At 61.1% G+C, this 41149-nt stretch carries 50 protein-coding genes and 3 pseudogenes; 40 read left to right on the top strand and 13 right to left on the bottom strand.

The window, feature by feature from the left end; translation table 11 throughout:
• Positions 1-173 precede the first annotated feature (173 nt).
• A pseudogene (locus ABWI03_RS32135) lies at positions 174-527 on the bottom strand (cation:dicarboxylate symporter family transporter); the annotation flags it as partial.
• Between the two features lie 517 nt (positions 528-1044).
• On the opposite strand from ABWI03_RS32135, the gene ABWI03_RS32130 reads away from it, so the two are divergent.
• The 3 genes from ABWI03_RS32130 to ABWI03_RS32120 all read left to right on the top strand — a co-directional run bounded on the left by ABWI03_RS32130 (position 1045) and on the right by ABWI03_RS32120 (position 3127).
• Positions 1045-1680, top strand: a complete 636-nt coding sequence (locus ABWI03_RS32130) for a hypothetical protein (RefSeq protein ID WP_003944227.1) — start codon at positions 1045-1047, stop codon at positions 1678-1680.
• Positions 1681-1799: 119 nt separating this feature from the next.
• Positions 1800-2261 (top strand): helix-turn-helix domain-containing protein, encoded by a 462-nt coding sequence (locus ABWI03_RS32125; RefSeq protein WP_003944279.1) that lies wholly within the window; start codon positions 1800-1802, stop codon positions 2259-2261.
• A gap of 239 nt (positions 2262-2500) precedes the next feature.
• Complete coding sequence (locus ABWI03_RS32120) at positions 2501-3127, top strand: zeta toxin family protein (RefSeq protein ID WP_157770424.1); 627 nt, start codon at positions 2501-2503, stop codon at positions 3125-3127.
• 163 nt (positions 3128-3290) lie between these two features.
• On the opposite strand, the gene ABWI03_RS32115 is transcribed toward ABWI03_RS32120, so the two are convergent.
• Both ABWI03_RS32115 and ABWI03_RS32110 read right to left on the bottom strand, forming a co-directional pair.
• Entirely contained in the window at positions 3291-3926 is a 636-nt protein-coding gene (locus tag ABWI03_RS32115) for a hypothetical protein (protein WP_003944246.1), read from the bottom strand.
• A gap of 64 nt (positions 3927-3990) precedes the next feature.
• Positions 3991-4893, bottom strand: a complete 903-nt coding sequence (locus tag ABWI03_RS32110) for a hypothetical protein (RefSeq protein ID WP_037131378.1) — start codon at positions 4891-4893, stop codon at positions 3991-3993.
• 435 nt (positions 4894-5328) lie between these two features.
• Here ABWI03_RS32110 and ABWI03_RS32105 point away from each other — a divergent pair, with 435 nt between their 5' ends.
• The 6 genes from ABWI03_RS32105 to ABWI03_RS32080 all read left to right on the top strand — a co-directional run bounded on the left by ABWI03_RS32105 (position 5329) and on the right by ABWI03_RS32080 (position 9790).
• A complete protein-coding gene (locus ABWI03_RS32105; protein WP_157770423.1) occupies positions 5329-6027 on the top strand; it encodes a hypothetical protein in 699 nt (232 codons plus the stop codon).
• Positions 6028-6499: 472 nt separating this feature from the next.
• Positions 6500-7351: a hypothetical protein gene (locus ABWI03_RS32100; protein WP_232509004.1), complete on the top strand. Its 852-nt coding sequence runs from the start codon at positions 6500-6502 to the stop codon at positions 7349-7351.
• 150 nt (positions 7352-7501) lie between these two features.
• On the top strand, positions 7502-7729 hold the full coding sequence (locus tag ABWI03_RS32095) for a hypothetical protein (RefSeq protein WP_218747483.1): 228 nt from the start codon (positions 7502-7504) through the stop codon (positions 7727-7729).
• A 133-nt stretch (positions 7730-7862) separates the two neighbouring features.
• Positions 7863-8600 (top strand): HAD family hydrolase, encoded by a 738-nt coding sequence (locus ABWI03_RS32090; protein WP_245220017.1) that lies wholly within the window; start codon positions 7863-7865, stop codon positions 8598-8600.
• Positions 8601-8734: 134 nt separating this feature from the next.
• Positions 8735-9487: a hypothetical protein gene (locus tag ABWI03_RS32085; RefSeq protein WP_232508934.1), complete on the top strand. Its 753-nt coding sequence runs from the start codon at positions 8735-8737 to the stop codon at positions 9485-9487.
• Positions 9488-9790, top strand: coding sequence for a hypothetical protein (locus tag ABWI03_RS32080; protein WP_003941817.1), 303 nt, complete (start codon positions 9488-9490; stop codon positions 9788-9790). It begins immediately after the preceding gene.
• 31 nt (positions 9791-9821) lie between these two features.
• Here ABWI03_RS32080 and ABWI03_RS32075 read toward each other — a convergent pair whose 3' ends face one another.
• The gene (locus tag ABWI03_RS32075; RefSeq protein WP_037129826.1) at positions 9822-10427 is read right to left on the bottom strand and encodes a hypothetical protein; all 606 of its coding nucleotides are present in this window, start codon (positions 10425-10427) and stop codon (positions 9822-9824) included.
• 267 nt (positions 10428-10694) lie between these two features.
• On the opposite strand from ABWI03_RS32075, the gene ABWI03_RS32070 reads away from it, so the two are divergent.
• The 4 genes from ABWI03_RS32070 to ABWI03_RS32055 all read left to right on the top strand — a co-directional run bounded on the left by ABWI03_RS32070 (position 10695) and on the right by ABWI03_RS32055 (position 13417).
• Entirely contained in the window at positions 10695-11594 is a 900-nt protein-coding gene (locus tag ABWI03_RS32070; RefSeq protein ID WP_245220018.1) for an A24 family peptidase, read from the top strand.
• 91 nt (positions 11595-11685) lie between these two features.
• Positions 11686-12414, top strand: a complete 729-nt coding sequence (locus ABWI03_RS32065) for a hypothetical protein (protein ID WP_298783396.1) — start codon at positions 11686-11688, stop codon at positions 12412-12414.
• Positions 12415-12487: 73 nt separating this feature from the next.
• Positions 12488-12847, top strand: coding sequence for a hypothetical protein (locus ABWI03_RS32060; protein WP_209923480.1), 360 nt, complete (start codon positions 12488-12490; stop codon positions 12845-12847).
• Positions 12848-12892: 45 nt separating this feature from the next.
• Positions 12893-13417 (top strand): hypothetical protein, encoded by a 525-nt coding sequence (locus tag ABWI03_RS32055; RefSeq protein ID WP_245220019.1) that lies wholly within the window; start codon positions 12893-12895, stop codon positions 13415-13417.
• 191 nt (positions 13418-13608) lie between these two features.
• On the opposite strand, the gene ABWI03_RS32050 is transcribed toward ABWI03_RS32055, so the two are convergent.
• Positions 13609-13857 carry a CPBP family glutamic-type intramembrane protease gene (locus tag ABWI03_RS32050; protein ID WP_351644517.1) on the bottom strand — a complete coding sequence of 83 codons (249 nt, stop codon included), beginning with the start codon at positions 13855-13857 and terminating at the stop codon, positions 13609-13611.
• Positions 13858-14663: 806 nt separating this feature from the next.
• Here ABWI03_RS32050 and ABWI03_RS32045 point away from each other — a divergent pair.
• The 17 genes from ABWI03_RS32045 to ABWI03_RS31965 all read left to right on the top strand — a co-directional run bounded on the left by ABWI03_RS32045 (position 14664) and on the right by ABWI03_RS31965 (position 25570).
• Positions 14664-15206: a hypothetical protein gene (locus tag ABWI03_RS32045; protein WP_209923487.1), complete on the top strand. Its 543-nt coding sequence runs from the start codon at positions 14664-14666 to the stop codon at positions 15204-15206.
• Complete coding sequence (locus tag ABWI03_RS32040; RefSeq protein WP_209923489.1) at positions 15203-16144, top strand: alpha/beta fold hydrolase; 942 nt, start codon at positions 15203-15205, stop codon at positions 16142-16144. Before ABWI03_RS32045 ends, ABWI03_RS32040 begins: the two co-directional genes overlap by 4 nt.
• Before the next feature lies 1 nt (position 16145).
• Positions 16146-17192, top strand: coding sequence for a hypothetical protein (locus ABWI03_RS32035; protein WP_209923491.1), 1047 nt, complete (start codon positions 16146-16148; stop codon positions 17190-17192).
• Positions 17192-18091 (top strand): hypothetical protein, encoded by a 900-nt coding sequence (locus ABWI03_RS32030; protein WP_209923493.1) that lies wholly within the window; start codon positions 17192-17194, stop codon positions 18089-18091. The genes ABWI03_RS32035 and ABWI03_RS32030 overlap by 1 nt, the downstream gene beginning before the upstream one ends.
• Positions 18088-18255: a hypothetical protein gene (locus tag ABWI03_RS32025; RefSeq protein ID WP_157770399.1), complete on the top strand. Its 168-nt coding sequence runs from the start codon at positions 18088-18090 to the stop codon at positions 18253-18255. The genes ABWI03_RS32030 and ABWI03_RS32025 overlap by 4 nt, the downstream gene beginning before the upstream one ends.
• Positions 18256-18577: 322 nt before the next feature.
• On the top strand, positions 18578-18871 hold the full coding sequence (locus ABWI03_RS32020; RefSeq protein ID WP_003941812.1) for a hypothetical protein: 294 nt from the start codon (positions 18578-18580) through the stop codon (positions 18869-18871).
• On the top strand, positions 18868-19620 hold the full coding sequence (locus ABWI03_RS32015) for an HNH endonuclease family protein (RefSeq protein ID WP_011331669.1): 753 nt from the start codon (positions 18868-18870) through the stop codon (positions 19618-19620). The genes ABWI03_RS32020 and ABWI03_RS32015 overlap by 4 nt, the downstream gene beginning before the upstream one ends.
• A gap of 218 nt (positions 19621-19838) precedes the next feature.
• Entirely contained in the window at positions 19839-19982 is a 144-nt protein-coding gene (locus tag ABWI03_RS32010; protein WP_003941815.1) for a hypothetical protein, read from the top strand.
• A 120-nt stretch (positions 19983-20102) separates the two neighbouring features.
• Positions 20103-20414, top strand: a complete 312-nt coding sequence (locus tag ABWI03_RS32005) for a hypothetical protein (protein ID WP_003941809.1) — start codon at positions 20103-20105, stop codon at positions 20412-20414.
• Between the two features lie 116 nt (positions 20415-20530).
• Positions 20531-20848: a hypothetical protein gene (locus ABWI03_RS32000; protein WP_148209137.1), complete on the top strand. Its 318-nt coding sequence runs from the start codon at positions 20531-20533 to the stop codon at positions 20846-20848.
• A 21-nt stretch (positions 20849-20869) separates the two neighbouring features.
• Positions 20870-21253, top strand: coding sequence for a hypothetical protein (locus ABWI03_RS31995; RefSeq protein ID WP_003941821.1), 384 nt, complete (start codon positions 20870-20872; stop codon positions 21251-21253).
• Complete coding sequence (locus ABWI03_RS31990) at positions 21250-22173, top strand: hypothetical protein (RefSeq protein WP_003941825.1); 924 nt, start codon at positions 21250-21252, stop codon at positions 22171-22173. Before ABWI03_RS31995 ends, ABWI03_RS31990 begins: the two co-directional genes overlap by 4 nt.
• A gap of 91 nt (positions 22174-22264) precedes the next feature.
• Entirely contained in the window at positions 22265-22660 is a 396-nt protein-coding gene (locus tag ABWI03_RS31985; RefSeq protein WP_011331667.1) for a hypothetical protein, read from the top strand.
• 193 nt (positions 22661-22853) lie between these two features.
• On the top strand, positions 22854-23228 hold the full coding sequence (locus ABWI03_RS31980; RefSeq protein WP_011331666.1) for a hypothetical protein: 375 nt from the start codon (positions 22854-22856) through the stop codon (positions 23226-23228).
• Positions 23229-23415: 187 nt separating this feature from the next.
• Positions 23416-24363 (top strand): C40 family peptidase, encoded by a 948-nt coding sequence (locus ABWI03_RS31975; protein WP_011331664.1) that lies wholly within the window; start codon positions 23416-23418, stop codon positions 24361-24363.
• Between the two features lie 304 nt (positions 24364-24667).
• A complete protein-coding gene (locus tag ABWI03_RS31970) occupies positions 24668-25039 on the top strand; it encodes a hypothetical protein (RefSeq protein ID WP_229757323.1) in 372 nt (123 codons plus the stop codon).
• Between the two features lie 363 nt (positions 25040-25402).
• On the top strand, positions 25403-25570 hold the full coding sequence (locus ABWI03_RS31965; protein ID WP_003941561.1) for a hypothetical protein: 168 nt from the start codon (positions 25403-25405) through the stop codon (positions 25568-25570).
• A 106-nt stretch (positions 25571-25676) separates the two neighbouring features.
• Here ABWI03_RS31965 and ABWI03_RS31960 read toward each other — a convergent pair whose 3' ends face one another.
• Positions 25677-26531, bottom strand: a complete 855-nt coding sequence (locus ABWI03_RS31960) for a phosphoadenosine phosphosulfate reductase domain-containing protein (RefSeq protein ID WP_003941564.1) — start codon at positions 26529-26531, stop codon at positions 25677-25679.
• A gap of 399 nt (positions 26532-26930) precedes the next feature.
• Between ABWI03_RS31960 and ABWI03_RS31955 the strand changes: the two genes are divergently transcribed.
• The 4 genes from ABWI03_RS31955 to ABWI03_RS31940 are packed head-to-tail and all read left to right on the top strand — an operon-like array spanning position 26931 to position 29360.
• Positions 26931-27353, top strand: coding sequence for a hypothetical protein (locus ABWI03_RS31955; RefSeq protein ID WP_298785414.1), 423 nt, complete (start codon positions 26931-26933; stop codon positions 27351-27353).
• On the top strand, positions 27350-27763 hold the full coding sequence (locus ABWI03_RS31950) for a hypothetical protein (RefSeq protein ID WP_298785405.1): 414 nt from the start codon (positions 27350-27352) through the stop codon (positions 27761-27763). The genes ABWI03_RS31955 and ABWI03_RS31950 overlap by 4 nt, the downstream gene beginning before the upstream one ends.
• Positions 27763-28635: an RAMP superfamily CRISPR-associated protein gene (locus tag ABWI03_RS31945; RefSeq protein WP_298785399.1), complete on the top strand. Its 873-nt coding sequence runs from the start codon at positions 27763-27765 to the stop codon at positions 28633-28635. The genes ABWI03_RS31950 and ABWI03_RS31945 overlap by 1 nt, the downstream gene beginning before the upstream one ends.
• Entirely contained in the window at positions 28632-29360 is a 729-nt protein-coding gene (locus tag ABWI03_RS31940; RefSeq protein WP_298785391.1) for a hypothetical protein, read from the top strand. The genes ABWI03_RS31945 and ABWI03_RS31940 overlap by 4 nt, the downstream gene beginning before the upstream one ends.
• Positions 29361-29388: 28 nt before the next feature.
• Here the strand turns inward: ABWI03_RS31940 and ABWI03_RS31935 are convergent, their stop codons facing one another.
• Entirely contained in the window at positions 29389-29886 is a 498-nt protein-coding gene (locus ABWI03_RS31935; RefSeq protein WP_003945289.1) for a hypothetical protein, read from the bottom strand.
• A complete protein-coding gene (locus ABWI03_RS31930) occupies positions 29883-30524 on the bottom strand; it encodes a DUF6615 family protein (RefSeq protein ID WP_003945292.1) in 642 nt (213 codons plus the stop codon). Before ABWI03_RS31930 ends, ABWI03_RS31935 begins: the two co-directional genes overlap by 4 nt.
• A gap of 309 nt (positions 30525-30833) precedes the next feature.
• Between ABWI03_RS31930 and ABWI03_RS31925 the strand changes: the two genes are divergently transcribed.
• From ABWI03_RS31925 to ABWI03_RS31915, 3 genes are read left to right on the top strand one after another with little or no spacing between them, the layout of a single operon-like run.
• A complete protein-coding gene (locus ABWI03_RS31925; protein WP_003945293.1) occupies positions 30834-31094 on the top strand; it encodes a WhiB family transcriptional regulator in 261 nt (86 codons plus the stop codon).
• Positions 31091-31432, top strand: coding sequence for a hypothetical protein (locus ABWI03_RS31920; protein ID WP_037132057.1), 342 nt, complete (start codon positions 31091-31093; stop codon positions 31430-31432). Before ABWI03_RS31925 ends, ABWI03_RS31920 begins: the two co-directional genes overlap by 4 nt.
• Entirely contained in the window at positions 31425-31574 is a 150-nt protein-coding gene (locus tag ABWI03_RS31915; RefSeq protein WP_003945287.1) for a hypothetical protein, read from the top strand. Before ABWI03_RS31920 ends, ABWI03_RS31915 begins: the two co-directional genes overlap by 8 nt.
• A gap of 433 nt (positions 31575-32007) precedes the next feature.
• Here ABWI03_RS31915 and ABWI03_RS31910 read toward each other — a convergent pair whose 3' ends face one another.
• Together ABWI03_RS31910 and ABWI03_RS31905 are read right to left on the bottom strand one after the other, a co-directional pair.
• Positions 32008-32895 carry a VPGUxxT family thioredoxin-like (seleno)protein, type 2 gene (locus ABWI03_RS31910; protein WP_003945285.1) on the bottom strand — a complete coding sequence of 296 codons (888 nt, stop codon included), beginning with the start codon at positions 32893-32895 and terminating at the stop codon, positions 32008-32010.
• Positions 32896-34052: 1157 nt separating this feature from the next.
• Positions 34053-34337, bottom strand: coding sequence for a DUF427 domain-containing protein (locus ABWI03_RS31905; RefSeq protein WP_080552827.1), 285 nt, complete (start codon positions 34335-34337; stop codon positions 34053-34055).
• Between the two features lie 74 nt (positions 34338-34411).
• Between ABWI03_RS31905 and ABWI03_RS31900 the strand changes: the two genes are divergently transcribed.
• Both ABWI03_RS31900 and ABWI03_RS34240 read left to right on the top strand, forming a co-directional pair.
• Positions 34412-34657 (top strand): hypothetical protein, encoded by a 246-nt coding sequence (locus ABWI03_RS31900; RefSeq protein WP_003945288.1) that lies wholly within the window; start codon positions 34412-34414, stop codon positions 34655-34657.
• A gap of 870 nt (positions 34658-35527) precedes the next feature.
• Positions 35528-35959: pseudogene (locus ABWI03_RS34240) on the top strand (NB-ARC domain-containing protein); the annotation flags it as partial.
• Between the two features lie 641 nt (positions 35960-36600).
• Here ABWI03_RS34240 and ABWI03_RS31890 read toward each other — a convergent pair.
• The gene (locus ABWI03_RS31890; RefSeq protein ID WP_232509034.1) at positions 36601-36729 is read right to left on the bottom strand and encodes a hypothetical protein; all 129 of its coding nucleotides are present in this window, start codon (positions 36727-36729) and stop codon (positions 36601-36603) included.
• Between the two features lie 107 nt (positions 36730-36836).
• Entirely contained in the window at positions 36837-37829 is a 993-nt protein-coding gene (locus tag ABWI03_RS31885) for a 5-oxoprolinase subunit B family protein (RefSeq protein ID WP_003945282.1), read from the bottom strand.
• Between the two features lie 107 nt (positions 37830-37936).
• Between ABWI03_RS31885 and ABWI03_RS31880 the strand changes: the two are divergent.
• Positions 37937-39085, top strand: a pseudogene (locus ABWI03_RS31880) (PucR family transcriptional regulator); the annotation flags it as partial.
• A gap of 30 nt (positions 39086-39115) precedes the next feature.
• Here ABWI03_RS31880 and ABWI03_RS31875 read toward each other — a convergent pair.
• A partial coding sequence (locus ABWI03_RS31875; protein ID WP_353804549.1) for a vitamin B12 dependent-methionine synthase activation domain-containing protein occupies positions 39116-41149 on the bottom strand: 2034 nt, incomplete at its 5' end.

Here is a 41149-nt window from a genome sequence, read left to right as displayed (position 1 = left end):
CTCTCAATGCCTTCGCGATCACGTTCGCGGATCGTTGGCCCGGATCAGAAACCTACTGATGAAAACGGCCGAAACACCGTTAACGAGATAGTCCCCAGGATCGTGAAAAGTCCAGTCTTCGGCGTAGCACTCTCGCGCAGTGTGTTTGACAGAAACCACAGGGACACCCGAGTTCAGTCGGTGGCGTCGGCCTTGGCTATTGCGGCGGCGAACTCGCTGACGTCGATCTCCTCGGAGACCACGGTCTTCCTGCCGTTGTAGACATCGCGGTCGATCTCGTCGTCGGCGTTGGCCACCAGCATCGCGACGAAGGTGTCGCCGTTGACGTTGAGGAATGTCCGGAAGATACCGGCGAACCAGTCCACGGCGATCAGTATGCCCACGGCTTCGAGCGGAAGATCGAGGGAGGTCGCGAGAAATGTTGCGATGACGGGGAATCCGCCGGGGACGGTGATGGTGCCCATGTTGAGCAGGATCGCCAGTCCCATGCCGAGGGCGATATCACCGACGGTGAGGTCTACATTGCCGTGCTCGCTGATATCTTCGGCGTGTCTGTCGTGGCTACTTCTTCACCGCCCCTGCGCGAGTGGTGATGTTCAGGTCGAGGACGCAGGTATTGTCGCGCGGCTCGGCGACCCGGTGCGCAAGGCCCTGTTGCGGCGGGGAACGGTCTCTCCGCGCCGTCGCTGGAGTTGCTGGCGGGATCTGGCCGCCAAGCTTCGTATCTCCGATGGCCGCCGAGTGGTTTCTGCGGATTCGCCGTTCTGTGTGTGTCGCGTCGAAGCGGCACTCCGGGTCTCGTCGTTCTGCTTCGCGGGCGCAGTTCAGGAGCTTGTGGTCCTGTTTCGGGCGCTGGTTGCTGTTTGGTCGCTGTTTGGTCGCTGTTTGTTCGGGTTGTCACCGTTTCGTGATCTATCCAGGAAATGCTCGATGCGGACATCATTAAACAGATCTACCCACCACATACCCCGTGACCAGCGTCGCCGCTCAGCGGCGTGTCGGGAGCGGGCAGTACCGTCAGGCCACCCCACCCAGGAGCAGATTATGACCAGGAGCCCTCTTCGCGAGGCGGAAGAGAACAACTTCCTCGGAACCGGATCGCTGACCGATGACGAGGTCGCCGAGTTCACTGCGACCGTCGACTATCTGCGTGCTGTCATTCCTGCCGCGTTCGGGTTGGAATGGAATGACCCGGCATTTTCGGGTGAAGGATACGTTGTGACGGAACTTCCGCGTAGTAGCGGTGGGCGGTTCTTCGACGGGTATCGCGGTGTGAGAAAGACCGCGAACGGGTACGTCGCGATCTCGGCATCCGAGCGTAACAGTGAGAGTGGGGCGGTTACCTTCAGCCGGTTCGAGGACGCGGTGAAGGGTTATGCCGCGAATATCGTCAGTTCTTTTAGAGGTCGTGGTCCCGGTTCCTTGGGATCAGTGGCGTGGATGTGGAACGGGGCGACTGGCCCCGGTGTGGTCACCGAGTCTTTGAATCCTCCGTACGACACAGATTTCCGCTTCTACCTCGCAGATGATCCGAGCGCGTGGCTCGAAGGAGACAAGGTCGCGGCGACGCTCTCACACGGGTTGGGCATGTCGATCCCCAGTTTCATTGCCGTCATCATCGCGCACCCCGCTGTTACGGCAAAGGATGCGACGGCGTGGCCGAAGTCGATACGCCCCTGAGCTTCGCGGCACCGGATGCAGGGCATGTCCAGTTGAAATCTCGGCATTCTCGTGCGGGGTTGTTGCTTGTGTGTTCCTGCCGTAATCTTGATGCATAGTGAATCAAGGAGGTGGGGCCAGTGACTGTCGATGATCAGTTCACCGACTTGCTCGCTCGACGCGGGGCACGTGATCGTGTCGCGGACCGTGATCGACTTCGGCTTATTGTCGATGCGAGTAGGCGGGGCTATACCCATCGGGTGATCAGTGATCGTCTGGGGACCGTCTCGCAAGCGACGGTTACGCGGTTGCTTCAGCGTGCGGAGCATGATCCTGATTTGGTTCGTGAGACGCCGGCTGAGGTGATAGATCGGTGTGCGGCGGGCGAAATCGACCCGGCGGAAATGATGGAACGGTTGATGGGTTGGCGGTATACCTTCGGGTATCTCCCCACCGTCAACGGCAACGAGACCGACGCCTATATCACTGGTGACTGGAACGAGGTCGAGTTGGCGTACTACCGGGGTTTCCTCACTGACGATCAGTTTCAGGCGTTGGCTGACCGTCAGAACGAGATCCTCGATCGCCTCAGTTCGCCGTGAGTGGCGTCGACGAGTTGCGTACTGCTGTCGGCATGCAGTTAGCCGCGTTGTGTGCGGAAGGCGGTGTCCTGCGGACTGATTCGGCCGACAGCACGAAATCACGTTATCGGATCAACGATCCGGCCCGGTCGAAGTTTCATCGGCAATTGTTTTCCGACTATCTCGATAGACATGAGGGTCCGAAGGAGGAAGGTTCTGCGATCATTTCGGCGGGGGTGCCGGGGGCTGGCAAATCGACCATGCTCGGCAGATACGTCGACGGTTTGAGTGAGTACCGGCTGCTTGACGCCGACATCGTGAAAGTGCCATTGATCGAGCGGGCTTTGGCTGATGGAATCTACGACGATCTCTTGTCGCGACGTCTCGACGACGGTTATCCGATCGCACCGATGGAGTTGGCGGCGCTCGTGCATCGTGAGTCGGCGGATCTGATCGACATCATTCGCAGGGATTGTCTCGGGCGTCGCGAAAACGTGATCATCGAAGGTACGTTGTCGTGGCCAGGCCAGGTCGAGGTTATTTACGATGAACTCGCTGCCGCTGGGTACAGCGAGATCCGTGTGCTGGGTGTGGAAGTCGAGCGGGAGACTGCTCACCGTCAGGCCCTCTCGCGATGGTGGGAGGGACGTAGGGCCTGGTGTGCGGGGGAGGACGCTCTTGGCGGTCGTTTCACGCCCCCGTATGCAATCGACGACGGATACAGCTCGGGCGCCGTGTCGCTGTGCGCTCGACACGCTCTCGGGATCTTGGACAGAGCGAGGGGCGGGGACGTCGACGCGGTGGAGGTGAAGATTCTCTCGCCTGCCGGCCTTGGACGCTACGACGTTGTCCGCGCGGGTGTTTATCCGGAGTCGCTCGATTCGTAGGGGGATCGTGGGCGATCGGGTCGATTGCGACGCGTTTTAGTGATGTGAAAGGACCGACCCGACGGCCCTGAATGTGGGGTTGTCGGGTCGGTTTGTGTGGTTGGACTAATGTCCTTCGTGCACAAGGCATGTCGTGTTGTGTGACGAGTAGTGCGCGAGTGTTCTACTTCGTGGGAATATCTGTGACCGCGATTGCTGTGGGGAAGGTCCAGCTCGCGATTTCGGTGTTGTATCCGAAGCTTGTGTAGAGCGTGATCTTGGAGATGGCGACATCAGGGTTCGTCAAGAGATTTGAATCGGCGAAGGGGATGAGGCCTTCGATGTGGCCGTCGAGGTCGGCGTCGCCAATTGCGGTGGGAATGCCGGTTGAGTAGTTGCCTTTGATTGTCTGCCCACTTTGGGTGGTGACTTTCCAATAGCTTGGTTGGGCGTTCAGTTTGCCGGTTGTGACATCGATGACGACTGGAAACGTCAAGGCTTTGTTGCCGGACTTCGTTGTGGTGAACGAGGGTGTGAGGATCGCCAGGTCTGCGGTGAATCCTTGGCCTGTGGCGTGTTGTGTATCGCCGATTTGTGGGGGTTTGTTGTCTGTTGGTGAGTTTGCACGGTTGCCGGTGGTGAGTGCGGTGGTGGTGCTCGAAGATGTTGTGGTGCTGGTTGGTTGAGAGTTTGTTGTTGTGTTGGCTGTTGTTGTTGTGGTGGTGGGAGCGGATTGTTCGGTGTCGTCGCTGCTGCAGCCTGTGAGGGCGAGACTTGCTGCAGTGCAAGCAATGATGGAAATTTTGGTTACGGTGTTCATGTGTTGCTGCTTTCGGGTGGTTGGGTGAAGTGGGGGTGCGCGTGTATTCGTGTGTGCATCGGTGTCAGCTGACGGGCGTCCTCAGATCGATGTCGCCCTTTGAGCATCGTGATCCGTAGCCGAGTTCTCGGGACATTACGTAGGTGGGGCTTGCGCAGTTCCAGCCGTCGAATTCGCGGATGTTCGCATTGCCGTGGGCTGAGTCGAGGGGGAGGCCCCGGTAGGTGTCCATGACGGTGAGTGCGTCCGCGCAGGAAATGGTTCCGCTGACGACGGTGAGGACTCGTCGGCCGGTGGATGCTCCGCAGGTTGTTCCTGGGGCGGCTGGGGTGGTGCTGTCTGTGTAGACGTCCATGGGGGCCCCATATGCGGTTGGCGGGGTGGTTGTGGGGATCGTGGTCGGTACTGCTGTTGTCGTGGTTTGTGTGCCGGTCAATGTGAGGTTGCCGTCGACGTAGCGGACCTGGTTGGAGTCGGCGGAGCATTCGAAACCGCCGCTGATTGCGGTGCACGTCGTATCGTCGACTGTCAGTTGGGAATTGACGGGCAGGACGGCTGCGCCGGGTGGTCCGGATTCGGTGATTGTGGGGTAGTAGCCCTGCTTCGTGAGCGCCACGGCGTTGGGAGGGCCGCTACCAAACGGTGGCACGTCGACCTCGGGAGTACCCGCAGGGAATGACACTGAGCAGGTGACGGTCCGGCCGGAGTCCGCGATGCCCGGGAACAGTACGCATTCGCGTCGAGGGGTACCCTCGACGGCGAAACGGTACCTGTCCGGTGCGAATTGGTACTGCGCGGGATCGGCGGCTGTGACGGCGGGCGGTGTCGTAGTTGTTGCGGCGCTTGTGTTGTCCGGCGTCGTGGAGACGGTTTCGTCGGAGTTCGAAGCGGTGCCGCACGCAACCACAATGGTTGCGCAGGCTACTGCGAGTCCCCCCCGAGTGACCGTTGTCAGCGATCGTTTCATTTGCTGATGAAACCATATCGGTGCCGGTCGCGTCTGGTGGCGATGTGCGATTACCTGCTCTCTTCCGCGAGTCGGGGTGCGGGTCGGGCGTTGTCGATCCCGGCCTGTCCAGGTTCAGTCGTATGGTTCCCGCGACACGGGCGTTGGGTCCGTGTCGTCATGGTCAGGAGGGTTCGAATGATTGCTGTGAGGTTGGCTGCTGTGGCGGTCGCGGTGTGGGTGGTGGTTCAGATGCAGATAGCGCCCGCGTATGTCGGATGGGTGATTGTTGTTTTTGGAGCCTATTTTTCAATTCTGTTTTGGTTGCTGCTCTTCATTGCCGTTGCGGAGTGGCGCAAACCAAGTGCAGAGCGAGTATCGGAGATTGCGACATGGCTCGGTCTCGGATTCGCGGGTTCTGGGATCGGATGGGGGGCTATCAACGGAAATTCGGTCATGCAGCTAGTTTCCGCGGTCATTGTTGTCGGCTTGTGCGTTGTGGTTGTGGTGCCCTGGGCGAGGATCGAAGCTGCACTGGTGCATGCGCGAGCACGATTTCGGTACCGCCGTTGCGGCGGTGATCCTGTGGTGTTCGGCGGTCTGCGGCGGCTGGGTGATGCGGCGCGGGGAGTGCAGCCGCGGCGGCCGCGGTGGGGCGAGCTCCGCCGGTTGAGGTTGGCGTACGAGGATGTTTCGTCTTCGATGGTCCCGGATTTTCCGTCTGAGCGTGATGTGCAGGACATCGTTGACGAACTCAATGCGCTGGACGAGGGCGCGCGGTGGGATGCTGTCGTGGCAGTTCTCGATCGGGAGTTGGTGAACCGAGTTGCCACCCTGAACTGGGATCTGGTGGAGGAGCCGTGCCAGATCGATGATGACACGCTCTTTTGGGGAGAGGTGATCCAGCTTCCTCACGAGCATCGAGTTCATATCGAGGGCCCCTGGTATTCGAGGAATGCTCCGCGATACGCGATTGTCTACAGCGAACGCCGGGCGCGTTGGGAACTTCCGTACGAGTGGAACAGCGGGTTGGATTCTGATGAGATGCTGCCATCGGATTCGAGGAAGCCTTTGGGGGAGGGATGGCAGATGTCTGTTGACAGTCGCGGCGAAGAGGTGTGGACGCTGACGATCGGATCAGACCGCACATCGTAGAGCGAGAGCTTGAAGTTCGTGCTCAGTGCAAGCTTTTGTACTGCGCGAAACGTGCGCCGGCAGAACGAGAAGGGAATCACCGGTGGGCACCTATCATCACGTGGTCTTACGCTCGGCAGCTGGCGAATACGTCGCCAGGGTAAGGCCGAGCGCATTCGGATGCGACATCAAGGTCGGTAGGGGAGGTTCGTTTGATCAGAACAGACTCCCGGCCATCATGGCGTTCGCGGAGAAGTATTTCGATAGTCCCCTGACGGCGATCTGGGTAGACGACCTGTCCTGTGACGGTTGGGAATACGACTCGTCACTGGTAGCTCCGTGGGACGGCCCGGTGTCCCTTGATGACGAACCTGAACTTCCTCACCTGGTACCGGCCAGCTCGCCAGGCCAAGCAGTCGCCGCTTGTCCGAACATCATTGTCGAGGGGATGTAACTACACGTGCTGACCGGGGATCCGAGCGAGGAAACATCGTTGTCATTGAATGAAATCCGAAGGGCCATAACGCAATCGTCAGTTCTGACGGCGAGACAAAAGCTCTCGTACCTGGGTGCGTGGTCGGTTCATGCTCGTGAGGCATCCCGTAATGCAGCCAGAGTCGAGGACTACTGGCACGCGACTGATGTTGCTGTCCGCGTCTCGGCGTTGCGCGCTTGCGTGAATTCCGTCGATCCGGAGTTGATTTCGGACTTGTTGGCGACGTTGACCCCATGCGCAGAATCTCCCGACCCCACCCCCTTCGAGGAGGCACTCAGATTCGAATTCGGGGATCCGGTTGGTACTGCGATCAACCAACTGGCTCGGGAATGGGATGCGTGGCCCAACCGTCCGTGGCCGATGTTGATGCACCACGCCGTTGACAGCACAAGCAGGTATCTGGCCTTGGATAGCCTGTCGAGGGTCGATCGTGGGAAGGCGCGGTTGGCCGCAGCTTTGGCAGTTGCGATCCCGATGGTGGTACGCAGCGAATTCGCCGAGATCGGTGTTCGGGGTCGCTATATCTTGTTGTGGCGGGGACTGGGGAAGTTCGGGGTAAGCCCTCGACGCGACGTTTGGCCTGAACTGGCGGCTCGCCGGGCACCTCACGATTACAGCGCGCAGCCTCTGTCGTCGTTTACGGCCAACTTTGAGGTTGCCTTGGATTTCGCGAGGGACGGTGAGGGCATTTTGTTGGCTGAGTTGGTTCCGCTGTCGGCCGTATTCTCCACCTCGCTGGTGTTGGGGTTCATGGGATCTGAGGTGGTCGTGCGAGATCATCGCCACCGCTGGCTGGTGCCTCTCCGCAGGGTCGAGGGCGCTTGGGTAGTTGACTACAGCCCGCCCTGATTGATTCATCTCCCGAGCGGCCGTCCAGTCTCGACGTTGCTTGCAGTTGCGTACATCTATCAGGGGTGGGGGTTCGCAGTCGGGGCGATGTTGTGGGGAGGGTTTGCTGTTTTCGCGTACTACCGTTATCGGTCGCTCTTGGGATTAGTTGTGCCTCACAGTATTTTCAATCTTGGCGTGGCGGCGGGTTGGATGGGACGGCGATGGTTGGTCGTGGTCGTGGTCGTGGTCGTGGCCGTCGCGGTCGTAGTGGTCGGCTTTGCTGTTGTCTACATCGCAGAGATCGAGAGGTCGCGTGGTTCTCGTTTGGGCACTGAGGTCGGGGTAGACGTGGGCGATCGGCAATCGCGGTCAGTTGTGTTGACCGGTGAGCCTTAAGGCCAGAAGCATCAAAGAAGGCCCTGTTCGAGTGCGTGAACAGGGCCTTTGGCAACTAGATGCATCAGAGGATTCGTCCGGGTGGGGCGCGGGACCGTGCTCAATGTCTGTGTCTGCCCATATCGTTGGGGATATGACGGAGAATCGACGCTTTCTTGATCGCCCGAAACCGTGGTTGGATGCTCCGCGCCCGGGGCCGACTGTCGTTGTCGACATCGATGGCGTCGTTGCGGATATGCACAATTTCGAGGGGTTGATCGCCGCGCCGTCATACGCCGATCGAGATTGGAAGCGGTTTCATACCCATTTCGGTGAAGCTTCCCTGAACCGCGCGGGTGGAAAGTTGGTTCGGGCGCTCGACAGTGCAGGCTTCACCATTGCTTACAGCACAACCCGCTTGGACCAATTCAATCGGACATCTGATCGGTGGATCCGGGCGAAGTCGTTGCCGCCCGGTCATATCGAATCACGGAGCTTGTGGGTGGACGGAACTGTGCGTCGGGCGTTTGATGTCAAACGTCGGCATTGGTGGCGGTGGGAAAACCACTACGCAGAGACGAGCCCGATAGTGGCCTGGATCGACGACGAACCAGACGCAGTCGACGCGCTTCGGGGGGAGGGCTGCCCGGCGTGGTTGTTCTCGGAGCTCTTCGATCGCCTCAAAGTCGGCGATGTGGTTCCTGCGCTTGCATCCGGACCGGAACCCGTTGATGTTCTCTCTGCGAGGAAGGTGGAGGCTTCGCCGCGGTGGGAGGAATTCGACGAGCGCTTCAAGGTCAAACACGCGCGGTGGCAGAAACGGCACGCGGAACGAATGCGGAGTCGCCAACAGGATCAACGAGTGGATGGCGATGGAGCTGTTCGCGTCTGAGCCATTCTGTGAAGGTGGCTCACCGCATCGACGATGACATCGATGCGGTGAGCCGGAGCACACTACGCCAGCAATGCGCCGCTGACGATGCTACTGCACTCCTGCTCGGAGGTGCGGAGATTAGGCTCAGCCGCATGACCCTCTGGTTCTTGCGCTCTCGATCCAACAAGTACGCGGTGAGAGTCGACATCGCCGCTGCTGCTGCGGATCTTCGTGGTCGAATGCGCGCTGTACGTGAGATCAGCTCTCCTACAGGCAGTGTGGACTGGGAGTCGGCGCGTGAGATCGCTGGAAAGTGTGATTCTCAATTCGTGGCGGCCGCCCGAACGCTTCCTTTTCTCGAGAGGCGCTTGGCGTTGGCTTGGGAGCGGTCACTAGTCATGAGTTGTTGGTATGCCCGAGGTAATCGACACGGCTTCGAGCTCCTTGAGGAACGAGGCTTTGCGCTTATGTCGATGCTCCCGGAAGGGGTTCAAGCGTCGGTCTGTCGCGAGTTCGTCGATGCCGTCGACCACCGCCACGAGATGGGCTCCCGCGTCGACGGGGTAGGCGAGTCGGTGTCTGCGGCGGAACCTGCGCTGGTCGAAGTGACTCAGAAAGCGTTGCGCCGACGAATGAAGGACGAGCGACAACTGATCGTGCTCGAGAGCGTGATCGGTGGCCAGTCCGGACGGATCGGTCAAAGCCTGCGGCATTATGTGCCGTGGCTCGACTTCGCGTGTGAGTATCTCGAGGACCCACGGGAGGTTCAGGAGCTGGAGATGCTTGTCGCTCGTTGGCGCATCGAGCGTTCGAAATACGTTGTGGAGAACCCGGATTATGCACACGTGCGGATTGTCGACGTGAAGACGGCGCAGGGCGGACCGCACCACAGAGAGGGCATGTAGATGAGTACCGAACCATTTCGAATCAGCGAAGGCAGCGCTCTGCACGCCGATGACCCGGATCCGTTGCGGCAGTACTGGTACACCGCTGATGACCTGGTGGATACCTTCGGTTACCGGCGGGACGCCTTGGAAGGTTTGTTCGGTGAAGAGACGCCCGGGCCTGGCGGGTTGGTGGGGTGGACGACGTCGGTGGTGTGGAAGATCGAGAGTGAAGTGATTGTGCCGGCGGTGGAATTGTTGGAGTCGAGTTTCCGCGATCAGGAGTCGATTGATCTCACGGTGTATCGGTCGTCGGCTGGCTGAGGCTCTGCGATTAACTGCCGCTTGCGGGGCCTTACATGTTGAGCTGGTTGGCCAGTCGACTGATCGGGCGCGACTCGATGCTCAGGTTCCTCGGCTGAGGAACTCCGATGATGTGCACTCCGGCGCTGGCGCGGACGTGTGCGTCGCCGTTCACGGAGACAGAGGAAGTGTCTGTCGCTGCGACGAGAGTATGGCCGGCCGCTTGGACGTGGCACTGGGAGTGGGCGAAAACGACAGCCTGATCTTCGGCGCGAATCTTGGCGTGATCGGTACCGACAATGTGGCTTTTCCCGCGCGCTTCGATGGTGACGCCATCGAATGCTTCGACGTGCGCGAATTCGTAGGCGGTGACACGGGCGCGGTGGCAGGCCTGTAGGAAGCATCGACCGGCGGCAGCGATGGATCCTCCGCTGATTCCGGCACACGATTGACCGATGATCTTCACGTCGACTCCGTGCGGGACATGCCCGAGGTCGAACCACAGGTCAGGGTCGGCGTCGATGATCAGTCGTTTGGCGCCGCCGCGGATGTGGTGGGTGTATTCGCTGAAGGTGTGAACGATCAATGCTGGACGGGAGGAACGTGCCGGGTGGAGTCGTGCGCGGCGGCGGTCAGCTTTTCCGATTGGGGCGTTCATAGGGTGATGTTGCCTCTACTGGTGAGTTTTCGAGTGGTTTTGGTGGCGGCGAGTCCGGTCACGATGCGGGAACATCGTCGTTCGAGAGCAGCACGAGCGGATTTTCAGGCATCTGAGATGTGCGGTCAGTGATAGTCCATGGCATGGACAGCGCACGCCCCAGCGGCCAAACGATGAGTTCGGAAGCCCGCGCTGTCCGGTAGAGCGGTTAGGGTCGGGTTCTGCCTGTGACCACGGGTGATGGACGCGCTGAAGGAGCTTTCCGAGATGGCCGAATCGAATGTGGAGTCGGGAAATACTGCCGACGGTGCTTCGACTTCTCTCTCCGCTGAGGAAGTCGAGTCCACAACGCCTGGCCGTGGTCAACGACCGGGGCTTGTCACCGCCGCCGACGCAGGAAGGCGGAAACCCCCTCTCTCGACGTATCTGCCGATCCTGGGTGTCATTGCTGTGAGTGTGGCGGTGTGGATCGCTGCTCGCTGGGCGTTCGGTCGTCACGAGCAGGCTGGCCTGTGGTCGGTCGCGTCGTTCGCTGCTCTGGCTGGGGCGGCGGTGAGCGTGGCGGTGCGTCCGATGATGGCAAGTTTGTGTGCACTCGTGCAGATTCCCGTGACGCCGACCAGTCGCTCGATCGGCCCGGCAGTAGCAACAGCAGGATTGTGGTTCGGGGCCGTGATGATCGCCGGCGGCGACGCGATCTTGCCGGCATGGCTCACGGTGGCGGCTTTGTCTGTCTGGGCCGCGTGGATTGACCACTTCACCTTGCGGTTCCCCTTGCCGCTGATTCGTGCAGTCACCGCGGCGGGTCTGTTGCTCGGCGCGATGGCAGTGGTGGTCGATCAGGACCCTGCCGCGGGTCTTCGTGCTGTGGTGGCCGGGGCCGCGATATTCGCCAGTTACCTGGTGTTCGCGATCATTACTCGCGGTCACCCCGGTTTGGCGGATGTGAGGTTGAGCTTCATTCTCACTGCAGCTGTCGGATGGGTCGGTTGGATGAACGTGGCTTCGGCAGTGCTGCTGCCGAATATTCTGGCGGTAGTAGGGGTGGCGGTCACCAAGGTGTTCGGAGGCAGAAAGGTCCGGGGTGTGGAGTTCGGGTTCGCTCCGTACCTCGTTGTCGGCACAGCACTCGCTATTGCCTTGCCCGCGGGCTGGTGGATGTTGTGAATCTGAGCAAGTGCGGCCGTGTAGACGAGAGGAACTGGACATGAGGTGGCGCCGGCGGAATCGTTTTCATTCACCGAATCGGGTGGAACGGGTGAATGAGTTCCTTGATCATGTCCAGGAGGTCGCAGACCGCGCTCTGCCGGCATCGGATGCTCCGGGATCGGCCGGTGTGCGACGTCTGCACGTGGTCGTCTCGATGATTCGTGAGCTGGAGGAGGACTTGCGCACTCACAACGCCATCGCAGGCACGACAGTCGAGTCGGTCAGTCTGGGACAGTTCTACGTGATGACCGCGCACGGATGCGCAGCACGGCTCGCGGCGGATCTCGATGCGGAAGACACTCCGGAGCGCGATGACGAAAGACTTGCCGCACTGGATGAATTTCATGCTCTTCAAGCAGCCACCGGAATCACCGTCAATGTTCACCGGATGCCTACTTCTCCGGAAGGGATCAAGGTTCTGACGGAGTTGGTACGACGAGCTCACAGCGGCGACATGACGCCGGCGCATGTCGAGAATGTGAGTGAGGTCGGTAGATTCGGTGCACTTCTCGACTGCCCTGTCCCTGATCGCGAGCTTCGCGGGCTGGTCGAACACTTCGAACGTTTGGCGAACGAGGCGTCCGGTCCTATCGGTTCTCGGATGCCGGTGGTGCGTGCTCGAACATTGGTGACATTCTTCGATCAGTATGCGGCCAGACTGATCGGCACAGGTTCGAATACGTTGGCAGCGCCGCATGTCCTCGAACACGCAACGGTGTGTGAGTTGTCCGAGCGCGCACGCTGGCATCTCGATCGAGTAAGAAGCATCCGACGCTAGGGGTTGAACACTTCAGGATTGTTTCGGAACACGAATGCTTCTCGGACGGGGAAGTGGAGGAGAGGATTGCAGCATGGACGAGCGAGCGAGGGACGCGAAGTCAGATGTCGTGCAGACTGAACTTCCGTGCGAGTTCTGCGCCGAGCACCCGCAGTACTTTGCCGGTGACCCTGTCGGTTTCGTGCGCGCAGCGAGGTGGGCAGCGGTGGTCAAAGACTGTTGTCATGGCAACGCCCCCGTGGACTATCTACTGTGCGACGAACATTGGGCCATGATCCGTTTTCAGCAGTTGCCCGGCCAGTGCCGACGATGTGGGCGTATCGCCTACTCGGTAGCCGATATTGTCAGCACCGAGATTCCACTCGGCCGGACTGCTGAAGGCGCATGGCCGTTGGTGGGGCGTGACATCCCTGTTCCTCGATTCGCTGAATAGGTCCCGCGACAGACTTTGTGAAGGGTGAACAGCAGCGTGTTGATCATGGCGCTCGGAGAAGGTTTGACGCAGGGGCAGGCAACGATCATCGCGGCGGGGATCGCAGTGGGGGCGGCGAGCATCGCGTTCTTGGGAATCCTTGTGAAGGCCCGATCCGACAGAGCGTTGCATGAGGCCACCCTCGGTGAGGATCGTGCAGTCCAGCATCGACAGCAGGTGACCGACGCTCTCTTGTCCGCACTGGAGGCGATGAACCGGGCTGATGAGTTGGTGTCGAGTAATAACCCGACCATGGAGCGGAACTCTGATGCCTACCGTGACCGCGACAGCCGATACTACGCATGCGTTTCTGCGACGTTGAAACTGCAGATATTGGGGCTGGAGGATGCGCACTTAGCGATGTCCGAGTTTACGGGTTCGCTTGGTCTCCACTGGATTATCGCTGACAACGATGTAATTGCGCGACCGCACTGGGACACGTTCGGAAAGATCAGCGAAGCAAAGGCGTCGTTGCCGTATACGTTCAGCAGCACGCTGGCGCAGTTGGATCACCGGGCGTTGCACCCCTGAACGGGAGACCGTTTGAGGGCCGTCGAGGATCACGAAAACTGAAGCGGCTCTTGGTTTGATCAGGTTGTGAGTGCAGACTTCGTCCGTGAGGATTGGTGTGCGATCTGCACCGCCTGAACGCAGGCCGTGTCCCCTAGCTGGGTGCCGTGGCACCTAGTCAATCGGTCAGGCCGGCGGCGAAGTGATCACCACTAGACAACGAGGGCGTTGTAGGCGGCGTGGCTGGCGATCGAGGGGATCAGTGACCTTGTCCAGATGGCAAGACCGCCCCAGAGAAGTCCGGAGATCACCATGTGTGTTGCATTGGCGGCGGAGAAAGTGTCGTGCCCTATGCCGAAGTTGAAGCCGAGAAGGATCCACAGTCCGGTGACCATCATGAGTGCTGCCCATTTCGGCCAGCCGTTGCGAAAGTATCGGCGTACGAGAACGACTGCGGCGATCAGCGGTCCACGCCACCGGAATTTCTTCTGTGACGACTCCGGAGATCAGTGTGAGACCAGGGATGTGAGATGCCCAGCCCGCGGTCCACCAGGTGGATCGTTCGGCGTCCGCGGCAAGTTGTTCAGGGGATTGGTGTGTTCCTACCGTCTCGACTACGAGGTCGAGAATCGGTCCTTGCAGCAGTGCGGTGATCGCCAGGGTGGCGATGGTGACGGCGACAAGGTTCGCGACGGTTGGGGGTTGTGGGAGTACGCAGCCGATGCTGCGTGCAGCGCACCGGGCTCGGGCAAGGACGATACGAGTGTTCTTGGTAGCGACACCGAAGATCGGCCGCATGAGGGACAGGAGCAGCACAGCCCCGAATACGAATGCGACAAACAGTACGACAAAAGATGCGATGTTGCCCTCTTGAGCGGACACGACGGGTACGCCTGTCATGTAAATGAGAAATGCGCCAAGGCAGAACCCCGAGAGCGCCCGTTGAAGACCGATCGTGAAGACGGCGAACCGGTGTGGCGTTGCATACGTGTGTACGAGCTCACCGAAGGTTGTTCGGGACTTTGCGGGCACAGCGGCGGCCCTTTCCGGTTCGAGTGCATGAGTGAGCGAGTTCGGGCCCGAGTTCCCTATCTCGTGCCGCCCCCGTTTCGTCGTCCGCCGCAAGGAAACGTCACGTGTCCGCCCTGTGCAACTCGGACTCGCTGACCAGGTCATGGATCGGCGGGACGGTGGTTGGCGCTGAGTTGTCCAGGTCCGAACCTATGGTCCTCCCACATGCCGTTTGTGACGACGAGGAGTGAGCCTGATGACTGTGGAGATTGTTCGTATTCATCCGACCGAGGCGAAGAAGATGCGCAGGCTGCACCGGCACTGGTCGCCGGGTACCGACGTTCCGGCGGGGCTTGGGGGCGCAGGAACGGTGGGCATCGTCGCATCGTCGGAGTACCGGCAGCTCGGGTATGCACTGGCTTCGGCGCCTCATGGGCTGATTCGGACTGCGCGCCAGGCAGGTTGGTCTACGGAGGGTTGTGAGCAGCTTGCTGCACACGTCCGCATCGTCGACGCTCTCGTCGTCAACCCGGAGGTTCCCGACGCGGCCGTGGTCCGGGCCGCGCTGATCGAGCGGTTGATCGCCGAGCTCACCGACGATATGGCAGGCAACGGTCGCTTGTACGGATCGACGGAGGATCTTCCGGAACGGGTGCAGTTCTGGCGCGAGTTGGGGTTCGAGGTGAGAGAGCCGAATACTCCGACGACGTGGGAACATCCGGGATGCCGCACATTGCGAGACAGCGGCGAGAGCCCCGGCTTCAGGCCGTTCACCAGGACTCTGGGCGGGCCGCTGTGAACGGCGAAGGGGGCCGTTCGCACACGCTGGTTGTCGCGGACGGAACCAGACTCGCGGTCCGCGAGGTCGGATCCCGAACGGCGCCGCTGACGGTGATCTTCGTCCACGGCTTCTGCCTACACGCCGGTGCCTGGGAGCCTCAGCAACGCTATGTGAGTAGGAAGTGGAGTGGCCGGGCGAGGTTGGTGTTCTTCGATCACCGAGGTCACGGTGGCTCCGGGGGTGCGGACGCCGGCACCTACACGATCAGCCAGCTCGGACGCGACGTCGAGGAAATCATTCGGGTGGTAGCGCCCACCGGACCCGTTGTCCTCGTAGGTCATTCGATGGGCGGTATGGCGGTGTTGTCGTACCTCGCACAACACGCCGATTCGACATCTCGTGTGGTCGGCGTGGGGTTGATCTCGACCGCCTTGAGTAACGTCGCGGGCGCCGGCATCGGGCGCGCGTTGAATACCCCGGCAGTCTCACTGCTCGGCGGTGCGTGCGCGCATGCACCGAGATTGGTCGGGCGCAGCTGGAGTCTCTCGCGGCGGCTGCTGACGCCCGTCATCGGCGCGACCTGTCCCATGGCTCCGAGCTCGGGCCTGCGGGCGGCAGCGACGTCGTACGAGATGGTCCACGCGACACCGATTGCGACGGTTGCGGCATTCTTGCGGGACCTGCGTCTCTACGACGCGTCTGCCGCGGTGGGAGCGCTGGGGCGCATCCCGGTATCGATCATGTGCGGAACCAGAGATCGGGTCACTCCGATCCTGCATTCACAGCAGCTGGCTGCGCTTCTGCCCAACGCCGAACTCGTTGCCGTCGCCGGTGGCCGGCACATGGTGGGTCTGGAGCAACCGCAGGTCGTCGGAGAAGCGCTCGATCGGTTACTTGTCCGTGCGCAGACCTATCACCGGGAGCATTCACCTACAACGGATCTGGTCGGAGCGTGACGTGAGCGTAGACAGTGCAGCAACCGCAGTGCGGTCCATGATCGCCGACATCGACGTGGACCCGGAGAGCGAAGAATTCTTGTGCGCGCTCGACCGGTTGTGGGAGCAGATGCTCAGCGAGCGCGCGGCGGAGATCGTCGGGCTCAGGCGTGAGCAGACGTGGAGTGCCGACGAGCCTGGATGGGAAGGCAATTCGTCGCTCGACTACTACCCTCGGCGCGATGTGTGGCGCACGACGGTACATACCGGTCGCACCGCCGGCGGTGAGGAGGTGAAGATTCCGCTCGCTCTTCTCGCGCCAGTTCTGATCGGACTCGTCCCGGTTCTTGCCGGCGTGACTGCGCAGGCTAACCCATTCGTCGCACTACTGGTCTGCATTGGTCTCGCCGCAGGGATAGAGGCGGTGGGGTTGTGGTGGTGGACCCGCCGCGATCCACTCCGCCTGAGTGAGGAGGACAAAACCGAGATCGGCGTCGCTGTGACAGCTCTGCAGACGTTGATCTCAGCGGGCGGAGCGCATGTCGAGCTGCGGTTGGCGTTGGCGGCATCGGCACTCGTCGACGAGATCCGCACCGTTCCTGTCTGGGAAAGCGAGGATCTCGACATAGGTCGCATACGCCTGAATCTCGACGAGCAACTCGCCGAAATTCTTGCGCATGCCGGTGAACTCGCCACAGTGCGAGCAACTTTGGGAACCCCGGCGGCGGGTAGCAGCCCGCAAGCCCTCGCAGCGAGGGAAGCTCACCTGGTGAGCAGCCGGTGGCTGGGGCGCGTCGAGCGTTCGCTGCTCACACGTGTAGCTGCGCTGTGGAGCTATCGTCGCCATCTGCTCGAGCTGCAGGAATCGATCACTGCCGGCGAATCTCTCGACAGGATTCACGACGGGGACCGGACCATCGAGGGCCTTCTGGTCAACTCGGCCGGCGATGATGTGGCGGCTTCGGCGATAGGTCAGTTGGCGACCGACCTCACAGACCTTCGGCGCGCCCGAGAGTCCGCGTTGGCGGAGCTACGCGGAGAGCTCTACGAATTCGAGGAGCGGGACTGATGGGGAGAAGTCACGACAGGATCAGCCCGGACCGCGGTAACGGCGTCTTCGACCCAGATCGGGGAGAGAGCGACATCGCCACCCGCAAAGAAGGTGCCTTGATTTCGGAACACGCGTACAGCACTCGCGGCGACATTCGCAGCGGAGCACGCGAACTCGACCATGCGACAGAGAACTTGCCCGGCCTCACCCGCGCAAGTCGAGACCTCAACCGGGCCTATCCACGCCCGACGCCGGCACCGATCGAGAACCAAAGGTTGCGCCGAGAGCTGCCGGCGGCGATCGAACTACGTCGCTCGCTGTCCGCGCGGCAGAAAAACGCACGCTCTGCCACCAAACGGGAGGTGCTCGATTCGATGCCGCAGGCGCAGTACAACGCACTGTCGGCGTTGACGTCGGATCCGAACGTCTGGAAGGAAACGAACAACGCGCTGTCTGCGGTTGCCGGCGATGCCGTTGAACTCGACGACGGCAGGCGTAAGCAGGTGCAGCGTGTCGACCGCGCTATTCAACGGTACGAACGTGAATCCGGCCGCGGACATCTCGTCTACACCTCTGTCAGCGTTCCCCATGCTGTGGTCAACCCGGCGGACTTGCCTGCCACGCTTCAACCCGGCACGGTGCTTTCCTTCGACCGGTTCACTGCAGCGACGCACTCGCTGCACGAGCTCGATTCCACCACTCGCCCGACAGATGTCGTCTTCGAGATCTCGACAGAGCGGGGGATGTACTACGGGCAGTCTTCACGGATGAACAACTCACATCATTTGCTTCCGAGAGGAATCCAATTGGACGTGGTGGGTGCACATTTCGCGCCGTACGAGCGACCTGGACAACAACCTGGCGAGCGCCTGATCGTGCAACTGACCGATCACAGACCCGAAGGAGAACAACGATGAGCAAAGACCAGACGGCGCGCCGTCGCCGGCCGGACCTGACATTTCATCCTGACATTCTCGGGATCCCGGCACAGTTCCGAGTCGTCGACACCCGCCGAGCGGAAGAAGCTGGCCCCGACAAAGCCGGTGACGCAGTCCGCGATATCGGCGCGCAAGAGAACTGAAGGACGCACACAAAAGAAAAGTCGGAGGCCACCACATGGTGTGCCCCCGACTCACCCGGTGCATTCTCAGTGCCGCCGACACTACCTCACGCGATCGACCAACTCGGCCAGTCCTGTCATTCGCCGGTGCCGAATCGGGGCAGCCTCTTGAAACTTGTGCACCCGAGCGCCGGCTGAATTTCCCGGGCTGACGGCGAAATGAAAGGAGCCTGAGCTGCAGGTTCTGTACGGAGGTGCGTGCACGGCGTCATCCAGTCCAGGTCCGGAGTTAGCGTGCGGCGATGCCGGACGCACCGCATCGGCTCGCCAGGAAAGGGAGACCATGACCACGCCGATCGAACCCCCCGATACAACTGTCGTCACGCTCGCCGCACGAGCCAGGGAAGCTGCCGCCGCAGCACGAAACGCGGCCGAAAAGGAAAAGCAGGACAGCTCCGAAACTCAAGGTGACGAAGACAGCGGTCGACTGATCGTGATGCTCGACGAATACCCCGCGTTTGTTCCTTCTGCGGATCCGAGCGAGGTGGCCGTGAATTTCGCCCGCAGAGTCAGTCTTTCATCCGTCGCACCTAACGCCGCCGAATTGATGTGGCCATCAGCAGAGACGAAAGAATGATGATGAGGCGCAAGGTCGCCACGTGTGTTGCCGCTGCGGGGCTTCTTATGACCGTGGTCTCGGGGTGCGCAGCGGTTGCTCAGGGAGGCCCCTGGACGGGAATGGAGACGAGTGCACCTGCTGCACCTCTCGTGGTCGCAGAAGTGGCCGGCGAGTCGACACCTCGCCTCGACGAATTGCTCGGATCGGTGACTGTCGTCGACAAGTTGCCGAATATCCCTGGTTACGAAAGGGGTTGCGGCACAGGCGAAAGGTGCGTTTTCGGAACCGCATGGACCGACAAGTACGACGGTCCTCTGGCCAGAAATGGTTGTGACACACGCAATGACGTCCTGAAACTTCAACTTGTAGATGTCGCATTCAAACCCGGAACGCGCGACTGCAAAGTCATCGCCGGCACGCTTCACGACCCGTACACCGGAACCGATATCGCGTTCTCCACGTCCAATCCTTCGGCTATTCAGATCGACCATGTCGTGGCACTTTCGAGAGCCTGGGATGCGGGGGCAGCGAATTGGACTCCGCAGCAAAGGGTGAACTTCGCCAACGACACGGACGTCAACTTGCTTGCCTCCCAAGGCAAAGCAAACCAATCGAAGTCAGATCAAGGCCTCGACACCTGGCTTCCCCCCAACGCTGCATTCCACTGTGACTACGCCATCAAATATCTCACCGTGGCCGCGAAATATCACCTGATGATCACTTCCGCCGATGCCGGCGCGGCGCGCACCGCCTGCGCACAGAAATGAGGAGAAGTAGATGAGTTCTACCGATGGTGATGATCACATCCGCTTGTCGAACGAAATCCTTGAAAGCAGACGACGAACCCGCCTCAGTCGGGCAATCGCGACGATAGGTTTCGCCGCAGGCGCCGCACTCACGGGAGGCGTGGTGACCGGCGCCTGGCTCTACTTTCTCGGCTTCTTCGCGTTGATCACAGTCGGCGTGGCCGTCGGCAACGGCATCAGTGGAGCCGTCGACCGGGGAGATCCGACTCGGCTCCTTCATCCCGGTTCTGGTCAGTGCGGTAGCACTGGGAATCATCATCTACCTCGTGTTCTCCGGCCGTTTGTCCGAGATCCTGACCTTCACCACCGGTCCTATCGCCTGAACCCAAGGCGCAACGGGTGTCCTGCATTCGACTTTTACGGACTCTCGATGTTGTTCGGCTTCAATCTCGAAATCTCCGTCACGAAACGATCCCAACCTCTCGGAAAAAAGGAATTCAGCCATGACGAGCATCGACAGCACAGACACACAGGGCGCCGCGGATTCGAACCAAGAAACCTGGCTGCACCTCGAATCCGCCCTGCGGGATATTCCGGCGCCGGGCCGCTTCAAATCCCTTACCTGCAGTGAGCACGCCGCGCTCGCCGAGCGCGTGTCCATCCTTGCGTTGCAACCCGACCCGTTTGACGCCCGTGGATTTGCGTACCCCGAAGGCATCCGCGGCACCCTCCAACGCGCCGCACAGATCCACGCCGCACTCGCCGCCCTTCCACCTGATGTCCTACCCACTACGTCCTCTGAGGCGCAGTCGTGAGCAATGAATCGAGTGTTGGCGACCGAATCGCACCCTGCTCATCACTCTCGGTCGCTGCAACCGCGCTCGAAATGGGGCACCGCGTGCAATTCGCGGAGTCCCGGCGATGGTGGAGGGTGCGAGCAACATCCGGCGATGGCAGGTTCGCGATCCTTACCAGCCCCTTCAACCTCCGCAGGGTCCCGTACTACACGATCCTCGACACCGAGCGCGGCGTACGCGGCCCGGACGACAGAATCTTCTGCAGCGGTTACGAAGACGACAGCGACATCGCAGATCGGATGCGCGAGCTGATCGCCGGAGACATCCAAGTGAGCCGCCGGCGGTCGGTAGAGAGCCACATCGTCGCGGTCCTCCCGCCCACCGATCGGCATACCCCCCGGGACCGATTCCGCCCCCTGACACGTACGAACGGTCCTCGAAACGCGACATGACACGACAGGAGAATCCCGCTCATGACTCAGACATACCGCGCCGCACAAGTTTTCCCCGACCCGGCCGAACGGCGACTCCGAGCAATGCTCGCGGCCCTCGACGATGCCCTCGCCGGGATAGCTGATGCACGCGAAGAACTCCGAGGGCTCTACACCGGCCCGAGAACGTACCCAGAAGCGCTGGAACTGTTCCTCGCCGCCGAAGCCGACAATCAGGACATCACCACCCACCTCGCCGCCGCAGCCCGCGATATCCGTGCCACGCTCGCGATCCTTCACAGCACCACAACCACGGCCGTGTCGAACTCCTCGACGTCGCTGCATCCACACACCCACAAGGTGACAGCTGCCGCTGACGTGAGGCGAACGAACAAGGCCCACATCGAAAGGGGACACCACAGATGACTGCCACCCCATCCGACGCCACCGCGCACCAGCACGGCAACGGATCCCTCACCCCCGCAGCGGAACCGGCAACAGGTTTCGACGCCGATAACCTCACAGCCGCAGACGAACTCGCGATCGACATCGGAAGAGTCGCGATCGAAGCCAGTGAAGGTGTCCCCTACGGCTCAGAGCCCGACGAGTTCTTCCTGGCAGCAGGGAAAGCTGTCTTCTACTGGCTACAGCTCAACGGTCACCGGCGCATCACCACTGAAGAGGCGGAAGAGATACGACAGGTGTCGAATTGCGCGCTTCAGTACGGCAACATCGCCAGCCGAGAAGCCGCCCACAGTCTGCTCGCCCGGTTCCTGGCAACCGAACCCGCCAAGGCGCGTCCCGATATCGGTACGGCAACCGCCGACAATGTCGGCGGTTCAGATGGTTCCGCCCCTGCCGAACCTGCGGAAGAGGAGACGAATGCGAAGGCGGTAACACGGTGCCCGATCTGCTTCGGACTGAATGGGTCTCACAACACGATTCACGAGCGCTACCCGGCCGGCGGCGGCGGAACCAACAAACCCTGCCCGAACTCCCTGCCAGCCGTTACAGAAGAAGTGAAGACGCACTGCCGGTGCGTCACGCCGGACTGGTACCACGATGGGCTGGACTCGGATATCGCCGGACGCCTGTGCCGCCGGTGCCGTCTGCGACAGAACATCCCGTACAGGGATCTCGTCAACTCGCCGGTTGCCCGTACCGCAGTGTCAGCGTTCAGTGTCGCTGCACTAGCCCTACGAAACGCCGTGGAAGTACTGGACCCTCACGAAGGTGGGGATTGGGAGCACGCGTGGCAGACGATTGCAGACCTCGAAGACTGCGCCGGCCGCTTCGAGGCAAGTGAGAGAACGGAAGTGAGGGAAAGTGGTCGAGAAAATCGCTAAGCATGGAAGACACGCTACGAGTCAGGCGAAACTGGGCACGCATGTCCTCAGTCCAGTCGGCCCCGAGAATTTCAGTGAGCACTACTACGGAGTGCGAATCACCATTACCCCACTGGGCAGGCTGCGCGGGCTTTTCAGAGAGTGGTTCCTCGTTCCACCCGACTTTCATCCAGCGATACCGGTGTGCATCTACGGACATGGCGTCGAACCTAAACGTATTGCCGCGGCGATCAACCGGTACGCCCGCGAAGCAGAATGGGAACGTCGGCCGACGTTGAGACAGATCATCGACGGGATCGACGAACGGTGGATCAGTGGCACTATGACGAACTCGGAAACAGGGTTGGTGGTGTACGCGCGGCTCTGCCTGAGATTTGAGGAGCGGATCCGCGGCGCAGTTCCTGTCACCATCATTGCTCCGGAGCCAGAGACCATGACAGTGGGGGCAACTGGCGGAGATCTGGTGAATCCGGGAGTTGACAATTGACGATGTCGATCACCGTGAACTGTGATGCGTGTGGAACTACTCGAGAAGTTCCGGCGAACTACTTGTCATCGTGCAGTGTCGTGAGATCCGCGATCGAGCCAGGGTGGACACATTCCGTCGACGAGAACTACTGCTCGAATTGCGCTGCAGTGAGGGCGCAGACGTGGCCTCGAGAATCCGAGGGAGGGACTCCATGAGCATCACTGAAATTCGGCCACTAGGTGCCGTTGATGGGGTGAAGGCTCCTGTGTCTCACTCGATTCATGCGATTCCCGGTAACACCACGCTCGACGAACTCACGGAATTCGCGTGGAAGGATCTCTCGACTCCCGACAAGGCGATTGGTGCATACCGGTTGGTGTCTCTCGCCGATGACCCTGATGTGTGGGAGCAACTCGGCTCTCTCACTTACGCGCGATTCGTCGACGTCGGTGCATTCGCTGCCGTCTATTCCGAGGGGCACTGGATACCGCTCTCGTGTGGGCAATGGCTGGTGCGCACACACGACGATGACCTCATCGTTGTCTCCGACGAGGACCTCCGGCTCGGGTACGAGTTACTCGGGTGAAAGAAAAAGAGCCGTCGGAGCGCTCGCCAGGGAAGGTCGTTGACCTTGGTCTTATGTTCGTCGATTGCTTGCAGGCACCTGAGCTGTCCAGGTCCGTCTCTACTGTCCGGATCGCACTGAAAGTCCCCGCGGTCATCGAGACAGTTGTTCCCCTCGGCCGCACCAACATCCGGCAAAGGAAGACATCATGGACATCGCATCACTCATCGTCGGCGTCGCAGTAGCCGGCGCATCGGCAGCGCAGGGAGCTGGCGTAGAGCCAGTCATCACCGACACCATCACCTCGGTAGTCGAGGAACAGGCACCGGCTGCCTCCCAGTTCATTCCAGATCCGCAGCCGTACCTGGACCAGGCAACAACTGCCCTGACGCAGCTGCAGGAGCAGATTCCTCCTGCGTGGCAGTCCGAGGCGGAAAGTGCGCTACCCCCGGAACTGAAAGACGCTGCGGCGCAGATACAAGAGATCCTCCCGCCGCAGGCACAGGCTCTGATCCCCGACGTCGCCCTTCCTGCTCCCGGACCGGACTCGGTTCCGCCGGCCGGCTCGGCGCCGAACGGATCCGCTGTCGAAGACGCATCGGCAAATGACACGACACCTGCCGGAGGGCCTGCGCTTCTGCCCTCCGTGTTCAGCGCACAACCATCTAACGCTGCCGGGATACCCTCGCTCACAGGCCTGTTCGCACCGTCGGCGGTGCCGGATCTGAAGTTCGATCCCAACCTTCCTCGCAATGTTGAGTTCGCTCGCGCTGTCATCGAAGCTGCGATGCGGGCACTCGGGCTTCCCTACCAGTGGGGCGGCGGTTTGTTGACCGGTCCGTCGATGGGTGATGGAACGGGCGGCCCGATCGCCGGTTACGACTGCTCCGGACTGAGCCGCTTCGCGTACTTCATCGGAAGCGGCGGAACCAAGGTGCTGCCTCGGACGTCGCAGGAGCAGTTCCGCGCCGGACACCAGATTCCGATGAGCCAGGCACAGCCGGGTGACCTGCTGTTCGGGAATTGGCAGGCTGACGGCGCCAATCATGTCGCGATCTATCTCGGCGAGGGCAAGATGATCGAGGCACCTCAGACCGGTCAATTGGTGCAGATCAGCGCAGTCCGTTCGGACATGATCCCGGCCAGGTTCCTCTGATGACGGACCTATCTTCCACTGTGAGTAACTGCCGGGCCGAGCGGCCAGGTCGCAGTGTTTCGACGCTCAGTGGTGTCGGGGCCGCCGCCCTGATCCCGGCGGCGCTGACGACGCTATTGATTCAGTGGGGGCCTGCAGCGGCGTCTGCGCTCACTCACAGTGGGAGGGGATGACAGTGACGGACGGCGCACCCGACAGCACAGCCGCAGGCCACTACGATTTGCGTAACGACAGCGGAGAACCTCAACAGAGCACCGCTGAGATTGATGCGAGCACAACCTCGAGTGAAGGAGATACCACTGCCATGACCGCGACAACGCCGTCAAGCCACAAGAAGGCGCTGGAGACAGCACGCAAGGCCGCAGAATCGTTGGCGCAGGAGGCGATTGCAACGAGAGTCGCTCTCGTCGGTGCCATCGGCGAGGCGGAAGCTGAGCTTGCTGCCATCGACGCGGCACGGGTTGAGGCAGAGGACACGATCCGCCTCGCCCATGAACGCGCGCTCGCGGGCGGGTGGACCGTCAAGGAACTCGCCGCTATGGGATACAGCGCACCGAAAAAGAAGAAGGCCGCAGCGTCGAGTAAGCGATCCTCGTCGGCGCCGGCAGAAAACACGGCCGCCGCGAATGCACCCCAAACGTCCGAACAGAATCCCGCGCACGACAGCTCGGCCTAAAAAACGCACACCACGTGTACCCCCGGGTCCGTCTACATCGGGACTCGTCGCTGCGCCGCAAAAGCGTGAGAAAGCAGCCCGCCGTCGCACCCTTTCTGATCGGTGTGTCGTAGCCCTCGGCTAATCTCGAATGTGCGACGAGCAGCAGGTCGCCACACCGACCTAGACCGCAGCACAATCGGCGGTCCTGATCTTGTGAGGGAAGATTCCCCACGAGATTGGTCGAGGTGGCGACCTGCTGCTGTTTTTGTCTCCGTAGTGAGAGGGCAACGCCTAGTTGCAAACTGGGGTCGCGGACGGCTGCACATGTGTGAAAGGTTTAGCGGGTCAACACGAACCCACCAATTTTAGGAGCGCAATCTCATGGCTACAGTCAAGGATTCGACGACGTGGGCTATCCGAGCTTTGCACTACTCCGAACTATCGGACAACGCGATCGAAAAGGACGTGGATCGAGCGAATGTTTTTGCGACGCACGCCCTGGTTTATGCGACGCTGGCGGCCTCCGGTGTCGAGGTCCATTACAACTAAATCGCTGAGGGATTCGTGGAGCTTCCCTCTCGACAGGTGAAAACTGTTTGGGCGCAGCCCAATACTGCTGAAGACAGGCCTGTCTTCGATCGTATGTGGTTCGAGGTCAGACGAATTCACGGATCCGAGGGAGGACTCGTGCTAGCTCTTCGAAAAGCGCCGGCCATCCGCGTCTGAGTCTGGTGATGCGGCCGCGCTCGAGGAACGCTCCGTCAAGGATGTGTGAGACCCGTAGATGCTGCTCGGGCGTGCCGAGGCGGCGGAGCTTGTCGTAGACGGGGTTGACGGGAAGGTCGTGCGCGGCGATGTGCGACCAGATGTCCTCGCTACTCCAGTCCCAGACCGGCCCGAAAACGTGTGTGCCATCGGCTCGGTCGAGGGCGCCGCCATGTGTGAGTCGCTGCTGCGCTGCTGTGGTGCAGCAGTCGACGCATTCTTCGGTAACTCGGACGCGGAGAGCGTTGTAGTACATCGACCAGCGTCCGGTCCCTTTCGCTGATTCGTCGGCACGTACACCCCAGATCTCGCCCGATCCGTGAGTCTGATGTGCCGCGCGTGAGGGTGCTCCGATGAGAATGTCGCGGAGCGCTCGCGTCGTCGCTCGTGTGGGCAGGTGGTGATCCCATTCGCCGGAGTCCGCGAGGACGGTCAGCAGGGGTGGGTCGGCTCGGTGCACTTCGAGATTGAGGTTCCATGCGTCGGCGAGGTCGGCGATGTACTCGTAGGTCTGTGGGTATTCGAGCCCTGAATCGAAGAAGACGACAGGAATGTTCGGCTCGACCGCTGTGGTCAGGTGCAGGGCGACGAGTGAATCTTTGCCGCCGGAGAAGGCGAGATATCCGTCGTGATTGTCGAGGTGTTCCTCGATGCGCTCTTTGATCGCGGCCAGGTTCGGGCGCGGGCGCCGCAGTGCGCGCAGTGTGGTCAGATCGAGCCCGTCCGCGCGAGGGGTGCCACTCATATCTCTGCCGCTTCCCTGGGTGCTCGATGAGTATTTCTGGCGTTGTTGTCACACGCGGCCCGTCGGGCGGATCTTCCTGTGTATGTAAGGCCTCGAAGCCGATCCGACTCGGGGCACCTGCACAGGAGGACGAGCGTGATGAAAGAAAAACTACAGGAGGTGACCTCGTGCGTGGAGGTCGTAGAGGCGGCGTTCGCATCGACGAATCGTTCATCTGAGAAGGACTCACTGCAGAGGGGACGGTGTGCGCGCTGCGCGAAGGCCGACACACCGATCGAGCCCGCGCGGTCGGCGATCTCACGGACCTTCACCGCATTCGACTCGTGGAAGGCTCCGGCAGAGAAAGGTCTCTGCACACCGTGCCGGTGGGCGTATCAGACCTCGGAGCTGCGAACCCGAATGCATCTGATCACCACCGCGCCGGCGATGACCGAACTGACGCAGCCGCGCCTGGCCCGGACCTTGTCGGCACCGTTGACGTCGGAGATCGCGCTGGTGGTGCCGTTGCGTCGCCCGGCCCGCAAACACATCCTGCCGCACGCCCGATGGGGTGCCGTTGCTGTCGAAGACACCTGCTTGCCGTGGTCGGATCGCGATGTCGCAGCAGCTGCCGCGATGCGCCGACTGCGCTCTCACGGCTTCGGCGAACGCATGCTCGGCGAGAGCGCAGCCCCGTATGCAGTGCTACGCACAGTGCCGGCGCGTCGGTGGCCGGCGATCTTCGAGGACTGGGATCACCTGTCCCCGTACCGCCACGTCGACCGATGGTGGGCGTTGGCGCTGTTGGCCACCACACCGCCTCGCAGCAAGGCGCACGCATGAGCACGCCGACCGACCGCTGGCTCGCTGCCGCTCCCGCAGGCCTCCCACAGCTGCACGGTGTGGAGAACGTGGCCGAGCGACTGCTGTTGCTGTTGCACTACGGCGTGGACTGGGATTCGTGGGTGGGCCGGCGCCGGGCGACGTACTGGACGCAGCATTTGCCGAACCGAGTCCGCGTCGCCACTTATGTCGGAGGAGCCGACCTCGATCGTTGGTGGTCGGTTGTCTCACGTTCGCTCGAATCCGAGCCGCGAACAACCGACGAACGGCTGGAGTTGGCCGCTCTTCTGCGCGCCGAATCGGAGCCGGTCCTGACACTGCTGCGGGAGCGTCCCACGGCCTATGTCCTGCGGACCCGCATCGTGGCCGAATCAGTTGCCGCTGCCCGCGCCGCGAGGAAGGTCAGCTGATGCGCTCTACCGTGAGATGGGATGTCGAACTGACTGCCCTGTCGTCGATCTCGCAGAAAGGCGAGGAGTCGGAAACGACGACGACACTGTTTCGCCGCGAACCGATCCTGCAGCCCGACGGGAGGAAAGTGCTGGTACCGGTCGTGTCGGGGAACTCGCTGCGGGGAGCATTGCGACGCACCGCCGAGGAGTTGTTCCGCGATGTGATCGGCTACGAAAGACAGATACCTCTCTCCGCGGCGCACGCACTGCGCAACGGCGGCAACCTGAGCAAAGTCGCCGGCGACTCACTGACCGGCCGCAGGCGTCAGCGCCTGCGCGAGTTGGTCCCGCCGATCAGTCTGTTCGGAGGAAACGGAGGCGGTGCGCCGCCGATCGACGGATGTCTCAAAGTCGGCAAAGTCGTTCCCCGAGTGAAAGAAACAGAATCGATCATGAGCAGGCCCTACCCGGGAGTGCTGATGTCGCAGTTCGAGCTCATGTCCCTGGAAAGTTACAGCCGCTTCGACGACGCCGGCACCAAATTCTTCCCCGAACCCCTCGACGCGGGCGCCGGTTCGGGAACTTCGGTGCACCAGACGTCGATGTTGATGCGCTTCGAGGTCGAGACATTGCCCGCAGGAACACATTTCGAAACATTTCTGAGGGTGGACCGGGCAACCGACCGCGACATCGCCTTCTTCAGTGACGTGTGGGAACGATTCTCGCGAGACGGCTTCCTGGGTGGGCGCAGCGCGATCGGGCACGGGCGAGTCCGCGCCGAGTCGGAGCTGACCGTCTTGACGGGCCCCGGCCCGCAGGTCGCGGACTGGCGAGCGGAACTGGAACCGCTACGAGAAGACGTGATCGAGGCATTGGGGTGGCTGACATGAACGCAGACACCGCTTTCGCTCCCTTCCTGGTCAGGGCCCATCTCTCGTCCGGGTTGGCACATGCAAGCCCCTGGGGGATCGCCTTGGACGGCATCCTCGCCGCGGAACTGTGGGCCGACCACAAAGCAGGCGCCCTCGACCGCGGCGAATACGTGCCGGCGCTCTCACCGGAGGCGACCCCGCCGGATCTCGAATTGCCGCTCGCGCGCTGCACTCTGGCGGGTGCGGACTGGCATTGGTGCGCGACGTGTTCGTTCCCCGAAGACCCGGCCGGGGATCCGGTGGTGCGGTACTGGGCGAGCAGAACTGATCACCGAGGGCTCGAGGAACTCGCGTCGAGCGTGCCGGCAGTGATCTCGGATCGGCAGGGCCGCTACCGGGCGAGGTACATGCCGTTGATGATCACCAACTCGCGAACTGTCACCTGGCGCGGTGTGGGTGATCTGACGGCTGTCGCGGCGATATTGTCCGGTCTCGATGTGATCGGGAAGAAGCGTGCGCACGGGGAGGGGCGTGTTCTGCGGTGGGAGTTCGAGAACCGCGCAGGCGAGGATCCGTGGGAGTTCTCGCATGAGCACGCCGACGGGACGCTGGGACGCACGACACCGGCCGCATGTGTGGCGGCCTCGCGAGACATGCCGGTCACCTCGGGGTTCGGGTTGGCTGGTGTTCGTCCGCCGTACATGCACCCGGCGCGGATGCGCGAACTTCACCTGCCGCGGTAGCGGTGTTCGAAGGCGGGCTGGTGGTTTGTTACTCGAAACGGGTCACAGGTGGTATTGGTCGAATTTTGCGACTCACTGGGCGAGGCTCGGCCGGCTGGTCTGGGGGTGGTGCGATGAGTGTGAGGACGTGTTTGGGAGCCGCACCCAATCGGGAGGAGGGGTGCCGGACGTCTTCGGGGATCGGTTCGTTGCTGAGGACGGCGGAAACGTAGGGAGGGAGGTCGGCGCGGTCGAAGATCCTGATGGGCTGATGGGCGAAAAATACGTCGGAATATTCGAGTTCAGATAGGAAACTGGTCATCCAAGCGTCCTTCCGCTCGTCGGGTGCCATCTCGTCCGCTGTGCTCGTCCACGCGTTGAGGTAGCCGCGATAGGTTCGCTGAACCCACTCGCGGCCGTGCGCAAGGGTTTTCAGTGTTGCGGAGTTGACGAGCATCGAATATGCCGCGCTGTCCGAGTTGAATGCGCTCAGGGCGCCGTGGTTGAGGCGGGTTGTCACCCACTGTGCAAATTGTGTGGGAGTCAACGGGTTAGGCCCTCCGTCCCAAGGGTCTTTGGGGGCCGGGGGTCTGTGGGGACCCGACCGTCTGCCAAACATGACCAGGGAATTGCGTATTCGCGGATCGCGGCTAGGGAGACATCATCGACTAGACCCTTGGTACGTGGGAACCGCTTGAGAAATACATCTGCGCTGACAGCAGTGATTCGGTCGCCGGAGGGGCCGAGGCAGCATGTGTGGTCGCTGTACCGGACGCCGCGAGCGGCGAGGTTGTAGAGCGCATAGAGGCTATGCGCTCCGCTCTTTCGGGCGTAGAGGTCGAGTAGGTCGATCTGCTGCATGCCAGTGGATCGAACGGTGTGTTTGATCTTGTATTTCCCGGCCGCGTGCGCTTTGGGTGTTTGAAGCTTCTTGGCTTGGATGACGAGGTGAAACCATTTGTTCGAGCCGTCCGAGATCCACCATTTCCAGTCCGCACCGTAGCGGGATTCCTCTCTGCGGGTGAAGGCTCCGACGTGGAGGTCGGGAAGGGTTTTCGCGAAGTCCAGCAAGATCCGTTCCGTGGTTCCTTCTTCACCTTGGCGGATGTTGTGGAGCTCTCCATCCGTGAAGTTTTGGCCGGCGCGGTGTGCATTTTTGAACAGCGCTGTTGCGAGTTGCGTCATGACTGGGCCAGGCGTGGAAGAAGTTGGAATTGGCACGTGTATCCCGTCGGTTGGTTGGGCCGCCGGACAAGGGTTGCCGGCGTCAGAGGATCGCATGTCTGTAGGCGAGCTTAGGAATCTACCGGTGGTTGTGCAGTCGCTAGAAGTGCCCAGAAATGCACTGATCGGGTAGAACTGCGCTTCGCTTCCACCGTGTGAAGTTTCGAAAAGGCAGGGTGGCCCCTCTGCTTCGGTTCAAGCAGTCCAGGTCCCTCGCTACCGTTCGCCCATCAATCCGAGAGGCCGATGTGTAGAGGAGTCGTGGTTTCGATGACCATCACCGAGATTCACCCAAGCGATACCGCTGGGAATGTCGATTGGCAGGAGCGGGCAGTGTGCCAACGCACTGATCCCGAAGCATTCTTTCCTGAACCGGGAGAAGCGGTCCGTCCGGCGAAGCGAGTCTGCGCAGGATGCGACGTTCGTGTCGACTGCTTGGCATTCGCATTGGCGAACGACGAGCGTTTCGGTGTCTGGGGTGGGTTGACCGCCTCGGAGCGGCGCCGTCGCTATTCGCGGGTGCAACAGTGACCACCCACGTGGACTTCACCCATACCTCGTACGCGGAGGCCGCGAGGTATGCCGATTCCATCAAACTCGCTCGGTACATCTGGGATCGAGGGATTTGCGGCACTGAGCTGCTCAGTCTCAGTGGGGCTACCCGCCGAGCGCTCGCCAAAGCGGCTGTTGTGAATCCGCCTTGTACCTCGAAAAGGTGGGCGACGGTGGCGGATCTTGTGGCCGAACAATCAGCGTGGGCGGACGCTCACCCGGATGATCCGGGTTCTGTTCCGCTGCACGCAGACGAGCATGAGGCGTGGATTTCGTGGATCCGTCCAGCAAGCGAAATCGGTACCTCGCGTGGGTGATCTTCTGTTCATGGCAGGTGCCTCGATGACATGCCTGTTGGGTGTTGCGGGCCTCACCGTTGCCCTTCGAGGGGCAAAGAATGCGACCGACGAAGACGAAGCGCTCGGGCCTGCAGCAGAGTTGATCCAGGAAATGCGATGAACGACTCGCAGCTCACGCTTTTCGACATCGAACTGCGCGAAGTTGTTGCCCTTCGCGAGTGGTCAGAGCGCATGATCCCGGCGATGTAGACCGCACCGTGGGATTGTTCCAACCGGCAACGCCGCGCCCCGGCACGGCAAACTGACGCCGCCGACGCGGCAGGAGCCGCGGCATTGGTCCTCGCCCGCGACGACCTCAGAGAACCGAAACCGAGGACGCCGACATCGAAGCCTCCACATTCTGTGTGCCACCGAACCGGAGCCGTCCGGGCCGCGCCAAGGTCGTCAACGCCCTAATCGTCACCGCCCCGATCGCACTGCGCGAGCAGCTCACCGGTCTGCACAAGAACCGCGTTCTTGTCGCCTGCAGGCTCTTCCCCCGATGCTTCCGTGTCCATCGCAACGCCTTACGAGGTCGCCGATAGCCGATAAGGTCACGGTCGGCGGTCCGGCATAGACTCATCCAGCGCCTGGAGCTGTCGCGGGCTCAAGTATGGTGACGGATCTCGAGCGTAAGCCACCTCGAGATTGATCTTTGTGCGCTGCGCTCTAGTCATCGGAACGGACCGCCATTGGGTCTTCGCGAGATAAAACTGTGGCTGGTCATCCAGCCGGAACGGCCGCTTATCCGTACGCCGGAACACCTCAGGCAGGGACAGGCGGTTGAGCTCCTCGGTGCTGGTCTGAGCGGGGTCGAAGTAGATTTCGACGACTTCCTCACCCCCAACCCACCCGGCGTCTGTTGAGATCACGCCGGGAAACTGAGCCAGACTGGTCTCGCCAGACCAGAAACAGGGAGTTTCATATCGCAGTTGCTCCGCGATTCCGGACTCGATGAGCAGATCGCCACGGAACAGCGTAAACCACTTTGGAACGGATATTCCCGCTTGCTCCAGTGTGCCGGTGATCTTGTCGTGCAGCGAAATCAGGTCGTAGCGATTGGTCAACTTGGGTACCAGACTTTCCCCGTCGGGGGATAGGAAGTGCACCACTGGGTTGTTCCACGCTGGCTCGTTGAATTGTCGGAGAATCTCGGCATCCGGACCAGCCCGGTTGTTGTAGATAGCAAGCGGAACGAAGTGCGACTCGATCATTTCGACCATGAGTGCCTGCGCCAGCACATGCTGCCCGAAGTTCACACAGGTAGGGCATCCGGGAATCTCCTGGAAAAGGAGGAACACCGGCAAGTTCCGTTCCCTCGCCTCGGTCAGGGCCGCACCGAAGTCACGGTGCCACCGCACATCGCCAAGCTCGGCATGCTCGAGATAGCTGTAATCGTTGCCGCCGTGCGCATCGGTCGTGAAACGGGGAACTGCTGTCATCGTCGCCGCCTTTGGTCTGTGGTTTCCCAAAGAGTAGAACGGAGGCAGTTCGCTGCGTATTCCAATGGCGCCGCGCGCCGGGCGACTCACTGGCGAACCCTGCTTCAACTGCTGCGCGCTGTGCGAACCTCGGCCGTGCGGCGTGGTTCGCGCACCACGATGGTGACTGCCTCGGCGCCGTCCAGCAGATCCAGCGCCCCGAACTAAGAGGCGTCCCGCGTTCATTGGACGCTATGATTCCTCGGCTTTTTCATCGCCCCGCAGATTAGCGGGTGACTCCGGCGTTTTCGATGCCACACCAATTCCCGCTGACGATAGGTTCCATCTCGCGGGTGCGGCCGGACCCGACGGCCCCCGGCCAGTACGGCAACCGTGATGCGAGGCAGTAGTTCAGTCACTCCGAGCCACGGACACCGAATCCACAAGTAGGAGAAATGCCATGCCCGTAACGGAAGCCCTGACAAGACGGGAACTGCATCGACGTAAGTTGCTCACCGCGCTTAACCACATCGATCGTTGTCCGCGCGGCTATTTCAACACCGCTTGCAACAATCACTTCCGAATTGCACCATCTTGCTCGTGGGGGCGGCCGTGTCGCCCCAGACGCGGTCCCCTCCGACACGGCACCGCCCGCCTGATCGTTCGCTCTGATGGTTTCGCCCGGTGCCCGGTACTCGGGACAGCGCCCCGAAACCACCTCCGCAAAGCATCCACGCAGTCGACACTGAGCAGACCGCAGCACTGATCTGGGCATCGATCTTGATGAACGCTTTCAATCGGCTGGATCCTCGAAGTCGGCGATGGCTCCGCCCTACCGAGGACACCTCACGGCTTATGCCGGCATTGCATCGATGATGACGGTGCGAGTATCAGGGTCGGCGGGGAACACCCCCGTCTGTTCCGACAAACGTAGGATCATACGCGCGATATTCCTCTCCGCGTTGCCGGCGTTGCACGCCCGGCTAGCCGTGCTTACTGCAACCGCAAACGAGTCAAAGGCAAGAAACAACGACGCAATGGTCTACCGATGCTGCTGAGGCGTCCTCCACGCGGTGCTCATTCACGGGGAGCTTACTGGACCTGCGCCACCGCGGCTGTTATACAGGAATTATAGGGACCGCCCGGTAAATCGACTCGATCGGCGAGAAATTCGAGAGCTACAATTCAACCTGAACAGGACGCCCGAATGCAACGTAATTCTTAATCGAAGCAGCTTCCTGGGATGGGTCAGGATAATACCAGGCAATATCTCGGAATACGGTTTCGGAAACTACTGCGGAGTAGTATCTCGCAGTTCCTTTCCAGTAGCAAACGGTTTCGGTGGCGGTGCCAGTTAGATGCTCGTGGTTGACCGATTCGTCTGGGAAGTAGTGGTTCCCCTCGATCACAACCGTGTTGGGAGACTCAGCGAGCACTGTGCCATCAAGTATCGCTCTTGGCATTTTTTCCTCTCGTGCAAATGTTCAGGGTTTGAATAAAGCATACATAGGGCCGTACCGCATGGATCTCACCTGCGATGAGCGCAGGCGGTGCGGTCGGTGGCCGATTGGCGCTGGTGGGCGGCGGCGGTACGGATCTGTGGGTCCGCGAACGCGGCCCGTCCTGCCCCGCACATGGTGGTCGTGTTGACGGACGGGGATACGCTGCGGCCGGATCGGCCGGCGCGGGCGCATCCGGTGTGCGCGGGATCGGTAACGACGGTGCGCTGGCGCGGAACCCGGAGCGGGCGTCGCGTGTGCAGATCCCGGTCGGTGGCGCGTGAACGCGGTGAGCGGTGACCTGTTGCGGTACGCGCAGTAGGTGTTGACCGGAACTTCTCCCGCGCCGGACCGGGTGGCGAGCGTGGTCGCCCGTACCGGCGAGGATGCGGCGGCGCGGGCATTGATGCCGGGGCGGTGTCACCGCACACGATGCGTGCTGGTGGCCGGTACTGGCGGCTCTACCGAAGTCGGCGGTCCTGGCTTTCGACGGGGCAGACGCCCGGCCCTTCCCGCCCGCGAAGTGCCGTTGAACGTACTCATAGCAGGCGCAGAGGAATAACGCCGGCACCGGCCGGAAGTAGGTAAATAGCCAGTTCAGAGAGCTTTTCCAGGAAAGGTTTGATTCGTCATGCGCATTACTGCCTCGTCGTCGGATTTTGCTGTCCCTTCCGGCCCGGTCCCGTCACCGCCGCGCCCGCCCGCTCCGTTGCTGACGGGGCGGGCGGGGTCGGAAATCCCGCGGCGCCGAACGCACAGTGAGTGTCTAAACTCGTCGCGGGAGTCCAGAGCAGCCGCGCCGAGATCGAAGCCCGTTGCCACAGCAGGGATCTGGAAGGATCACGAAGTCGTCCATGTAACCAGAGCATTTCATTCGGCGTACGCGAGGTGCCCAATTAGCACGCACGTTGCCGAGGTTGGACAGTGGAGTCTCATTCTGTCACCGATAGCCACGTTATCGAGTGACCCATCCCCGCAAGTTACTGGGCTGCTGCGCAGTTTGGCCAATGAGCCTGTCGGAATTGCGCCATCGGGAGAGTATCGGGCGCGGCTCGCTAGATGGCACTGTCATCAGCCAAGCACGTAAGTTCTGCAATGCGACGTCCGACGCGTGGACGAACTTGCCTGAATTTGAGAAGTGAGATGGCCTTCGAATGTCGACGACTACCGAGTCCAGACTGGGAAATCTGCCCAATGAAATCACCAGCTTCGTGGGGCGGCGCGTCGAGGTCTCCGAAACCAAGAGACTGCTGTCACTCAGTCGATTGACGACGCTTACAGGAGAAGGCGGGGTGGGAAAGTCTCGTATCGCGCAGCAAGTGGCTGGTCAGGTAGCGCGCGCATTCGATGACGGGGTATGGCTGGTAGAACTCAGCGGCCACCGTGAAAAATCGGCCATTGTCTTGGCCGTCGCGGATATTTTCGGGCTCGTCCTGGCCGCGGACACCGCAGAGGCAGAACTCATCGACCATCTATTTGATCGCCGCGTCCTACTCGTTTTCGATTGTTGTGAAGCTTCAGTGGTTGCCATCTCGGAATTATGCGTAGTCTTGCTCAAGCGTTGTCCGCACCTACGCATTCTGACGACGAGTCGCCAGACGCTCGGAATTGTGGGCGAGGGTGTACTTGCCATTCTGCCCTTGCCGACGCCGCGAGAGGATCACGGAACGGTACTGAGGGGACTGTTCCAGTACGACGCGGTGAGATTGTTCGTGGAGCGGGCCGCAACTGTGATGCCGGACTTCGAAATTACCGCGAGCAATCAATCTGCCGTCGCGCAGATTTGCAACACATTGGAGGGGCTACCTCTCGCTATCGAATCAGCGGCCGGTCGGTTGCGGGTGATGACCGCCGAACAGATTCTCCAGCGCCTGACTGGTCGGTACAGACTGATGTCGCTAGGTAACAGGGCAGGGCCAGCCCGACACCAGACGCTCTCTACGTGTCCTGGCTGGAGTTTTGACCCGTGCTTCGCATCTGAGCAAGCTTTGTGGAGCAGACTGGCGATATTCGAGGGATCATTCGATCTCGATGCGGCAGAGTCGATCTGCTCCACAATCGTCCTTCAGCAAGAGTTGGTCGACCTCATCGCTGGGCTGGTCGAGAAATCGATTGTGATCCCAGATGTCGAAGGGCGGGTTGCGCGATACCGGCTCAGCGAGACGTCGAGGCAATACGTGATGGATCGCTTCGGCGATGACCAGACGTGGGATTCTCTGAGCCGGCGTCACCGCGATTGGTTCCTGGTGTCGACGAGAAACGCCACCGATATCGCGACGCGGGGAACTTCTAACGCCGGTAGGCCGGCAGGGTTGCCTACAAGGATATTCGCGATTCGGAAGGAAAGGTGGTCCATGGGGCCGGCATCGGAGTACCCGAGGCCGGTCAGACCTTGCCTGCCGGGCCACGCTTGGACGGTCGTCTGCATTCCAGGTTCAATGATCTCTAGTGCGGGATGAGGGCTCACGGGATCTCGGCTCGACTCGCCGCAATGTGCCGTTTGCCCGCGATCGATTCTGCAACGGAAGTCAGTGGTGCAATACCTTTCAGGTATTCGGAGACTACGAAGTTGTCGTGCGCCGCGGGGTAGGAGTACGTACCTTCGAAGACTTCCAATCGCATGGCCAACAGCTCCGGCTCGCTAACTCGGGAAAAATTCACTCGGTCGGCGGTCCGAAGGACGTTCGATCTGGCGGCAGCGGGTGCCGGTACGTCGTCGGCGGGATCGGCGGAGAATACGCGATTCCAAACTGGCAGTGTGCGTCCGAACAATTGGTAGCTGCCGGGGACAGACATGGGATAGATCGCCACACACGGACCTCCAAGGGCGAGGCATCCTTCGGCAGTCCACATTCTCGCCGGGTTGTATTTCGGAGCCGACAGCTGTGTGCATGGATCGAGTGAATATAGGAATGGCAGGCCAGGAAAGTAGCCAATAAATGCCGTCCACCAGGTAGCTTCCGTGAACGTGTCGTAAAAGTCCTCTCTGCTGAGTAGTCCATTGCAGTGGACGATGTAGTCGATGTTGTCGCCGTCGCGAACATTCGGCGCGTCACTACGGACGCTGATGCGATAGCGCTCCACTGCTGCACGGGTCATCGCGTCGTCGAAAGCGATTGGCATAGTGACCGTTCGACTTTGAAGTACGAGCGAATCAAGATTCGGCACTGATTCTTCACGTTCGACGAGTTCGTCGAGAAGGCTGGTTCGGGAGATACTGGATGGGTCGAAGGTGATCAGCACTGACCGGAAGCCGACTGCGGTTTCACGGATTCCGGCGACAGGTTCACCCGATAGCGCTTGTTGCAGTGCTTGTGCTCTAAAGTTCAGTTTTATATCCATCTCGTTGGCGCCGTACTGCATCAGTACTTGATGGTCTCCGGCCTGCAGGATCTGCATAGCAGGCCTGGCAGAGTTCGACGTCTGCGCCCGCAGGAGAGCGTGAGAGTGGGCCATTGTTCTTCCAGATGATGCTCGGATATCTTTACTCCATACTGCTCCGGCGCGAAGATAGTGCAATAGCACTTCTTGGTCGCGCGGAAACATGCAGGTAGAGAGGTTCGATGCCGGAACGACTGGTTCGAGCATCACGAGCGGCGGGACAAATCGCTGACTCCGTCGAAGCTACCGCGCGTGCTCACCGAGATCTCGTTCAAGCCTCCGTTGCGACACTGGGTGCTCGGCACATCCTCGAATCCCTCGTCGGATCGATAGGTGGGTGGGTCTTGCTTCTGAGCGAGACAGGCGATCTCCGTGCTGCCAGTCCGGAAGCTGCCCGTGCCCATCTGGGACTCGTTCAGGCGGAGTTACCTCGCTTAGCCCGACTCACTCGAAACGCGGCGATGTCGATCAACATGCCGGACCAATCGGTATCTATTCGGTCACTGCGAATTCCGGGGCAGACTCGCGGCTACCTGACACTGGGTAGGTCCACCACTCTGGCCGCCATTGAAACCTCCCTCGTCGATACGGCCGTGCTCCTGCTGAGCGAACATCTCAGGCGGACAGACGAAGAACGTCAAGAATTGCGGAACAACCGACGCGCGATCTTAGAACTGATGTTGAGTGGGCATTCAGGGATTGCTCGTCAGATGAGCAGCATTCTTCGGGTGCCGATTCCCGAGGGGCACGTCCGAGTGGCGCTACTGGGCGCACCACGCCGTTTTGAGGTCGAATTACTCGAAATAGCAGAAGAGGATCCGGCGTTACGCCGGGTCGATACCGTGACGGCCCAGCGGGATTCAGGGCAAGTCGGAATCATCCTTCCAAGTGCTGAGGGTGACCTGCGCACCCTTCAGGCGGTTCTTCGACAGGTTCCCTATGGCAGAGGATCAGTTAGTGAGCCCGTCGACGTCGACCATTTACCTGAGTCATGGCGACAGGTTCAGCGAGTCTTTCGTGCTGCACCCGATGTTCCGGGGAAGCTGCACGAGGCAAGGGATATTTCGGAGGCAGGGCTGCTCAGGCATCTTCGCGGATATCAAGTCCGAGTATGGGCGCGGGAGACCCTGGCGCCGGTAAGGAAACTCGATCAAAGCTCGAAAGTAGATTTCACTCGAACGCTTCGTGTCTACCTTGCGAAAAACGGGCAAGCCGACGCTTCGGCCGGGATGTTAGGGATTCATCGGCATACACTGCGCTACAGAATGAGTCGAGTTGCCAACGCACTCGGATGTGATCTGGATGATCCAAAGGTTCGAGCTGAACTCTGGTTCGCACTTCAACTGTATCCAGATGACAGTTCAGACATTGAAATACTTTGCTTCCGGGTGGTGCAGGACAAAAGCGTCCGTGGACTGCTCTGGATGCAGCTGCAGTTCCTCGGACAATTCGACGCCGATTCGCTCGGGTTCGAGCAACGCCACCAACTTGGCACGATCCTCGAGGTCCGGGCACGCGCCGTATCCGAACGAGTAACGAGCGCCGCGGTACTCGAGATCGAAGTAGCCGGCAACCTCGGTCGGGTCCTGCTCCGCGACGGTATGCCCCTCGGGAAGCACAAGCTCTTCACGAACGCGTCGATGCCAGTACTCGGCCAGAGATTCCGTGAGTTGGACGCCGATTCCGTGAACTTCGAGGTAATCACGGTACGAGTTCGACGCGAACAACTCGTTGGCGAAGTCCGCGATCGGCTGACCCATCGTCACCAACTGGAACGGAAGAACGTCCACCTGGCCGGTCGCTTCTGCTTCCTTACGCGAGCGCACGAAGTCAGCGATGCACAGGAAACGGTCGCGGTGCTGACGCGGGTAGGTGAACCGGAACCGTTCAGGTGCATCCGGTTTCGGTTCGGTGAGCACGATGACGTCGTCGCCCTCCGAGATCGCCGGGAAGTAGCCGTACACAACCGCGGCGTGCGCGAGGATGCCCTCGGACGTCAGCCGATCGAGCCAGTACCGGAGCCGCGGACGGCCTTCCGACTCGACCAGTTCCTCGTACGTCGGACCGTCGCCCTTGCGCTGACCGCGAAGGCCCCACTGGCCGAGGAAGAGAGCGCGCTCGTCGAGCAGCCCCGAGTACTCGGACAGAGAGATTCCCTTGACGATGCGCGAGCCCCAGAACGGCGGTGTCGGCACCGCAATGTCGGTAGCGACATCGGAACGCTCCGGCAGGACGACGGGAACCGCTGCAGCTTTACGCTTTTCGGCGATGCGCTTGGAACGCTCGTGACGAGCCTTACGCTCGGCAGCCTTCTCGCGAGCAGCGATGGCCTCCGGGCTGTCCGGCGCCGGGCCGCCGCCGCGCTTGGTCGTCATGATCTGGTCCATCAAGTTCAGACCCTCGAAAGCATCGCGGGCATAGCTGACGTCGCCCTCGTACACCTCCTGCAGATCGTTCTCGACGTACGAACGCGTCAGCGCGGCACCACCCAGCAAAACCGGGAACTGTTCCGAGACACCGCGAGAGTTCAGTTCCTTGAGGTTGTCCTTCATGACCACTGTCGACTTCACGAGCAGTCCGGACATGCCGATGACATCGGCCTTGTGCTCGATCGCAGCATCGAGAATGGTCGCGATGGGCTGCTTGATGCCGAGGTTCACGACGTCGTAACCGTTGTTACTCAAGATGATGTCGACAAGGTTCTTGCCGATATCGTGGACGTCGCCCTTGACCGTCGCAATGACGAGGCGACCCTTGCCGTCGTCGTCCGTCGCTTCCATGTGCGGCTCGAGGAACGCAACTGCTGCCTTCATGACCTCGGCGGACTGCAGAACGAACGGCAACTGCATCTGTCCGGAACCGAACAGTTCACCGACGGTCTTCATGCCCGAAAGCAGTGTCTCGTTGATGATTTCGATCGGGGACTTGACCGTCATCGCTTCGGTGAGATCGTCGTCGAGGCCGTTGCGCTCGCCGTCGACGATGCGACGCTCGAGCCGGTCGAACAACGGAAGTCCGGCGAGTTCCTGCGCACGGGACTCGCGCGCCGACGCAGCCGAGACACCCTCGAACAGAGCCATCAGCTTCTGCAGCGGGTCGTAGCCCTCGCTACGACGGTCGTAGACCAGGTCGAGTGCGGTTTCACGCTGCTCGTCCGGAATTCGCGCCATCGGCAGAATCTTGGACGCGTGAACGATCGCCGTGTCCAGACCGGCCTCGGTGCACTCGTGCAGGAACACCGAGTTGAGGACCTGCCGTGCCGCCGGGTTCAAACCGAACGAAATGTTCGAGATACCCAGGGTGAAGTGCAGTTCCGGGTACGCAGCCTTGAGCTGACGGATCGCTTCGATGGTCTCGATGCCGTCGCGTCGCACCTCTTCCTGACCGGTGGAGAT

It is taken from the genome of Rhodococcus baikonurensis, from assembly GCF_040489275.1.
GTDB classification, from domain to species: domain Bacteria; phylum Actinomycetota; class Actinomycetes; order Mycobacteriales; family Mycobacteriaceae; genus Rhodococcus_F; species Rhodococcus_F baikonurensis.
Note: the sequence above shows the minus strand (reverse complement) of the source record. Positions and strands in the feature narration are given on the sequence as shown.

What these genes read in the sequence shown, in the direction of transcription:
- ABWI03_RS32130 (WP_003944227.1), top strand. Translation starts at nt 1,045, where the DNA reads ATGACCAGGAGCCCTCTTCGCGAGGCGGAAGAGAACAACTTCCTCGGA.
- ABWI03_RS32120 (WP_157770424.1), top strand. Translation starts at nt 2,501, where the DNA reads ATGCTCGGCAGATACGTCGACGGTTTGAGTGAGTACCGGCTGCTTGAC.
- ABWI03_RS32115 (WP_003944246.1), bottom strand. Translation starts at nt 3,926, where the DNA reads ATGAACACCGTAACCAAAATTTCCATCATTGCTTGCACTGCAGCAAGT.
- ABWI03_RS32110 (WP_037131378.1), bottom strand. Translation starts at nt 4,893, where the DNA reads ATGAAACGATCGCTGACAACGGTCACTCGGGGGGGACTCGCAGTAGCC.
- ABWI03_RS32105 (WP_157770423.1), top strand. Translation starts at nt 5,329, where the DNA reads ATGCAGCTAGTTTCCGCGGTCATTGTTGTCGGCTTGTGCGTTGTGGTT.
- ABWI03_RS32090 (WP_245220017.1), top strand. Translation starts at nt 7,863, where the DNA reads ATGACGGAGAATCGACGCTTTCTTGATCGCCCGAAACCGTGGTTGGAT.
- ABWI03_RS32085 (WP_232508934.1), top strand. Translation starts at nt 8,735, where the DNA reads ATGACCCTCTGGTTCTTGCGCTCTCGATCCAACAAGTACGCGGTGAGA.
- ABWI03_RS32080 (WP_003941817.1), top strand. Translation starts at nt 9,488, where the DNA reads ATGAGTACCGAACCATTTCGAATCAGCGAAGGCAGCGCTCTGCACGCC.
- ABWI03_RS32075 (WP_037129826.1), bottom strand. Translation starts at nt 10,427, where the DNA reads ATGAACGCCCCAATCGGAAAAGCTGACCGCCGCCGCGCACGACTCCAC.
- ABWI03_RS32070 (WP_245220018.1), top strand. Translation starts at nt 10,695, where the DNA reads ATGGCCGAATCGAATGTGGAGTCGGGAAATACTGCCGACGGTGCTTCG.
- ABWI03_RS32060 (WP_209923480.1), top strand. Translation starts at nt 12,488, where the DNA reads ATGGACGAGCGAGCGAGGGACGCGAAGTCAGATGTCGTGCAGACTGAA.
- ABWI03_RS32055 (WP_245220019.1), top strand. Translation starts at nt 12,893, where the DNA reads ATGGCGCTCGGAGAAGGTTTGACGCAGGGGCAGGCAACGATCATCGCG.
- ABWI03_RS32045 (WP_209923487.1), top strand. Translation starts at nt 14,664, where the DNA reads ATGACTGTGGAGATTGTTCGTATTCATCCGACCGAGGCGAAGAAGATG.
- ABWI03_RS32030 (WP_209923493.1), top strand. Translation starts at nt 17,192, where the DNA reads ATGGGGAGAAGTCACGACAGGATCAGCCCGGACCGCGGTAACGGCGTC.
- ABWI03_RS32025 (WP_157770399.1), top strand. Translation starts at nt 18,088, where the DNA reads ATGAGCAAAGACCAGACGGCGCGCCGTCGCCGGCCGGACCTGACATTT.
- ABWI03_RS32020 (WP_003941812.1), top strand. Translation starts at nt 18,578, where the DNA reads ATGACCACGCCGATCGAACCCCCCGATACAACTGTCGTCACGCTCGCC.
- ABWI03_RS32015 (WP_011331669.1), top strand. Translation starts at nt 18,868, where the DNA reads ATGATGATGAGGCGCAAGGTCGCCACGTGTGTTGCCGCTGCGGGGCTT.
- ABWI03_RS32005 (WP_003941809.1), top strand. Translation starts at nt 20,103, where the DNA reads ATGACGAGCATCGACAGCACAGACACACAGGGCGCCGCGGATTCGAAC.
- ABWI03_RS31995 (WP_003941821.1), top strand. Translation starts at nt 20,870, where the DNA reads ATGACTCAGACATACCGCGCCGCACAAGTTTTCCCCGACCCGGCCGAA.
- ABWI03_RS31990 (WP_003941825.1), top strand. Translation starts at nt 21,250, where the DNA reads ATGACTGCCACCCCATCCGACGCCACCGCGCACCAGCACGGCAACGGA.
- ABWI03_RS31980 (WP_011331666.1), top strand. Translation starts at nt 22,854, where the DNA reads ATGAGCATCACTGAAATTCGGCCACTAGGTGCCGTTGATGGGGTGAAG.
- ABWI03_RS31975 (WP_011331664.1), top strand. Translation starts at nt 23,416, where the DNA reads ATGGACATCGCATCACTCATCGTCGGCGTCGCAGTAGCCGGCGCATCG.
- ABWI03_RS31970 (WP_229757323.1), top strand. Translation starts at nt 24,668, where the DNA reads ATGACCGCGACAACGCCGTCAAGCCACAAGAAGGCGCTGGAGACAGCA.
- ABWI03_RS31965 (WP_003941561.1), top strand. Translation starts at nt 25,403, where the DNA reads ATGGCTACAGTCAAGGATTCGACGACGTGGGCTATCCGAGCTTTGCAC.
- ABWI03_RS31960 (WP_003941564.1), bottom strand. Translation starts at nt 26,531, where the DNA reads ATGAGTGGCACCCCTCGCGCGGACGGGCTCGATCTGACCACACTGCGC.
- ABWI03_RS31955 (WP_298785414.1), top strand. Translation starts at nt 26,931, where the DNA reads ATGCATCTGATCACCACCGCGCCGGCGATGACCGAACTGACGCAGCCG.
- ABWI03_RS31950 (WP_298785405.1), top strand. Translation starts at nt 27,350, where the DNA reads ATGAGCACGCCGACCGACCGCTGGCTCGCTGCCGCTCCCGCAGGCCTC.
- ABWI03_RS31945 (WP_298785399.1), top strand. Translation starts at nt 27,763, where the DNA reads ATGCGCTCTACCGTGAGATGGGATGTCGAACTGACTGCCCTGTCGTCG.
- ABWI03_RS31940 (WP_298785391.1), top strand. Translation starts at nt 28,632, where the DNA reads ATGAACGCAGACACCGCTTTCGCTCCCTTCCTGGTCAGGGCCCATCTC.
- ABWI03_RS31930 (WP_003945292.1), bottom strand. Translation starts at nt 30,524, where the DNA reads ATGACGCAACTCGCAACAGCGCTGTTCAAAAATGCACACCGCGCCGGC.
- ABWI03_RS31925 (WP_003945293.1), top strand. Translation starts at nt 30,834, where the DNA reads ATGACCATCACCGAGATTCACCCAAGCGATACCGCTGGGAATGTCGAT.
- ABWI03_RS31910 (WP_003945285.1), bottom strand. Translation starts at nt 32,895, where the DNA reads ATGACAGCAGTTCCCCGTTTCACGACCGATGCGCACGGCGGCAACGAT.
- ABWI03_RS31905 (WP_080552827.1), bottom strand. Translation starts at nt 34,337, where the DNA reads ATGCCAAGAGCGATACTTGATGGCACAGTGCTCGCTGAGTCTCCCAAC.
- ABWI03_RS31900 (WP_003945288.1), top strand. Translation starts at nt 34,412, where the DNA reads ATGAGCGCAGGCGGTGCGGTCGGTGGCCGATTGGCGCTGGTGGGCGGC.
- ABWI03_RS31890 (WP_232509034.1), bottom strand. Translation starts at nt 36,729, where the DNA reads ATGGACCACCTTTCCTTCCGAATCGCGAATATCCTTGTAGGCAACCCT.
- ABWI03_RS31885 (WP_003945282.1), bottom strand. Translation starts at nt 37,829, where the DNA reads ATGGCCCACTCTCACGCTCTCCTGCGGGCGCAGACGTCGAACTCTGCC.